A 57,671-nucleotide genomic window follows, 5' to 3' on the forward strand; every position below is an offset into this window, starting at 1 on the left:
ACAACGTGTCATAACAGCGAAACCAACTACCACAAAAATGGTGCTTACAATAATGGTGGTGTTGATTGCGTCGCTTGTCATAACAATGGACAAGATCGTAGTGCGGCAAACTCAGCCCCTGGTTATGGCCCAATGGTACACAGTATGCACTGGGGAATTGGTAACTCGTTATCTGGCGCTAAAACAGATGCTGATGGCAATAATATTACCAACTCTGCCGCGGCATTAAATGCCATTAACTGTGTGTCTTGTCATGCTGATGGCATTGACTTGAATGCAATACCTAATCAGTACATACGTGCTAAAGCATTCAATAATGGCGACCAAACTAAGATGGCTAGCCCGATAACTGCAAACTGTTTTGCGTGTCATAACGGTGACCAATCGTTGAACCACATGGAGTTAAATGGTGGTGAAATTAGCGCAGAAAAAGGGTCAGGTAACGACGGTACTTGGTTTACTCAACCTACTGGCGAATCTTGTGCAACATGTCATGCTGAAGGTCGTTCATTTGGTATCGAGAAATACCATAAGTTTGAACGCTAATATGCACTATGGCGTTAGCCTTATTGACTAACGACATAGCGTAAATCACAACGGGGATCAATTGATCTCCGTTTTATTTTGTTAACTGTTTTAACGGATGATTAATGAAAAATAGCATTGAGTTTTTCAGCTAAACGGATGCCAGCTTGTTGCAATCTTTTTTCAACAATAGGTTTATTTACAAATACATAGTTGAAGCGTAAATCATCTTCTCCCTGATAGTTTTGCTCCAAAATATAAGTTTTTTTACGTAAAAACTTAGACTCTTCTGCCCACTCATAATAACTTTGCCCTGACCATTGCTGGCGCTCAGCTTGACTGATGCGGCTCAAAAACTCACTGTATTCGGTGTAGCTTAATTGCTGTTGCTCGATGATTTTGCTGTCCCATACGCTGTGTAAATTGGTTTCTTGGCCAAACCATTTTACGTTAATTGTGTTACCACCTTTATCGTGGCGATGGCCCACATGTAAAGGCTGGTGGATATCACCCACAAAATGCACATAAAAGGCCAGCGCTTGCCATTTATCTTTTTGGCTAGCTTTAGGATTTTTCAAAACATTTTCAAATCGTTGTAGACTTTCAATGATATCGCCATCTGGATTGCGTGTTACTGACTGCCATGTTTCATCATCTTCAATTGAAATGTAATGCCAGGGCGCTGCGTGATGCCAGTTTTTATCTGAGCGAATTTCATCTGCCCATGTAGACATTTGCGCTAAGCTTTCCCCATTTGTTAGCTGATTAATCTGTTGCTTCGCGTTATCGCTCAAGTGTTGTTGAGCCAAGTCGCCAACGATACGATGCCCCAGCTGCCCAAAGGCAAAAGCCGGTGAGTTGATGCTTAACGAAAGTAATAACCCGCTCGCTATCATCATGCTTTTATTGACCCAAACTGACTTTCTCATTTTTTCCACTCTTTTTAGTGCGTTATTTGGCTGCAAACAAACCTTGCAATTTTTGACGGGAATATACAGCACCTTTATGACAGTTTTGTGTAACCACTAGGTTTCCTAATTGTTGTTTTTTGTACAAATTTTGACATTAAAATGCAACATAATCTCCCTACACTTCGCCCTGCAGTTTTTGCTGCATTTCAATACAAGGCCCAGCGGATTGGGTTAAACATTAAAATATAAGAAGTTTTCAGGGGTTTGAAATGTTACTAAGTCATAAAATGAGTCGCTTGGCGCTAGCGACGTGTTTTGCTATGGGTGTTGCATTGCCTGCATCTGCAGCTAACACAGCATCAGACATACGTGGACAAATTATGGGGCCAGCAGGAAGTGCTGCTTCTGATGCTAAAATTACTATTATTCACCAACCAACAGGGACGGTTACCGAAGTGCCTGTTACGGCAGATGGTCAGTTTTCTGCACGCGGTTTACGTGTTGGTGGTCCTTATATTATTAAAGTCGATTCTGATCAGTTTGCCGACACTGTTGAAGAAGATGTTTACTTGCAACTAGGCGAGACATTCCGTTTTAACCGCACTTTACAAAATGCAAACGAAATGGAGCGCATTGGCGTGGTAGGGAGTGCGGGTTATTACCGTTCAGCGGGGGCCAATAGTGAATTTGGCGAGCAAGATATTGCCAATTCACCTGGCCTTAACCGAGATTTAAAAGACGTATTGCGTCAAAACCCAATGGCTGTAGTTGGTACAGATGGTGTATCAATGAGCGTGGCAGGTTTAAATCCTCGTTTCAATACTTTTGTGGTTGATGGCATATCGCAAAACGATGATTTTGGCCTTAACTCAAACGGTTACCCAACACAACGTTCACCTATTTCAATTGATGCTGTTGAGAGTGTGGCGTTAAATGTATCGCCATACAGTGCGCGCAATGGTGGTTTTACGGGCGCGCAAATTAATGCGGTCACTAAGTCTGGTACTAACGAACTATCAGGTTCAGTATTTTGGGAAACCACTAACGACAGTATGGCGGGTGATGGTAAAAACCAACAAACTGGTGAAACGTTAAAGCAAGATTTTGAAGAAACTACGTTTGGTGGCACGGTGGGTTTCCCGTTAATTAAAGATACGTTGTTTTTCTTTGGTTCTTATGAAAACTTCGATGCACCAAAATCTGCAGAGTGGGGGCCAGCCGATGCAGGGTATGCAAACGACTCGGATATTACTTCAGCGGAATTAACGCAAATTGAACAGATTGCCCAATCGGTTTATGGCTTAGATAGCATTGGTGGCTACACTACCACGCCACAAGAAAAAGATGAAAAAATGCTAGCTAAAATTGACTGGAACATTAACGACCAGCACCGTGCGAGTTTTACTTACCAATCTACAGTCGGTAACTTAACCAATAACATGAGCTCAAGCTCATCGTCTTTAAAATTATCAAGCACTTGGTACGACAAAGAAGAAACATTAGAAACCTATGCTGCTAACTTATACAGCGATTGGACTGATGATTTCAGCACTGAAATTAAAATAGCTTATAAAGACTCAACCACTAAATCGAAAACCATTGATGACTTAGGCATCGGTATGGTGTCGGTTCAAACCTATGATCGTGCTAGCGATTATGTGGTATTTGGTACAGATAAATCACGTCAGGCAAACGAGCTTGATAACCAAAACCTTGAACTACGTTTTGTGGGTGATTATTACCTAGGCGATCATGAAATTGGCTTTGGTGCTCAGTACAATAGCATTGAAGTGTTTAACCTGTTTGCCCAAAATGTGGCAGGTAACTGGTCATTTAATACCATTGAAGACTTTGAAAACGGTGATGTAGACCAGTTTTTCTATTCTAATGCAATATCTGGTAATCCTGACGATGTTGGTGCAGCTTTTAACATGGACACGTTAGCATTGTTTGCTGAAGATTCATGGGATATCACCGCAGATTTAACCCTCACATTTGGTTTGCGTTATGAAACCATTAGCATGTCTGATTCGCCTGCAATCAACCAAAATTTTGTTGAGCGCTATGGTTTTGCTAATAACGAAACCTTAGATGGTCAAGATATTTGGTTACCGCGTATAGGCGTGCAATATGCACTAACTGAAGATATCAGCATACATGGTGGTGTAGGGCGATATAGTGGTGGCTCTCCGACGGTATGGATTTCAAACAGTTTCTCAAATGATGGTAACAGCTTACTCAGCTACAACGATGGCTGGAATTCTGCTTGGGGCACACCTGACTTTGCGAGTGTACCTTCTGCTGCGCAAGACGGTTTAGTCGGTGGCGACGGTAACGTGAATGCTATTGACCCTCATTTTAAATTACCGTCAGACTGGCGAGCTAGTATTGGTGTCGATAGCACTTGGGATTTTGGTGCATTGGGTGATGATTGGTTTGTAGGGGCAGAGTTTTTATACATTCAAAAAGAAAACGATTTAGCCTGGGTTGATTTGGCTCGTCGTCAAGTGACGACAGATGCCACTGGCCGTGTTGTGTATGAAACATGGGACTCATTGGCAAATGGTGGCACCGGTGGTAATACTGACCGTTATGACATTATGCTAACCAATGCTGACGATGATGGTACCAGCAAAACCTTGAGTTTATCGCTGGCAAAAAACTGGGACATGGGTTTAAGCATGCGCGCAGGATATGCTTATAACGCTGTAAAAGAAGGTAACCAAGGTTCATCTTCTACCGCAACGTCAAACTATCAGTACACGCCGGTTCAGTATGATCGTAATAGCACCACAATGGGCACAGGCTATTATGAGACGCCGCATCGCTTTACGTTTAGCTTAGGTTATGATGTTGAAATCGTATCGGGTTATAACTCAAGCTTTAACTTATTCTATGAGGCGCGTGAAGGTAATCCGATGACTTGGGTGTTAGGCTCATATAAAGATGGTAACTTAGGCGACCAATCAAGTTTTGCTAATGCGTCATACTACTTACCGTATATTCCAACAGGTGCCGACGACCCGAATGTTGAGTACGGTGACGGGCTAACTTACGAACAATTTAAAGCGGCTGTCGATGAGATTGGTCTAGGTCAATATGCAGGGGGGATTGCACCTAAAGGCACTGATAACCAACCTTGGGTGCATCAGCTTGATTTCCGCTTTACTCAAGAACTACCAGGCTTTACCGACGATCATAAAGGCCTTTTATACTTTGATGTGAGCAACGTGCTTAATTTACTTAATGATGATTGGGGCGTGGTTGAATACCAAAGCTATGGTACATCAACACTTGTTGACCATGATTACAATGCCAGCACTGGGGTTTACACTTACTCTGTGCCCTATGGCCAAGATGGTATCGAAACCGATAACCAGAATAGTTATGACATCAACAAGTCGGCTTGGCAGTTAAAAATTGGTGTTAAATACCTGTTCTAATTAGGCTAGCGCTTAACAACAAAATACCGAGCAAGTTGCTCGGTATTTTTTTGTCTTGGTAAATTGCTATTAATTCAAGTGATAACCGTCTTATTTACCTTTAATAACAGAAGTTGCTGGGGCTTTTTTCGCTTGTTTCACTGCACGTTTTTCTTTTAACGTCAGTTGTGGCTGCTTCTTCGACTCTTTGGCGTTATTACGTTCTTTGCTCATATTATTTACTCCGTGTATGCGCTGGGCTAGGTTCACTCTGTAAAAATGTTAAACAATTATTTGAATCACAATATCAAGTACAACTCATGCGAATATAGCGTTGAAATTAGCATCCTTTCGTGGCTAGGCTAAATTGATACTAGCACCAAGTTGCACAAAAATATCTACCATAGATATAGATTATTTAGTGCTAAACGTAGATTGCAAAAGCATAATGATATTTGCAAAACCTTTAGGTTTTAAAATGTGACTTAACATCGATAAAGTCAGGGATCTCTAATACATTTTCACCCCAATTATTAATCAGGGCCGCATAGAGGTACTCGATAAAAACAAGATACTTACGTGGCATATATACCCGCTGAGGAAAACTTAACGTCACTTTAGTTTGTGCCATTGGGAAGTCTTCTAATATTGGAGTAAGTTGCTGACTGATGATGGCTTCTTGGGCTATGATCACCGGTACAGCAGTGATACCTAAACCTTCTATTGCGGCTTCTCGTGCAAATGTGACGTTATTGACGTTAAGTTGCGCGGGCGGATCAAGGTCGAGCCATTGTTGGCCATCAAATATTCTCCAACCACCATTGATGTGCGCCGACTGTAACTTTATTGCAGTGTGCTTCATTAAATCTTGTGGGACTTTTGGCGTGCCGTGGCGGTTAAGGTAGTCGGGGCTGGCCATCAGTTGTCTGCTGGCAATCACCAATGAGTAACTCTGTAACTTGGGGTCATCAACCTCAGTTATTTGGAACAGAAAATCCACTCCTTCTTCAATTACATCAACTTTACGGTTAGTCAACTCTGCATCGATAGTGATATTGGGGTAAGCGGCAAGAAAGCGCGCGAAAATACGCCCAAGAAATAATTGCCCTAACTCGATAGGACAAATGATTTTTAAATTGCCTTTAATGTCTTGCTGGCTAGCACTTAATAAGTCTTCTGCACTTTGTAAATCTTGTAAAATTTTATTTATTCGATGGTAATAACTCGATCCCGCCTCGGTGAGCTTTAACGCTCGAGTCGTGCGGAATAATAGCTGCACACCCACATCTGCTTCTAAGTCAGCAACCTTACGGCTCACCGTTGCTTTGGTTATTCCTAATGCTTTTGCCGCACCGGTAAAACTGCCTTGCTCCACCACTTGCGAGAATATTTGAACACGATTGAGATCCATATTGTTACACCTGTGAAACAGTGGGTTGATTTTTAGCTATCTAATAAACTACAGGAAACAGTAGTAAACTAGAAGGTAATAAATTAGGAGTTAAACATGTCTATTAATAAACGTTTTATCTTAGTGCCAAGTATTATTCTCGCGGTTGTTATCGCTGGCGTTTATTGGTGGTTACAAGTGCGGTTTATTGAGTCAACCGATAACGCGTATGTAGAGACCGATATTTCGAGTATTAGCGTCAAAGTGCCTGGATATATTGTGCAATCTGCGGTGAGCGACAATCAGCACGTCAAGCAAGGTGAGGTACTTGCACAGCTTGAAGACAGTCAGTTTGTCGCGCTTGTGGCCCAAAGCCAAGCTGTGCTTGCTAGCTCTAAAGCCAATTTACAAACGTTAGCGGCGAAAGTGGAACTGCAACAAGCTTTGATTAATCAGGCCAAAGCGGCTGTAGTGGCATCACAATCAGATCAGTTAATTGCTAAGCAACAATTAGCGCGATCGCAAAAACTGAAAGTAAGCAATTACAGTTCGCAAAATGATGTTGACCAACTGCAAGCCAATTTTGATTCGGCATCGGCACATGTTGATGAGGCACAAGCGGCTCTCGTGGCGAAACAGCGTGAACTATCAGTGTTTAACGCCCAGTTGTTGCAGGCTCAAGCTGACGTAGACCAAGCACAAGCTAGTGTTGAATTAGCCAATATTCAATTAGTCGATACCCGAATTACCGCGCCCTTTTCTGGCATTATTGGTAAGCGAGGTGCGTTAGTGGGGCAGTATGTGCAACCAGGACAAGCACTGTTTAGTTTGGTTCCTGATTCTCAGGTATGGATAACCGCTAATTTTAAAGAAACTCAAATTGAGCATATGCAGCCAGGTCAAGCGGTTAAGGTTAAATTAGATGCCTATCCAGATGAAGAATTTAAAGGCTTTATCGACAGTTTAGCGCCTGCTTCAGGCTCAAAATTTAGTTTATTGCCTGCTGAAAATGCCACCGGTAATTTTACTAAGATTGTGCAGCGGATTCCGGTGCGGATCCGTATTGATAATAAGCTTACGGCGAATACCCCAATGCGTATTTTACCGGGATTGAGCGCTGTGGTTAAGGTCGATACACAGAGCGCAACTCAAGCTCATGCAACAGCCAAAGCGACCCTTAATGATAAGATAGCAGTCACTGCAGGACGTTAATATGAGTCAGTCAGCTGCAGAGTTAGGGGTGGTTCAAGCGGCTGTAGCCGATGTTAAACCAACGGGGTATCAGCGTGGCAGTTATCGCTCATGGATTGCTGTAGCGGGTGGGCTTATTGGTGCATTTATGGCGATTTTGGATATTCAAATTACCAATGCATCAATGAAGGAAATACAAGGCAGTTTAGGCGCAACGTTAGAAGAAAGCAGTTGGATTGCGACCGCGTATTTGGTGGCCGAAATGATTGCCATTCCGTTGTCGGGATGGCTAAGCACGGGTTTATCGACCAGACGCTACTTACTGTGGACTAGCGCTGCGTTTATTGTCGCATCAATATTGTGTTCAATGTCTTGGAACCTTGAGTCGATGATTGCCTTTCGTGCCTTACAGGGCTTCTTTGGTGGTGCACTTATTCCTCTGGCATTTAGGTTAATCCTTGAGTTTTTACCAGACAATAAACGCGCCATGGGCATGGCGTTATTTGGTGTTACAGCAACATTTGCCCCTTCTATTGGGCCGACCCTCGGTGGGTGGTTAACTGAGCAGTTTAGTTGGCATTATCTGTTTTATATTAATGTGCCGCCTGGCATATTAGTGATGTTGATGCTGGCGTATGGTCTAGAGCGAAAACCGATTATTTGGGACAAACTCAAAGACGCGGATTACTCTGGCATAATTACGATGGCACTGGGAATGGGCTGTTTAGAGGTAGTGCTCGAAGAGGGTAATCGTAAAGACTGGTTTGGCTCTGATTTAATCCGGAATCTGGCCATTATCGCTGTGATTAACATTGGATTATTTATTTGGATCCAATTACGTAAATCCCAACCTTTAGTGAATATTAGGTTGCTGGGTCAACGCGATTTTGCTTTGTCTACTGTGGCGTATTTTGTTTTGGGAATGGCATTATTTGGCGCCATTTATTTAATCCCGTTATACCTGTCGCAAATCCACGACTATACCCCACTCGAAATTGGTGAAGTGATTATGTGGATGGGCTTTCCGCAGTTATTGGTGTTGCCGCTAGTGCCTAAGTTAATGCAGCGTTACGACTCGCGGTATTTGGCAGGTATTGGTTTTGCTTTGTTCTCAATCAGTTATTATATGAATAGCCATATGACTGCTGATTATGCTGGCGAGCAAATGATTGCTTCACAAATTGTCAGGGCGCTGGGGCAGCCATTTATTTTAGTGCCAATTGGTATCTTGGCGACTATGCACCTTAAGGTGCATGAAAACGCGTCAGCTTCAACGGTATTAAATGTTATGCGCAATTTAGGCGGTGCATTTGGTATTGCCTTGGTGGCGACGTTAAGTGATAACCTAGCTCGACTGCACCTTGCACATATAAAAGAAACATTACCCGCGGTGAGTGTGCAAGCCTACCAATACATCAATGACACCAGTTTGTTATTGCAAAGTGCGGGTTCTGATGCGGTGAGTGCCAATACACAAGCCTACGCTTTGCTTGCCCAAAACATGACCCAGCAAGCGTATATCCAAGCTTATAATGACGTATTTTTCATTATGGCATGTTTTTTATCGATTGCGGTTGTGGCAGTGTTATCAATTCGAAAACCGGTCGAAAAAAGTGGCTCAGAACAGCCTAATGAAATGCATTAATCATGTTAGTATCTTTTGAAAGTACAACAGATTAAGGCAAGAAATGTCGTTAACATGGTTAGATATCGGCTTTACTGATCTCACGTTAGAGCAACTTTATAATGTATTACAACTGCGGGTAGATGTATTTGTTGTAGAGCAAAACTGCCCCTATCCTGAGCTAGATGGTAAAGATAAACATGTCCATACTCGGCATTTACTCGGCATCAATGATCAGCAAGAAATTGTGGCTTACAGTCGCGTTTTAGCACCAAGTATTAGTTATCCACAAGCCAGTATTGGCCGCGTTGCTGTTGCTAAATCTGCGCGAGGCCAGGGCGTAGCAAATCAATTAATGCAGCGTGCAATAGCCATTGCAAAACAGCACTGGCCAGACGATCATATTCAAATTGGCGCCCAGGATTATTTACGTCAATTTTATGAAAAACTCGGCTTTGCAGTAAATTCAGAAGTATATTTAGAAGATGGCATACCACATCTTGATATGCTGCTTACTTACCCTGTAATTATTCATAAATAGGAAAATAAATGTCAGATTATGCCATTAATACTCAACAAGTTGTTTGTGTCGCTCAATTTGTGGCTAAGCCGGGTCAACGTGATGCGTTAGTTGCAGCTTTAGCCAGTTTAATTCCTGATACTCGCCGCGAGTTGGGCTGTATTCGCTACGAGTTAAATGTGAGTGTGGAAGATGAAAACAAAGTCGCCTTTGTGGAAAAGTTTGTCGACCGTGCTGCGTTTGACAAACATTGCGCTAAAGATGCCATTCAGCATTATTTTCATCATGTGATGCCAGCGCTAGTTGAGTCGCATCATGTAGAAGTGTTTAATCAGGTTATAGCTTAGTTTTTAGAGGCTTAAAATCAAAAATGCCAGTCGAGTAGACTGGCATTTTTAGTTTATGGTGTTACACCATAAAGTGCATCGACTTGATTAGAAGTCGTAACGAGCACCGATAGTGAAGATGTTGTCATCTTCTAAGTCTACTTTTACACCGACTGCATCAGTGTGCTCACCTTCGTACATAGCGTAGTGGCCATAAATTAAAGTAGATTTAGATACGCGGTAATCAGCACCAACAGTAATGCTGGTGACTTCGATGTCAGTACCAGTAGCGTCTACACTGTTTGAGTAGTACTTACCGAAACCACCTTCATCTTGACCGTATTGAGCTTTTAAGTTAACACCATTTAGGTTGTAAGCTACGTTTACGAAGAAAGTATCGCCTTCTTGGTCAGTAGATTGGCTTTCAGTGTTTTGGAATAAACCGCCCACTTTGAAGTCGCCAAATTTAGCTTGTGCAACACCACGGTAAGAATCAGTTCCGCCAATTGTGTTGTACGCAGCTGCGAAGTAGTAGTTTTGCTTTTGGAATTTTTTATCACCAATAGTTGCACTTAATGCATATTGGTCTTCATCAGAACCTTCGTAGTTGTCATCCATTAAATACGTTGCATTTAATGTAATTAAGTCTGCAATAACTGGAGAGTAGTACCAAATTGCATCAGCAACACGATCTTGGTCATCAACTAAACGGTCGATATCGGCGTTGAAGTTACCGAATAAATCAATGCTGCCTTCAGACTGTTTGAATACAGTATCGTTACGGCCTACAAGTACGGTACCGGCATTAGTTTTTAAACCAAGGAAAGTGTTACGGGCTTTAAATGCATCATCACCTTGAGTTGTATTTTCTACTTGGAATTCCATTTGGTATAAAACTTCAACACCATCAGCAACCTTTTCGCTACCTTTAACACCTAGGTGAGAAAAGTTATTTTCTAATACAGTACCTTCTTTACCATTTTGAGTCGTAGTGCCTTCATCAGAACTTGTTGCTGATAAGTCTAAACGACCATAGAAACTTGGGCCTTCAGCAAGTGTAGCAAAAGAAACTAGTGTAAGTACTGAGGCTACTGATGCAGAGATTAAGGTCTTTTTCATCTTTCATGCTCCCTAGAACGTTATGTTCTATATTCCATTTTTCATGGTTTTAGTTAGTGAAGTCGTTGCAGATACTATCCTGTAACAATCTGGTGCAGAGTTTTACAGATTTCGCACTGTCATAGTGTGGGCTAGATCAAATAAATACCCCCTACCTAGAAAATTGTGAATCTTTCTGTGACAACAGCGTCGAATTATCAAAAAATGTCACTTTTTGTGCACATATACCCCTTTAGGGATGTTCCAATTTGTTGCTAAATAGGCTAAAGCTCTACCAAAAATCGGTAATGCAGTAGTTTAGCGCATGTTAATTTAATTGTTGAGTATATAAATGGTTTGGATCACTAGACCTTAGTCTATCAAGGTTAATAAATAATCAAATCAATAGCCTGTCGTAAATATTGCCGCTTCAAAATGGTGCAACACAGTCAGTTGCCCGTTTATCTTCAACAAACATTTAGCTTTAGCGTTAAATCGGCTAGAATCGCCCTGAAATTGATTGTGAATTAGGGCGTAATCCATGTTGTCTGAATCTTATACTCATCGTTTTGCTGGTGTTGGTCGTTTATATGGCCAAGCCGCGTTGACGACTTTCTCGCAGGCTCATGTCGTAGTGGTCGGGATTGGTGGTGTGGGTACATGGGTTGCCGAAGCTTTGGCGCGAAGTGGTATAGGCCAAATTACCTTAATTGATTTAGACGATATTTGCGTCACCAATACAAATCGTCAAATTCATGCACTCACTTCGACAATTGGTCAATCTAAAGTGGAAGTGATGGCAAGGCGGATTAACGAAATTAATCCTGAATGTGTAGTTAATGAAGTTGAAGACTTTGTGACGCTCGATAATTTAAGTCAATATTTTGTCCCTGCATCGCAAGGCGGCACGATTGATTATGTGATTGACTGTATTGATGCAGTTAAACAAAAAGCAGGGTTAATTGCCTGGTGTAAGCGTAACAAAATCCCGCTGGTGACAATTGGCGGTGCGGGTGGGCAAACTGATCCAACGTTAATTCAGGTAACTGATCTGGCTAAAACCATCCAAGATCCTTTATTGGCTAAAGTGCGCAATATACTTCGCAAAGAATACAATTTTAGTAAAAATGTTCAACGTCGTTTTGCTATTGATGCGGTGTTTTCAAGCCAGCATTTGGTCTACCCACAAGCCGACGGTAGTGTGTGCAATACTAAGGCAACGGCTGAAGGCAGTATGCGTATGGATTGTGCATCTGGTTTTGGGGCAATCACTATGGTAACAGGTACCTTTGCGTTTGTTGCTGTGAGTCGAGTACTCTCTAAATTAGCGGCTAAGTAAGCCCCTCCACTCTGGTATTTTGTCAATGCGCATGGCCTTATAAACGCTCGGTATTTTAAGCTATTGGGTATTTAAGTTTGGTTAACGCGATTCATCGCATTAATAAAGATTAAACATAACGTATTGAGCACAAAATATTTTCAAGACTGGTCGTCAAATTAATCGCATGATTATTACGACCATTTTTAGCCCCTACCTCCTTTAATTATTTTTTATTATCCTTCGCTTAGACTATTTATATTCTATTGGCACTATATTTGCTTTGATGGGGTTAGGTTCAAAAATCTGACACTGTGAGTGAGCTATGATGAAAATGAATATAGGAACGATGAATTTACTGAACGGCAAGCGTGTGCTCGTTAGTGTAATGGCATGGGGTGTCGTGACTTGTGCGAGTTTGTTGTTTGCCCCAAAAAATATTCTGGCAAGCTTGTCTTTAGATCACCTTGTTACAGCTTATGGACAATTTATTGGCTTAGGGTTGATCATTGGTGTGGCTTATTTTTTGAGTCAACTTTTTGCTTTTATTGTGGATGAAGCTATCGTTAATTTACGTCAAAAACGCACTGTAGAAACCATTGAGGCTAAAGTTAAATTATTAGACCCTGCAGAGCGAGCCTTATTGCGAGAGTTCTTTTTACAAGGGCAAACTATTTTGACCCTTCCACAAAACGAATTAGCAGTGAAAAACCTAGTGGATACGAATATTTTAGAGGTGCTAGGTAATGAACGCCATTACGCGATTCAAGGACCGACTGCGGATTATAAAATTTCGATGCAAGCGCGCGTTTATTTAAATCGAGATGTGTTGCGACTCCCTGCAGGAGAGCCAAGTGCTGAAGAAATGAGTTACTTAATTAAAACCAGACCGCATTTTATTAATGGGCTCGTTCAAGCTCGAAAGCATGCAGCTTAAAGTGAACACATAAAGTAAAAAATGGGGGCTAAAAAGCCCCCTAATTGTATCATTCGCAAGGAAGTATTGAATAATAAGCAGTAAAATAACTTAACTGGCTAAGAGACTCACTTAACCGGTGCAGACTTCACAATAAACATCCACGTCAGATAAGAAATTATTCCCAAGGTACAAAAAATTACAATCATAGAAAGTAATCCAATTGGGTTACCAAACATTAAATCTAACCAAAATGCCATGATTCTTATCCTCTGAAATGTGAAATCAAGGTCATCATAAAGTGTAAGTTTCGTGCTGAAGATGATCTTGATCAATATTGCCGACCAAAGTGTTATCGGAGGGTTAAATTTGATAAACAGCTCACATAAATACACCGAGTACATAGATTAGGGGATGCGAATGACTTTTGAGCAATCAGTTGATTTTTACATAAAAGAATTATCAAAGGGCTTGCCATTGTCAAAAGCAAAGGTATAATCGCCCACACTTAATTGTCGCAATTACAATTAAGCTATGTTGTGCCAGTGTGGTGAAATTGGTAGACACACGGGATTCAAAATCCCGCGCCCTTAAAAGCGTGCCGGTTCGAGTCCGGCCACTGGTACCATAATTTGAAAGCCTCGTTTTAATTGAACGGGGCTTTTTTTATGTCTGTGTAAATTCTTAATCTTCTATCTCTAGCATTGTTAGTTAAAGCCTGTTCTGGCAATACTTAAAGGCTTAACATTAGTGATTAGAGTAAATGACAAACGTCATTTACTCTGTAGATAAGTATGTATATAAAGGTTGAAGGTCTATTTTAAGTCGAATTTTGAGAAAGTATTTACGTTTATCGTCATTCGTTTAGTGGTTTTTGTGCAGCTGGTTTTTAATGACATAGAAAGGTGTCATTTTTTAACACCAATCTATGTTAATACCAATATTAAACGGTAGCTTTAAAATTTGAAGCGTGCCAATAGCCCTTTTAATGTTAGCCCTAAATTGGCAAGGTCTTCTGCTGAGTGAGCAGTTTCCTCTGCACCTTGAGCCGTTTGCTCTGCTATATCGCGCACTTTGACCACGCTTTTGTTGATATCTTCAGCGACTGAGCTTTGTTGCTCTGACGCTGCGGCAATTTGATGCGTCATATCTTGAATTCGGCTAACCGCACTTGCAATATCCACCAACATAACCCCCGCTTCTTGTGATAAAGATACGGCGTCATCACTCAATGTACGGCTTTTGGTCATCATTTCTGCGGATTCTAATGTTCCTTTTTGCAGCTTGCTAATGAGGCTTTCAATTTCTTCGGTAGAGGTTTGGGTTCGACTGGCAAGGCTACGAACTTCATCTGCAACAACGGCAAAGCCTCGACCAGCTTCACCTGCCCTTGCTGCTTCAATCGCTGCATTTAAGGCCAATAGATTTGTTTGCTCCGCTACGGATTTTATGACATCAAGCACGGAGCCAATACTGTCACTATCAGCTTGTAGTCGTGCCATTGCTTCTGCTGTGGCAGAAATTTCTTGTGCTAGTAATTCTATTTGCTGTACTGCTTCTACGACTTTCTTATTGCCTGTTGAAGTGGTGTGGTCTGCTTCTTTTGCCGCGAATGCAGCACTTTCGGCATTTGCTGACACTTCTTGTACGGTGGCAGTCATTTCATGAATAGCTGCGGCAACTTGGTCTGTTTCACTGCGTTGATTTTGCATGCCTGCACTATTTTGTTCTGTAACGGTGGATAACTGTTCTGCTGAACTCGCAAGTTGTATGACACTGTTATCAATTTGAGTAAGAACCTCTTTTAGGGTGTTGTTCATTTCACCCATTGCGCGTAACAAGCCTCCCATTTCATCTTGGCGGTCAGAAGAAATGTTGCTACTGAGATCGCCAGATGCAATCGTTTTTGCTGTTTCAAGAGTTTGTTTTAAAGGAATAATAATCTGGCGACTAATAAACCAAGAAAGAAATGGACCGACTAAAAATGCCATAATCAACACGGCTATTACAATTGTTTTTGCTTGGCTGTTGGATTGATTACGTTTTAACTCTTGGTTTTGGACTAGAGCTTGAATGTTGAGCATCAATACCTTTGCTGCTTGACTCATGTTCTTAGATAGATTGTCAATTTTGTTATTGATATCAACCATAGTATCGATGTCACGGTTGTAAATTGTTAGCACTTCTAGGGCGGCGGTTGTTTCTTCATTAGTCAGTGTTTGTACGTGCCGTTGTAATGTAGCAATTGCATTTTTAGCCGTTGTGAGGCTCTTTTCAGTAGGATTATAGACAAAACCTCGAACATGATACCGTAACATGGTCATTTGTTGGCTAATGCTTAAGGCTTGGTTGAGTAAGCCTATATCTTGTGCCTCTTGAGCTTTGTTAATGAGTTTCTCAAGTAAATCATTATACGTGTTAACTAATTTTGTCCCCACTTGGGCGCCGGATACTTGCAAGCTTTTTTGTTGCTTTAATACCTCTCCAAACTGTTTTATTGAACCATGATAATCCCTAATTGCCTCTAATGATTCTTGTAAACGTATTTCTTGTTCGGCATCGGCTGTGACGATTAGCTTATTAAGTACGTTTTCAGCATCATCAATTAAGCGGGTTAATGTTTCTAACTGTTCAGGGTCGCCACTTGACTTATATTCCATTCTTGTGGCTTTGGCGATCATTAATGTTTTGTCTAACTCGGCAATGGATTCTAATCTGATACTATTGGTGTTTATTGAGGTAATGCCTTGATATCCAACTACAGCGACAGTGAGTATAAGTGTCAGTAGCACTCCAAAACCCAAGCCAAGCTTACTTGCTACAGCCATATTGCCAAGCAGGCGACTAATGCCATCCATCAACGAATCCTCATTTATTTTAACCATTAATTTAGTAGCGCAATTATAGTTATCCACCAGTCATTATTTTTGATTTTTAACAATGTTTGTCGACTTAGGTCATATGTATGATGTTATTTTTTGGGCTTGATCAAATTTATGAGGTAGAGGTTTGGTCGTGGACAATGGTGAGGTAATAAGTGTGAATTTTTTGGTGCTTTGCTCCTTTAAAAATCAATCCCCCCAAAGTTGATACATAATCTCATTTATTACTTTGGCGGTTTCGTTAGCTCGACTTTCACTTCTCAGCTATTGTTAATTGATTATGCGGTTAGCGGACAATGTGAGAGTGGAAAATTACTCGAGATTAGGTTGTTCGTCATATTCTTTTAATTTCCGATATAAGGTCGCTAAACTCATACCAAGCTTCTTTGCTGTGAGTGCTTTGTTATTATTTAGGGTTTCTAATACCGAGACTATATAGTCTTTTTCAATGGTGTTAAGTGGCTTAATACCATTATTTATTGATGGTTTAGTGATATTTTGGTGAAATTCGTCTGGTAAGTCTTCAGGCATAATCTGTGGCCCGGGACTTAACACTACCGCCCGTTCAATCGTATTGGCGAGTTGACGAATATTACCGGGCCAGTCGTAATTGAGCAGTAAATCGGCTGTTTTATAGTTTAATCCTGTGATTTGTCTCCCCAGTTTTTCATTGAAGTCGGATATAAAAAATCGAGCTAGCGGTAAAATATCTTCACCGCGATTTCTTAATGGCGGAATTTTAAGTTCGATGACGTTGAGACGGTAGTATAGGTCTTGACGGAAATCACCCGCTTCAACCGCTGCTTCTAAATCTTTATTGGTTGCCGATATGATTCGAACATCGACATCTTTGATATTGTTGTCACCCACTCGGCGAATTTGTTTTTCTTGAATGACTCGCAGTAGTTTAGTTTGCATTGAGGGAGAAAGTTCGCCAACTTCATCGAGGAATAGTGTTCCACCGTTGGCACTTTCGATCAATCCCATTTTGTTATTTTCAGCCCCTGTAAACGCTCCTTTCACATGACCAAATAGCTCACTATCTAATAATGATTCTGTCAGCGCGCCACAGTTTATTGCCATTAATGGTTTGTCATTTTTGTCAGAGTTTCGATGAATAAAGTCGACCAACTTTTCTTTACCAACACCACTTTCACCGGTTATTAAAATTGATGTCGGCACTTTGGCAACGTTATTGGCCATTTCAATCAGTTTTTGCATTGGATAGCTATTTTTGATGGGGTAGCCACTGTGGATATGACTTTTTTTCGTATCGAAATCCATATCGACATTGAAGTTTCGTGGAAAGTACTCTTCAATATTTAATATGTCTTGCACTTCTGCTTTAATGTTATCGTTGTTGATCCCATTATAATATTTCAGAAGGGGTAAGGTTGCATCATCCCATTGTTCGAGATAATTTCCGATTAGGCGGCAGTGACAGTCGCCTTTTGCTTGGCATTCTGGCTCAATGAAATAAACTGTGCGTTGTTGTACATTTGAAACATAACCGCTTGCGAATCCCACTTGTTCCCAACAAACGACATCTGTAGATTGTCCATTTAAACGAAGTTCTTGATCGGCTTCATATGCTCCAATAAAGTACGTTTCAACGAGCGGATCGCCTGACAACCCATCGGTACGATGGCTCGTAAGTACTTCGCCAAAACCAAACATCGAGCAAATCATTGGACCTAATTTCCCCTGACGCGCTTCTGACCACACTTCTGGCATTTTTCTTTTTATTTGTTCTGCTAATAACCAACCTCTAATAAACCCGGAACGCGTTATTATTGTTCGAGCAGCTTCCTGCCCTACGGTCTTGAATAACTCTTTTCTGAGCATGCCGTGGGATATCATGTCAGTAAGGTATGTTCTTTGGCCAAGAAAACTCATTGTGCCGCCATGAGGTTTAAATGCCAAAAGCTCTCGCAGATCTAGTTGTGACGTTTTCATCAATAGCCATTTATATAAAGTGTTGTAGAAAGTTTAACACCACTAAATGTTGCATTTCAGTGAGGATCTTCTTACTTATATGATTTATAAAAGTATATTAATTGTTACTCATTGAGAAGGGAAGACGCCTTAAATATGCCTAAGACGTCATTGCTAGTGAATTGTTTTCTAATTAAAAAATGATGAATAAATTTACTTTTTAAGGGACGTTAAATTCAAATTCATGACAGCTATTGCAAAAGTTTTCTGACGATTCATGTTCAGCATGGCAGTTCTCACACTCAAGCTCTACGCCGTAATGAGGGGAATCATGTTTATCGGGGGCGCCATGATAGTCTTCTTTCTTCTGCGGTAACTCGTGGCATGTCAGGCATTGTTCCATTTCTGCTGCTTCGAATGGCTTACTGGTGTGACAATCTGCACATGCTAATCCCGCATTTTTGTGGTGAGGTTTCATTGTCTTTGCACTGGTGTCATGCGTAAAAAACAACATAAATACAGCAAATAGCGTTAATATTAGTTTTTTATCCATAATATTCATCCTATTAGGAAGCAGCGGACCATCAAGGTGCCGCTGCGGTGTTGATTACTTAGAAAGTGTATTTCACGTAGGTCTGGATACGTGTCATATCGCCTTCTTTCTCGGCCATGTTTTCGACATCACCCATGGTGACGCCAACTGCCCATTCAATATCTGGAGTAATGTTCCAAAATAGGTTTGTGTGCCAAGAGAAGGCCGTTTTATTGGCATATGCAGTAAGAATGCCTTCTTCTAACCCTTTCTCATCTTGCTTTGAGTAACCCGCGCCAATAGCTAATCGCATATTCTCTTGAAGTCCAAAAACAACTCCCCCTGTAATACTACTGTACTCTAAGGTATCCGTTTCCCCATTAGCATTGATACCAGCACCAGCATTAAAACCTAGACCAGCATAACGACCAATACCATCGCCATACATTAAGCCGAGAACAGCCTTATGACCATCTCCAAACTTAAGGCTAGTGTTTAAGGCAAGGCCATAACCAAAAGCATCATCACCTTCTAGTTCAAATCGACGGATCACGACTCTTGGTGAAAAAGTAACTCTACTATTAGCATAAAAGTACTTGGCAATAATATCTGGCATGACATCTTCACTTGAACCATTATTCACTAGGGTATAAGGGCCAGCATCCGTTAAGCCGAGCGTTGGATTTTCAAGACTGATTGAAGTGTATTGACCTTTACCTATGTTGTATTGATAGCGAACTTGAGGCTGGCGGACAAACGTGGTTCCGGGATCGGTGGCAAAATCCATCGATGGCATGATACCTGCGAAATCCATGAAGTTAGACCAGGTTTGCCCTGCTGTGATCACGTGTTTACCCATGGTCATTTCACCATATGCATGACGGATCCTGAAGCCATTACTATTAGACCAAGTTGGGCCATCACTATCGATGTCGGCAAAAAAGTCTCCTTCAACATAAGTCTTTAATGTGCCGTATTTATTTTCTGATGCAGTTTTAATGAATACACGGCTTTCTCTTGCCGTCATGTGTAAATCTGACTTTTCCGCATTAGCAGAGCCATCAATTGGAGTGGTATAAACACTGTAAAGGTCGCCATTAAATGGGGCTGTTATCGTACCGTCAGTATCGTAATTCAGCATAAATTTAGCGTAACCACCGACAGTCACTTTAGTGTCTGCGATAGCAAATTCGGCCGAATTAACTGAGGCAGCGCTGAGTATAAGAGGTATGGCAATGGTGATAGCTGTTACTAATGGTTTACGTGCATATAATTTATTCATAATGATTTCTCTCGTTCATAAGTTCATCAATATTCGTCGACTGAGCATGACGCCCAGTCGTTATAGTTGTTATGCTTTTGCTGCATTTTTACCTGCAATACGACCAAAGACGATGCAGTCAGGAATGGCTACAGTACCTAGGCGACAAGCACCATGGGTGCCCCCTGTCGATTCACCACATGCAAACAATCCAGGAATGGCCTCTCGTGTAGCAATGTTGATAACCCTTGCTTCTGTGTCGATTTCAACACCACCCATCGTGTGATGTGCTTTAGGCCATAAACGAACTGCATAGAAAGGAGCTTCGACAATCGGTTGCTGATTCATTGAGAATGGCTTATTAAACTCTGGGTCATTTTTTGCTAAAACATAGCTGTTATAACGTTCTATTTGTGCCTCTAGCGTTTTAGCCGACATATTATAGTGAGCAGCTAGAGCTTGAATTGTGTCAAAGGTATGTACTACTTTTCGGTCAAGTAACTTAGGCATAACATGCATAGAAGCTTTCACGCCGTTTGCATCACAAATCGCAACGGCGACATTACCTGTTTTGATAATGGCATCGGCACGCACTTTACGGTCAGCTAGTTCGTCTACAAAACGTTCACTGGTTTCAGGATTAACCATCACTCCGTGAGTAAAGGCTGAATAAGCAGCGAAAATAGGAGCAAGACCGAAGCCTTTTTCATCTGGTGAAGCCCATGGCCCTAATTGGATCCATGATAGTTGCACGGGATTGGCGCCAACACGGATCATCTCTTTTAAACATTCAGAAGTGGCTCCCATGTGATTCGTTGTTGCAAGCTCTTCTGTTAATCTCGGATCTTGTGATGAGCGATACACCACGTCGGCTGCAAAGCCACCAGATGCCATCACAACGCCTTTATTGGCCTTGATGAAATGTGTTGCAGTAGAGTTTTCTTTACCAGGCTTGAATTTAGTGATCACCTCAAGTCCTACAATTCTGCCTTCTTTATTGCTTATTAGGCGTTTTACGAAGACTTTCTTTTTGAGTGGGATACCTAGTTCTTTTGCTTTTTCTAACATTGGGTGCACGATACCTGAACCAGATTGGTTATAAGTGGTATGTGTTCTTGGGATTGAATGTCCGCCGAATTGTGCGAGTTTTTCTTTGAATTTCACACCAAGATAGTCTCGGCACCATTCAAATGCAGCGTTAGATTGTTCGGCAACCATACGTGCTTGTTTAGGGTAGTTAAGACCAAGACCTGCTTTATACATATCCGCAAGCATTGCATCAACAGAGTCTGTTACACCATTCGCTTTTTGGATATCACTGCCGACGACAGACATACCGCCACCATTGATGGTTGAGTTGCCACCAGGAACAGGCATTTTTTCAAGTACCACAACTGATGATTTAGCATTTTTAGCTTCGATAGCGGCAGATAAACCTGCAAATCCACTTCCGACAACAACGACGTCATAGGTCTCATCCCATTTATCTGGTAATGATGTGCAGCTTGACTCTGTTTTGGCTGAAGCAAAGCCGGATAAAGCTAATCCAGCGGTTGCGGTGGTAATACTGGTTGCTTTTAAAAAGTGGCGTCTTGATAGATTTGTTTTAGTGTCTGTACTCATTATCGTCCCCTTAATATTAATGATTTTTAAACGAGGTGAATATTTACCTACTAACCTGTTTATTCATTTTCTTGTTTGAAAATGTAAGCATTAAAATAAGAGCATGTAATGTGCCAGTTATTTTTTTGTTTTTAACTGATTGATTTATATTGATAATGTTATAATGCGTGATCTTGGTTACTGTATTGTTGAGAATTAATTTCTCACAATAATGTATCGAGGGTTTTACTTATAATTGATACAGATCACGCCTTTGTTTCGCTGACTAGCCGTATTGGCGCTTCTATAGCGAGCTTATTGAATCTTGATAGCACACTGTTAGTGGAATAACGAATTGTGAAACATGAGGCCAGCTATCAGGCAAACGGTTATCGCTTTAAATTAAGTTAAGAGGAAAGTTATGAGTGGGAACTGGTACTCGTGGTAATACTGAGAAAACCTATCTTTTTTGACCATGCTTTTAAAATGTGAAGCTTTTTGGGTAGTCAGCCAGCTTGTTAGCATGGATAACTGATTGTCTTCGTGAATCTGGGCTATCTCCCGATGTGCTCTTACATCGATTGTATGAAGACCAATTTACCGGTACGCAATTTCCAGAAACCTTAAGGATATTGTGGAAGCTAGAATTAGTATCAAGTGAAGGTTTATCCCGTCAGTTTAAAATGGTGAGTTCAGATTTCTGGTTTGGAAAGTTGGCGAATGTAGAGCAGTTTTAAGCTTCTTTTCATGTTGATTAATCGGATGAAAATGAATAATTAACACAACGAGTTGCATATTTTTATCCCAAAAAAAACCAGCTACTTACGCAGCTGGTTTTTAGGGCTAATTTGGTAAAACCAAATTAATCATTACTGAGAATTAGTGCTTACGACGACGTAATGCAGCTAATGGCAGTAATAGTGCAGTTAACCACCCCATAGAACCACCAGAAGATTTCTCTTCTTTTTCGGTTACAGTAATAGTTGCTGTTCCTGGCTCACTCTCTAAACGCGTATCAGACGCCGTTACAGAGAACTTAATTGAGCTACTACCTGACGGTGCTGTAAAGCTAATTTTTTCACCACCATTGGTAAAGCTAACCGATGGACCACTTGTTTGTACCCAGTTGTACGTTAGTGTATCGCCGTCAGCATCGCTACCGTTCGCTCGTGCTGTAACAACAAAACCTTCAGTACTTGTCATGCCTGTTGGCGCAACAGTTGGAGTCGTGTTGTTAATCATGATAGAAACCGTTGCCATTTCAGAACGGTTACCCATGGTATCGATAGCAACAACTTGTGCTTCCATGGTTTCGCTAGTTTGGTCAATGACAGCAGTGTCGCTTAAGCTGACTTTACCTTTAGCGTCAATCATGAACATGCTTGAGTTAGCGCTGATAACAATAAACTCTGATACTGGGCTTGTTAGCATATCAGGGTCTGTTGCAACAACTTGACCAAGTTCAGTGCCTGCAGCTGCGCCTTTGTCTACATAAAGTACTAGGTCTTCAACTGTAGGGGCTTCGTTACCTTCATCAGTTGTGTTTGCAACAACTGACATAGAACCATTATCAGACAGCAACATATAACCTAAAGAATTACCACCAACTTGGCTTACAAGTATTGCACTTTCGCCTGGTTGTAGTTCAGTAACTGGTTCGCCATTTTCGTCAACTAAACCTGCTATGACATCTGTACCGTCAAGCAATAACGTCGCTTCCGATTCATCTCCTGTTCCTGTAGATACAGGTGCCCAGTCGGCTTCTTCTACACGGAAACGTACTCCAATAGATGCGCCTAAATCCGTAGCTGCTAGCCCAATATCTTCAAAACAAGCTTTGATTGATAAGAAGTCATTACCAGTAACATGGTAAGCCGGAGAAAAGACTCCGCTACTAGTACCATAATCCGTAACAAAACCGTAAAGTGCTCGTGGGTATGTTACTGTGTCGCTGCTGAACCAATCTAAGTTGATAGTTTTTGCTGTGAAATCATAAACACCATCATTATCTATATCATAGTCAACGTTATAGCTAGCGACTAAACCATGTACAATTGGGTCTCGCATTTGGAAGGTGTTCCAAATTGCAATGCCTTCATCACACGTTGAGCTGCCTGCTAATTCACTTGAAGCATTGAGTAAGTCATGGCGTAAAGACATGTCAACAGGGCTGGTTGCTGTTAATGGTGCGCTAAATGGAGCTGTAATTGCAGTTGCTCCTACGTTAGTGAATGTTCTCACAATACCGTCTTCGGTGACTTCAGTTGAAACCGATGCAGCTGCAGCCGCTTTTGGTAGAATGTGATAAACAACATGCAATGCTTGCTCTTCACCATCCATGAACTTAATTGCACCATCATATTCTGATAATGTTAACGCATCAGAAGCCTCACTAGCAGTACCGCCTAACTCATATGATGAATCTAAGGTCCACTCAGGAAGATTAGTAGGATCAATTGTGACCGTTACATCAAATGTTTTCGTTTGACCAGCAGGAATTTGGATGCTTTCTGGCATGTCAAAAGTCACCGCTTCTGAATCGATATCATTTTGGAAGCGCTGCTCTGCCATTAATGTGTATGTTTTCGCTTCTGTAGAGAAGTTTTTCACAGAAATGGTCTTAGTTATTGACTTTGTTTCAGTTAATGAAACAAGACCAAAGGCTAAAGCAGCTTGCATGGTGTCTTTGTCGTATGCTGCAACAGGAAGATTAATTGATTTCTCAATGTCAACCAAGCCTGCACCAATATAACTAATCGGTGCTAACTCAGCATTTTCATTTAATGCAATTGGTTCAACGGTAACATTTAGGTTTGCAGCATTCATCATAGTGGCTTTGATTTCAAGCGCACTGCGATTTGGTAATGCTTCTTTAATAATACTCATTGCGCCAGCAGTAATAGGGCTAGAGAATGACGTTCCGCTAATAGGTGATAACTCATCACCGAGCCCTGGGTGAGCAGTCATAATCGACGTACCAGGAGCTGTGATTTCTGGTTTTAGTGTTCCAGCAATTGATGGTCCACGTGAGGTGAAGCTTGCCATTGCACCCGCTGTGGTGACTTCTACTGAAGTAATGGAGAATACAACATCGCCTTCAGCAAGTGCTTCTTTAAGTGCATCACCTTCCTCTTTAGAAATCATTACAGATGGAATTGTGATGTCTGGATTTGAACCGCCCATGGTAAATGCACCATCACCCTCTACGTTATTGGCAACAATGACAAATGATGCGCCATTTTCTTGAGCATGAAAGACTTTATCTACAAAACCACAGCCACCACGGTCAATGATTACCGTTTTACCAGTAAAGTCGACGTCATCTGCAAATGGATCACAACCATTTAAGTTATCCGTAGGGAGTACTAATGGGGCGGTTGTGTTGCTAAATGAAAATTCATTAGAGGTGTTAAATGCAGCGCTAATTGGCGCTAGTTCAACTCCAGCAGCCGTTGCTGTGATTTTACCTGCGGTCACGGTTGGGTGAGTCATTGCGCCGACAGATAATGCATTAGCAGACGTACTTGGTCCACCAACAACAAATGGTGTCGCACCATCGTTACCTGCTGAAATTACAAGGTTTACACCTAGCTCAACCATTTCATCAATCAGTTCTTGAACAGCGCCTTCTTTAGAGTCACCGAAATCACCACCGAGGGACATATTAACTGTATCAACGCGGTCAGAGATATCGCCATCACCATTAGGATCCATGGCGGCTTCTAACGCGTAAAGTTGCGCTAGACCAGGACAACCTAAATCACACACAGAATAAACATACAATTCAACATCTGGCGCGATCCCCACTACGGAGTGGCTTACATGAGTACCATGATTAGTATCAACATCAATCGGGTTAGGGTCGTTGTTAATAAAGTCATAACCACCAACTACTTTACCTTGCGGCCAGTTTGGCATATCTGCTTTCGCTGCTACTGCAGCTTCATAATCAGCAATGTCACCAGAGCCACCCAATGCAGCGTGAGTGTAATCTACACCTGTATCTAACACAGCAACTTTTTGACCTTGACCTGATGCAGTGCCTGCTTCGATTACCGCAGTTGCACCGATATAATCAGCACTGTCTGCTACATGTAGGTCGTAGTCGTAAATAGGTAAAATATCTGCAACGTCAGCGTTTTTTAATAGTGACACTAAATGCGCTTTGTCAGCTTTTACTAAAATCGAGTTAACCAGATTTGAGGTTTGTCCAACGACTTCAATATCAGCGCCCAGACGTTCAATCGAGCTTAAAACTCGAGCTTGAGACTGTTGAACAGATGCAGCAGCTTGTGTATAAGAGACTTTCGATAAACGTGATTGTTGAGATACTGACTGGGTATTAAGTTTGATCATCCAAGCAGAAATATTTGATTGCTTTTCTGATTTGGTGGCTTTTATGCCTGCGTATTCATTGTTAACTCTGTCAGTGGTGTTGTATTTACTTTCTGTTTCAGCAAATGCTGCACTAGAGATTAATGCGGCCGAGATGGCGATGGCTAGTTTTGTCTTCACAACTTCTTCCTTGTTATTAGGCATCACTTAATTGGAGGGGTATCGTGCTAACACGATGATTATTAAGTGATGATGATTTTAATGTCATTAATTTTATGTTGCATTCTGTGATGCATCACTGCATTTGTAGCACAATTAATTAACAAAAGTCACACCATAAGTTAATAAAAAAGTAATTAAATGTTAACCGAGGTTGTGATGGAGGTCATACAAGGCGGGAGGTTATTGCATATTAAGGCTTTACCGCCCTAACAATCGGGTTTTGCAGGCTAATTAAGGTTTCTGTGGATTGGATTTCATCTATCGATTGAATGCGATTAATAAGCACATGTTGTAATCCATCGATAGACTGGCACATTACCTTTACAAAAACAGAGTAATTTCCGGTGGTATAATAGGCTTCGACAACTTCTTCAAGGGCATTGAGTTTGGCGATTGCCGAAGGGTAATCACCGGCACTTTTTAGGTTTATGCCAATAAAACAACATACATCGTAGCCTAGGGCTTTTGGGTTTACAGTGATTTGTGCACCCGTAATAATGCCTGCTTGCTTCATTTTTTCAACACGTACGTGAATGGTACCCGCGCTCACATTAAAGCGTTTTGCCAGTTCAGCAAATGGCGTGCGAGCATCTTCCATTAGTGCCGTCAGGATTTGATTGTCTAAATCGTCGCGTTGAAATGAGCTATCCACAGTATTGAACCTAATAAACCACTATTTGGTCATAAATCTACGTCTTTCATTGCGTAATAGCCAGAAAAATTACGGGTAAAATTAATAATGTTTATCTTTGTCGACTAAAACTATTGCTTTGCAGTTGGTTCGATAAATTCTGCTGGTGATTCGAAGTGCATTTGCGCTTGTGTATACGGATGACGAATGGTTAATGCCGCCGCATGAAGCAATAAACGTGGAGACAAACTTTTTGCCAATGGGTCGGCATAAAAACCATCACCTAAAATTGGGTGGCCAAGTGCCATCATGTGTACCCGCAATTGATGCGAACGCCCTGTAATGGGGGTCAGTTTTACCAATGTTGACTTAGCGGCATAACTGACGACTTCGACGAGTGTTGTTGAGGGTTTTCCAAGGGTATGGTCCACTTTTTGTTTTGGGCGATTAGGCCAATCACAAATTAGCGGTAAATCAATTTGAGTGACTTGTTTGCTCACATGACCAGCGACTCGCGCATAATAGGTTTTACTGGTTTCACGATCGCGAAATTGTCTTTTTAGCTCTCTTTCTGCACTACGACGAAGTGCTACGACAATAACGCCTGATGTTGCCATGTCGAGACGATGAACGATTTGTGCATTAGGGTGTTCGGCCAACACTCGCGAGTAAATACTGTCATGATAAATCGCTTCTCTACCCGGCACTGACAGTAATCCCGAAGGTTTATTGATCACAATAATGTCTTTATCTTGATGCAATATATCTAACCAAGGTGTGGTCGGTGGATTATAAATAAAATCAGCCATTATGAGGGTCTCGTCAGTCAATTCGCGGCAACGATACCGTTGGATAGCAAGATGTGCAAGTGTTGCACAATGATTAAGAAAAGGCGTGGCCGTTTACGTGCATTATCGTGAATGTCCACACCACAAATGCTAATGGGATATGCACTAACGCATAAAAGCATTGATCTAGGCGCTGCATCCCTTTTGACATGATGATGAGGTATAAATGCGCCCCCATAACGACAATAAATAATAAAAATAATGGATATAAGGCAAACGGGCTAGCATCAGCGAAAATGGTATGGCTTAAAATGGCCCAAATAACCATAACCCCTGTTGTAATAGGGGGGAGTGCAATGCGATATTGTTCTGGGTAAGGGAACATCCCATGTCCTTTTGGTTAACCTTTAATTTCTTTGCGGCTCTGGATCACCTTGCGATGCACGATTGAGTAATGGCGCAATCCCGCAGGGCCATGAGATACAATAACAGATAATAGAATAATAAAGATGACTAATTCAGATTTACACTGACTTATTTGAATAAAAAAGCCAAGCAGTACAATCTTTAATAACGTTAATACCCCTTTCAGCTGAATAAGCCAACGCCAGTCCCGTATGATTTCCCAGCTCATCAATAACACTCCAGAGCAAACGGCAGCGAGCCAGTAGTTAAGCCACAATGATAAATCGAGATCAAACATGATCCCGCCACCACTGCCAACGACACCAATAATATGAATCGCCCTCAGCGATGTTTTACTGATCCGCTCTATCCAAAATCGCCCTTCAGATACGGGCATTTTATCTTTATTTTTCATAAGTGACTGTCTTCGTTTAAAAACACTTTAATACTAACAAGTAATGCTCATGTAAACAGTGATTGGCACGCCAATTTGTGGTTTGTTTCACACACAACAGAATGTAATCATCAGCACAAAAATGTCTGCTCATCGTGTTTGACGCTAGTGATACGATGTTATTGATAGCCTATTTAATAGATAATGTGAGTTAAATAGAAAGATGACAACTGGGTTCTGGAGAGTTAACGCTTTATTTAGCGTAAAAGCCTAGATTAAGGGCAACGTAAACTTGATCACAATTTGATGTTTATCCAATGTGATATTAACGACAACAACGGTGGATTCACATACAATTAACCTATCTTTTGGGGGGAGGCACAGACTCATCCTCACCATCTACCACGGGTAATTTGGATACTTATGAGAATCGGATTTTTTAGCGCAAAGCCTTACGACATTGTTCATTTCAATCGTACTAATCAGCAATTTAATGTTGATATTGAATACTTTGATTACCGCCTATGCATGCAAAACGTCAAACTCGCTGAAGGCTATGAAGTGGTTTGCGCGTTTGTTAATGACTCATTATGTGAAGAAGTTTTGGTTGAGCTTGCTAAAGGTGGAACTAAAATTATTGCAATGCGCTGTGCTGGGTTCAACAATGTCGACCTTATTGCTGCTGAGCGTTTGGGCATGAAAGTGGTTAACGTACCAGCTTACTCTCCTGAGTCAGTCGCAGAGCACTCAGTCGCATTAATGTTAACCTTAAATCGCAAAATCCATAAGGCATACCAGCGCACTCGTGATGCTAACTTTGCCTTGTCTGGCTTAGTGGGTTTTAACATGTTTGGCAAAACCGTTGGGGTGATTGGTACCGGTAAAATTGGTGTGGCAACGATCAAAATTTTACTGGGTTTTGGCTGTAAAGTGATCGCCTATGATCCGTATCCAAATCAAGCTGTCACTGACCTTGGTGTAGAGTATGTCGACTTAGATGCTCTATACCCTCAATGTGACATCATCAGTTTGCACTGCCCACTGACTAAAGATAATCATCACTTACTTAACCAAGCAAGTTTTAAGAGAATGAAGCCAGGCGTAATGGTAATAAACACCAGTCGTGGCGGGCTATTAAATGCATTTGATGCGATGGAAGCATTGAAAGAGGGTCATATTGGTTCGCTAGGTTTAGATGTTTACGAAAACGAAAAAGGATTGTTCTTTGAAGATAAGTCGAGTGAAATTATTCAAGATGATGTGTTTCGCCGTTTATCAGCATGTCATAATGTAATCTTTACTGGACACCAAGCGTTTTTAACTGACGAAGCACTGAATGCTATCGCATCGACTACGTTAACGAACGTCACTCAATTAATGTCAGGTGCAGTGTGTGACAATGAGTTGTTTTAGTTTTGCTAACGGCTAACTTTCATCACCAGCATGACAATGGAGTGGGGATAATATGATTACTAAAACTGAAGTGCACGACATTGCAACGCCCACAGGCGTAATGCGTACAACCTTGTATCGCCCTGATAGCAAAGGCCAATTTGCGACAATTATTTTTTATTCAGAAATATTTCAGCAAACGGCTCCCATAGCGCGCTCTGCGGCGATTCTTGCCGGTCATGGTTTTGTGGTGCTTGTGCCTGAAGTGTTTCATGAGTTAAACCCAATCGGTACCGTACTCGCGTATGACGAAGCGGGTAAAGATAAAGGCAATGCTGACAAATGGGCTAAACCGCTAGAGCAGCATGATAGTGACACTCAAGCGTTAGTCGACTTTGCTCGTTCGCAGTCATTTTGCTCAGATAAAGTGGGTGCAATGGGCGTGTGCATTGGAGGTCATTTAGCTTACCGCGCGGCATTAACCCCTGACATCAGCGGTGCTTTTTGTTTATACCCGACCGACATTCATTCTAATACCTTACCTTGCCAAGCGGGTAATGACTCTCTGACCCGTTCAGGGGATATAAAGGGCGAGTTAGTCATGGTGTTTGGTAAACAAGATCCGCATGTGAGCAAAGAAGGGCGAAAGCTTATTTATCAGAAGCTTGAACAAGTGAATGCTAATTTTACTTGGCTTGAAGTTAATGCTCAGCACGCCTTTATGCGTGATGAAGGTGAGCGATATGATGCCGCATTAGCGTTGCAAATGTATTTGCAGTCGGTGGCGTTTTTTCAGCGAGTGTTGAACTAGCATCAATGGCTTTGACACAAATGAAAAAAGGCGCATTCGTGTCTTTTTTCATTTATGTCGGTAAACACTTACTGCAATGGGTCATTTACGCTTTGGGATCACTCGTCGAGTGGCGGTTTTTTGGGTTGCCACGTCATTATTAGGGAGTTTAACTACCCCTTTTTGCAACAACAAGCTGTTTGGGTAAGTCATCACATCACCGGAATCGCGTTTTAGCAAAATATGAAACAGTGCTATTTCGACAATCACCCCAGACATGTCTTCATCTTTTTCAACAATACGAATGCGATCGCCAATACGATAGGGGAAAACAAAAAATATCAGTACACCAGCGGTGATGTTGCTCAAAATTGACCACTGCGCAAATAAGGCCACACCTAGCACAGCAAACGCCGACGAAACAAAAAGAGACACTTCTTGGTAGCCTAATCCCAGCGATACAGCCATGACCGACAAAGTAACAAAAAACATAAAGTACGATATTAGCCGGGTGACCATCCTGCTACGCACTTCATTAACTTGTTTTTTCTTTGCTTGCTGACGGATCCAATGGCTCACCTGACGCTGAGCAAAAGTAAATACAGCCAAATATGCAATACACATCAATAACTGATTAAACATCTCGGTTTCCTGCTAGAAAAAATTCACGCTTATAAATGGCCATAAGCCACGGACTTGTGGCATTAACCTAGGGTACAATATGGCTTTGTTGCTGGCGAAATCCATTAGCCAAGCCTGCCATAGAGTGAAGTATGTCCGATTATAAAGTATTGCATGTCGACAGTGATAGTTTTGGTGATTTTTGTGTGCTCGATGATGGCGATTATCGCGTGTTATCCTTTGGCGACAATGACGAACAAAGTAAAATGGACAAAGTATCCCCTCATGTACCACAGCATACTTATGTGCAAGCCATGTTGTCGGTATTGTTATTTACCCAACCTAAAAGTGTGATTATTTTAGGTTTAGGTGGCGGCGCATTAGTCCATTCGCTTCGCCATGTTGATGCCGCCATTAAAATAACCGCAGTAGAATTACGTCACCGCGTGATAGAAGTGGCAAAACGCTTTTTTCAGTTGCCCTTGAGTAAAAAGCTGACGTTAATTAATCAAGACGCTAATGTTTTTTTGGCCGGTGGCGAGCATAAAAAAGTCGATGTGATTTTTGCCGATATATACAGTAACAAAGGTGTTGATAAACAGCAGTTAACGGATTTATTCATTAATCAAAGTAAACGGTTATTAAAAGCAGATGGCTTTTTAGTGCTTAATTGTTGGAAAGAACATAGCCGTGATAGCCACTTGCGCGACACGCTTTATCGCCACTTCACTTATGTATACGCTTGCTTAACTGGTGGCGGCAACTGGGTGGTTTATGCCACTAATGGTAGTGGTAACTTTGCAGGGGCTAACAATAAGCAGGCATTACAGCACTTATCACAAAAGCTTGATACTAATATTAGTCGAGTGTTGACCCGTTTTGGCCCATGGCAATAGCGTGGATTTACAAGACATGGCGCTATTCAATTTTATCGATTAATAATAAGTTCAATATAAAAAACCGATTAAGGTGATAGTTTTTATCCGTTATACTTAATCATTCTCCATCGCTATTATAGTTCACATCAGATGACGAGCAGCTTGTTCATCATCTCCGACGCCACAAGGTTGTCGGTTAACGTGAATCTTAATCTAATGGAGCATGACATGACACAATCTATCATCAACAGCACTATCAAGCCATTTAAAGCAACTGCATTTCACAACGGTGCATTCGTAGACGTGACCGAGCAAGACTTATTAGGTAAATGGTCTGTTGTATTTTTCTACCCAGCTGATTTCACTTTCGTATGTCCTACTGAATTAGGTGACATGGCTGACCATTACGAAAAACTACAAGCTATGGGCGTAGAAGTTTACTCAGTGTCAACTGACACTCACTTCACTCACAAAGCATGGCACGCAAGTTCAGACACTATCGGTAAAATCACTTACCCAATGATTGGTGACCCAACTGGCACAATCACTCGTAACTTCGGTGTGATGATTGAAGAAGATGGTTTAGCACTACGTGGTACTTTTGTGATGAACCCAGAAGGCGAAGTTAAAGTAGCTGAAATTCACGACCTAGGTATTGGCCGTAGCGCTTCAGAACTTGTTCGTAAAATTCAAGCTGCACAATATGTTGCAACTCACGATGGCGAAGTATGTCCAGCTAAATGGCAGCCAGGTGAAGAAACATTAGCACCTTCAATTGACCTAGTAGGTAAAATCTAACTGCTAAGTTCACCCTTAGGTTAGTAATATCATCTCCAGTTAGTCGGTGTTCCCCCGGCACCGACTAACACTCTCCACTTTTTCAATATTTTCCCTTTTTTAGGAGTTGTTATGTTAGACGCGAATGTTAAAAATCAACTGAAAACCTATCTGCAAAACCTCAAGCGCCCAGTTGAACTTGTCGTGTCTGCGGATGACTCAAACAAAGCCAAAGAGTTAAGCAGTTTGGCGCAAGATATTGTTGATTCATCTGATCTAGTGTCAGTAACCTATCAACAAGGTAAACGCACACCCAGTATGAGTGTGATTAACCCACAAAATGGCACCAACATTACGTTTGCTGGTTTACCAATGGGTCATGAATTTACCTCACTTGTATTAGCGCTATTACACAGTGGCGGCCACCCAATTAAATTGGATGAGCAAGTCATTGAGCAAATTCGTCAGTTACCTGGTGAGTTTCATTTCGAAACGTATGTGTCATTAAGTTGCCAAACCTGTCCTGAAGTGATTCAGGCACTGAACATGATGGCGGCAATTAACCCAAATATTACTAACGTGATGATCGACGGTGCACTGTTCCAAGAGGAAGTCACCGAGCGCAATATCATGTCAGTACCATCAGTATTTTTAAACGGCGAGGCCTTCTCTGTTGGTGCTATTAGCGTCGTTGAAGTACTGAACAAGTTAGACAAAAATGCAGCTGGTAGACAAGCTGAGCAACTCAACAAAAAGTCAGCATTTGACGTGTTAGTTGTTGGCGGTGGCCCTGCCGGAGCAGCGGCTGCGATATACTCTGCTCGTAAAGGCTTAAACACAGGTATTGTTGCCGATAAATTTGGCGGTCAAGTGGCTGAAACGGTTGGCATCGAAAACTTTATCTCTGTGTCTAAAACCGAAGGCCCAAAACTGGTTGCCAATTTAGAAGCACACGTTAAAGACTATGACGTCGATATTATGGCTAACCAGCGTGCATTAAGCCTCGCTAAAAATGGCCTATTTGATGTGACGCTAGAAAGCGGCGCAACCTTAAGCAGTAAAACCGTATTGTTGGCAACTGGCGCACGTTGGAGAGAAATGAACGTGCCTGGTGAGCAAGAATACCGCGGTAAAGGTGTCGCATATTGCCCACACTGTGATGGCCCGTTATTTAAAGGCAAACGTGTTGCCGTAATTGGTGGTGGTAACTCTGGTATTGAAGCCGCCATTGACTTAGCTAACATTGTTGAACATGTCACAGTGCTTGAATTTGACAGCAAGTTACGTGCAGATGAAGTGCTGCAGCGTAAAGCTAAATCAATGGGTAATATTACAATTATTACTCAAGCGCAAACCACAGAAGTGAAAGGCGATGGTACTCGTGTAAGCAGCTTGGTTTATACCGACCGTGCAAGCGGCGAAAGCAAAGAGGTCATCTTAGCCGGTATCTTTGTGCAAATTGGTTTAGTGCCAAACACAGAATGGTTAAAAGGTGTTGTCGATATGACGCCTCGCGGCGAGATTATCGTTGATGAGCGCGGTCAAACATCGATTCCTGGTGTGTTTGCCGCCGGTGATGTGACTAACACACCTTACAAGCAAATTATTATTGCCATGGGCAGTGGTGCAACTGCATCTCTTGGGGCGTTTGATTACTTAATCCGACACTCAGAAGAAACAGATGTAAAAGCAGCTTAATCAGCTAATATAACTGCTGTTATTATCAATGCCGCTCATATCAATGAGCGGCATTTTTGTATATTTATACCATTCTCTCTAGCTTATCTTTTTTTCTCACGCACTAATTGAGCACTATCACAGCAATTGCACTTAATTGTTGTCATGTTATACCATTCCACGTTAATAAGTGATGGCTCAGCGAGAGTTTAAAAGGGCTTAAATAAGGCGCATGACTGAATGAATAGTTGTTCTCTTTCGAAGTCATGCAACGCAGTGTAAGCCCTTTTAAAACTCGCCTGAAAGGAATGCCCCAGCCGCTTTTGCTCTGCGTTCTCGCTATTTGAAAGGGAACATTACTACATAGCTACGCCTTAATCAAAAACCGCTGGACGCATTCTGAGTGGTCACTTATTAATGCGGATTGGTATTAAGCGTCACTTTCTAATGAAATAGCGTATTATCAAGACAATTTTTTGCTGAAAATTGCCTCAAGACGATGTTTGATTTACTTTAATCAGATTCAAAAATGTGATGCCAGTTTTTCGGCGCTATTTTGCTTATTTTTCACTGTAATGTGAGTTGTTTGGAAAAGGATTATCATGCCAAGCTTGATTAGAATCGTATTAATTAATACTCACCTGCCAGGTGTGGTCGAATTGCTATTAAAAGGCCACACCAACATTTGTGGTACCAACGCCTCAGGTAAAACGACCTTGCAGCGCCTAGTGCCAGTATTTTATGGTGAATATCCAAGTCGCGTCGTGCCATCAACCCGTGACAGTTTTGAACGTTGGTACTTACCGCACGATTCGAGCTACATCATTTACGAATATCAAAAAGATGACGGCTTACTGTATCAAGCAGTATTAGCGTCAGCAGGCGACGGTAAAGGGGTTAATTATCGCTTTATTGCACGTGGTTTTGAGCTTGAGGATTACATAAAATCCCGCAATGGCGACACCATTATTTGCCATTCGATGGCCGAGCTTGGCCGCGAAGTTAAACGCGAAGGCATCGCGCACACTAACTTGCTTAATACGCGTGAGTTTCGTGCCATTATTCAAAACGATCGCAGCTTATTGAACACTGGCAGTAACCGCAATGAGTTGCGTACTTATGCGCGTCAATTCTCACTATGTGACGGCGAACACAGCCTGCGCCACATTGAAAAACTCGCCAAAGCCGTGCATTCCAAAGAAGGCAAAATGGAAACGGTTAAATCCATGATCGCCGCCATTTTAGAAGAAGACGGAGTAAACCCGCCAACCTCACGCCTTAACCCTCAGCGAGTAGAAACCTGGATCCGCGAAAGCCAGCTAGTACAAGGTTTTGAGCAAATTCGTCCAGAATACGACAAACTTGAACAAGAGTTTAACCAACTACTGAGCGCCGAATTACGCCTGTCTAGTTTGTCGCGCGGCTACCGTAACGACGAAACCTTAGAAGCCGAACGCCAAGACCGCAATCAAACCTTAGGTAAAGAATTAAACCTAAAACTGCGCTTACTAGACGATGAGTGGAAAGATGTCCGTGACGAGCTCAACCAAGAATTGTCCGCAGCCAAAGGTGACGTGGGAAAATTTGAATATGAGTTAGATGCCATAGAAGACCAACACGCTGCCTTTTTAGATGCCGACATTGAACAGGCCAAAGCGGATTTAGACAATTTACCTAACTGGCGAAGTGACCTTGAAAACCTTAACGAACGCCATAAGCTGCAAACCGAAAAACACCAAGATATTGAAGCGGCATTTAACGCTCGTCGCAGTAAAATTGCTGAACAATTACACCGTGAACTAGAGTCATTACACACAGAGCAAGACACACTGCGTGAGGCGCGAGATAAACAACGTGAGTTAGCAAACGACGATTTAGCGCAGCTTGAGCAACAATGGCGTGAGCAAACTGACGCGGGTAAAGCCAAATTCAGCGAACAAGAATACCAACTTAAATTGCAGGCAGCAGAGCTTAAGCATCAAGTGGATGGTGTGACCTACACCGAAGATGAAAAAATGCGCTTGGCGATTTTTGATGAGCGCATCAGCCTTGCCGACGAAGAACAAGAAACCTGTAATGCCAAGGTTGAACGCTTAACTACCGAAGAGCGTAAGCAGCGCGCTAAGCGTGATCAGGCTAACGAAGCCCTGCGCATTGCCAGTATTCGTGTGAGCGAGCGCGAAAACGCCAAAGAAGAATTGCATCACATGTTATTCCCACAGTCGCACACACTGCTGGAGTTTTTACGTAAAGAGGCTCAAGGTTGGGAGCAATCATTTGGTAAAGTGATAGCCCCAGAGTTGTTGCACCGTAGCGACTTACACCCAAGTTTCACTCAAGACAGCAGCGACAGCTTATTTGGCGTGCATTTAGATCTTAAAGCCATCGACGTGCCAGAATATGCGACTTCTGAGCAAGACCTGCGTATTCGGTTCGCCAAAGCCGAAGAAGCACTGCAAAGCGCGCAAGACATTCATGCCGAAGCTGAAGATCAGCTCGTTGCAATGAATGCGGCATTAGATACTGTTACCCGCGAACTCACTTTTGCCCGTACAGCATACAAAAATAGCCGTGAAGATTTACGCCGGCTCTTTGATGAAAAGCGCAGCGAGCAACAAAAGATCAACCAAGCCGTCGCCGATCGCAAAGCCGAATCGGGTAAGCGTATCGTGCAACTCGATAACGAATTAAAGCAGTTGCATAACCAGCATCTTGAGTGGCTAGCTGAACAAAAAGACCAGGCGCTTGAAGCGCGTATGGACAAAAATGCTTACTGGCAAGAAGTGGTTGGCGCAATTGACAATCAACTTGGACAAGTTAAAGCCAATATTGAGCAGCGCCGTACTAACGCTAAAACAGAACAAAAAGCCTGCGAAACCTGGTATAAAAATGAGCTTAAATCCCGCGGTGTCGACGAAGGCACCATTTTAGCGCTTAAAAAGCAAATTCGTGAACTTGAAGCGCAAATAAGCAAGGCAGAGCAGCGTCGTAGTGAGGTGTTACGTTATGACGATTGGTACCAACATACTTGGTTAGTGCGCAAGCCTAAACTGCAAGCACAGTTGGCTGATGTGAAACGCGCCGCCCTAGAGCTTGAACAACAATTAACAGCCAAAACCGCCGAGATTAAACAGCGCCGTGCCCAATTAGAAACAGAGCGTAAAGCCTGCGATGCAGCCCAGGTTGAAGCGTCTGAAAATCTCACCAAACTGCGTGCGGTAATGCGTAAGTTGGCCGAGCTGAAGTTACCGCCCAATAACGACGAAGCCATCGGCAGCATTGGTGAGCGTCTGCGCCAAGGCGAAGACTTATTGCTAAAGCGTGACTATTTAATGGGGTCGGTGAAGCAATATGTTGAGCATTTCGACTCAGTGATTGCCAGTAAATCGGGCTCAAGTTTGGCCGAATTTTGGGAGCGCGCGCGTGACGAGTCTAGTTTTGTCAATGACAAAGGCATTCGCTTACTCGACTACCGTAAATTAGTGCCACAGCTTGAGCAGTTACTCAATGTGATGGTGCCGCAATCGTTAATGGCAATTCGCGAGCAAGGGCGTATTTTTGGTATCGACTTAACCGCGTTTTACGACGTGTTAACCGATATCGACCGCCGTATTGCCAGCCAAAGTGCGCGTATTACCCGTGAAGTCGGTGAAGAGTTGTTTCTTGACGGCGTATCAGAATCGGCCGTGCGCATTCGCTCGCGCATCAGTGAACTCGAGTTCTGGCCAGAGCTTGAAGTGTTTGTTAAAGCCTTTAAAGCCTGGAAAGCCGATGGTTTTAGCCAGTTACCAGACGAGCACTACACTAACTCAATGCGCCGCGCGTTAGACATTATTGGCCGCGCCGCATTAACCGGTGGTATCGCCAAACTATTAGAAATTGAATTGCGCCTAAAAGAGGGCAATAGCGATTTGATTATTCGTACCGACCGCCAGCTAAACGAATCGTCTAGCCACGGTATGGCGTACCTGATTTTATGTAAGTTCTTGCTGGCGTTTACTCGTTTATTGCGCGGTAAAGCCCATGTGACCATACATTGGCCTATTGATGAGCTCGGCACCTTGCACCACACCAACGTGAAGAAGATTTTTGACGCCTGTGAAAACAATAACATTAGCGTGTTAGGGGCATTTCCAAATCCAGAATCTGAAGTGCTTAACTTATTTGCTAACCGCTACATTATTAACAAACAAACCAAAAAATTGCAGGTGGTTAAACCTAAAACTAACCCACTTGCAGAGCGATTGTCGCAACGAAATGCTGAAACGACTCATCCCACAACGGCTAAGGAGCACAGTTAATGTCTGATTCAAATGAAACAACCTTAGTGGGAACCAGTGCGTTAATTGAACAGCTACTGCGGGGCGAGTTTATTTGCCGAGTAACCAACGAAGACGGCTGGCGCGCACTAAAAAACAACAGCACCCGTGAGCGGATAGAAACGTACTTAAATCAAATTAACCGCACCTTAGCCAGCGCAGGTGAAGGTGAAGTGTTTTTTTGTGGTTATCTACAGCTTGGCGATGCCGAGCGCAAAGTGATTTCATCGCAGTTTAAAGACATTTGCTCGGCGTTAATTCCGCTGGTGGAATGGTTAGTGTTAGTGCAAGAGGCCAGCGGTCAGGATGCGCCATTAAGTGAAGGGGCACCGATACGCTTAACCGACTTACAAGCACGCATAGAAGACACCCCGGCCTTTAGGGAGCAGTTAACCAAACTTAGCCAGTATCGCCTATTTGGCTCCAGCAGCAGCAATGTCGATGGCCAAATTAAGTTGGTGTTTAAACGTCTCGTTGAGCTGGGTTATTTAACTAAACCCAACAGCGAGAAACAAATTTATATTGCCACCGGCAAGCTTGATTACTTGTACGAAGTCATTCGCTTTATTGACGAAACTGAAGGCCTAAGCCTTGAGGCACAAGCTGAAACGGCGACCCAAAGGGAGTTAATATGAGCAGTAACTTACACCAAGCTGGGGTAAAGCTGCTCAAACAACTCGGGCGGCATGCCGATGTGATCATGGATGCCTATTTGGCTGGGTCGATTAACGACACCGCCCATGATGCAGGCGTAATTGAAAAACTTAAAAAAAGCGGCATTTTATGGCGACCAGAGCCAGATCAGGAGCTGCGTTTAAAGCGTTCTGTTAGGGCGTTACTTGAAGAGGCCTTAAGCGATGAACGTAACCGCCAAATTGACTCTAATGTTGGCTCATCTTTAGCCACCATAAAAACCCTGGCCGATCACTATAAAGAGGCGCGTCACAATGTTGATTACAGTGCTGCAGAAGCTTATTTGGCCGACTTAAACGAGCACGTTTACAGCTTTACCGACAGCTTACGTTATTCGATTAGGGTGTTGTGGGGGCGCATTAATAACGAGTTTGGTTATGTCGGGACCATCAGTGCCAAAATTCGCGAAAACGAATTGGCCCAAAGCCAAGTGTCTGACTTACTCAATGGCCTTGAGATGTTCCAGTTTAGTGAGCTTGGTGAGATTGCCGGCGACATTCGTGAATTGCGCCGCTTATTAATGACCAGCCTACAAGAAACCCTAAGCCAGTGCACTCAAGAGCTGAGTATTGTACAGAGTCGGTTATATGAGTTATTAGGCCGCTTTAGGCAAATTCAAGGCCGTACTCGGTTACTTAAAGGCTGGTTACTGCACACCGACATGCACCCAGATTATCAAGTCGATAACCATGTGGGCCATAAAAAAATACCAAACTTATTTAATTGCGCTGAAGCGTTGCTCGCCCCTGCTAATGTCGATGTGAGTAACCCGCATCACGAGCTGGAGCTCATGAGTTTAGTCGCACAAGTGAAAGCCATTAGCCGCGATACGCTGCCATCAATTGCACGTGAGCAAAATGTCACTTTTGAGATGAGCGAAAGCGAAGATTTTGATATCCCAGAAAATCCACTCAAAATTGCCGTGGATGAGTATTTCTGTGAGGTGATTGATTCAGGTTTGCGCCAATCAGCATTGAGCTATTTAACCGACAAGCAATTACAGTGGGATGCAGAAAGTTGGCTCTACCAAGTGATTGGTGGCTACGAAGGCTTGGCTGATGAGCATAAAAGTTATTTTGAGTTAGAACCGATTGGCAAACCCGATCCTGTCTATAACGGTAATTTTATCATTCATGATGTTGAGTTATGGCTAGCCTAACTCAGAGCCAATTACAGTTATTGGCCCGCGCGGCAAAGCAACAATTGCCGCGCGTGGCTTTCAATGCCAATTGGAAAAAACTGTATCAAATATGGCAAATCGGTGAGCCCGATGGTGCTGAAAAATACCTGTATTTAACCGCTAAAGATTACGCATTATTGCGAGAAATGGCGCAGATTGACTCAGGCCTAGACATTCTCTCGCTCGATTTTGATGTACCTCGCCAGCAAATGGCGCAGCAAAGTGCGAATGAGAAATACGCAAATATTCGCCCAGATGCCGACCATGTATTAATTAAACTTGCGCCTAATATTACTCAGTCTCTACTCTCTCAATCTGCTGTAGCCGGTGTTTTGCACTTCTTAAGTGGCTCGCTGCGCTTAAAAGTTGATGCCGCCGTTGCCCTTTGTCAGCAACTTAACATTAAGCAGCTCATTGTGGTCGAAAACCTCGACAGCTTTGACAATCTATTTGCTTATTCATTTAGCCCCGAGTTACAGCCAATCATCGACAACAGCATGGTGTTGTATCGTGGCAGCCATGATTATTCACCGGCAGGGCGCAAACGTTTTTTACATCTGATTGCCGCACGTGAAGTAGATGTCATTGCTTTTACCGACCTTGATCCCGCAGGGTTGATGATTGCGAATACGCTTGAGCATTGCCGTAGCATGATAGTGCCGCAATGGGTGCTTGAGGTGCCAGATGAGTTGCTCGCTATCGGGCAAATTAACTCGGCCAGTGACTTTAATAAACAACATAAGCAATTAACTTATCTTAACAATATGCTGTCGCAAGCCTCTTGCAACACGGCTACCCAGGCTTCCCAGTGGCTTAAGTTAATTCAGTGGGTTGCTCGCCACCATGTCAGTATTAAACAGCAACATATGCTGGCAAATGCATTACGCCTCGATCGCATCGGTATCGACCGTTAAGGGCTATTTTTTGCTGTGACCCCGTTGTGACCTCTTTTAACACTGTTTTGGTGACGGGCTACACCAAGATTACAATATTTTTGATCTCCATAATACATTGTTATATATGCTTTTTTATACCGCTTGTTATGAGTGGTGTTTTTGTGTGCGCTTTTGTTTATCAAGGTGATTGAAATATTGTGCACAATGTCTCAGTATTTCAGCGCTCGAAAAGAATAAGCACCAGGATTGGTATAACAATAATCAGCAACATTAAGTTGCCATTTCGAATGGGAAAGAACAGATGACAAAATCACTTTCAGCACGGATCTTTATTGGTCTATTTTTAGGTGTGCTATTTGGCAGTATTGTGCAATTTGCACTCGCCGATAACGCCTTTTTTGGTGGTACACTTGTGACGTTAGCAGCTGGTATCGGTACCATGTTCGTTAATATGATCATGATGTTAGTTGTACCGTTAGTGTTTGTCAGTATTGTGTGTGGCGTGTGCGAGTTACAAGATTTAAAAAGCTTTGGCCGCTTAGGTGGTAAAACCTTTGGTTTTTACATTATTAATACCGTTGTTGCGATCTTAGCAGCATTTACCGTCGCCATGATATTTGAACCAGGCAAAGGCGTTGATATGTCGAGCAATGGCTCAGTGGATATTACCGCGACAGAATTGCCAGATTTAATGTCACTTATTGTGAGCATTGTGCCTAATAATCCATTTTCAGCGTTTACTTCTGGCAACATGTTGCAAGTGATTTTTATGGCGCTACTGATGGGCGGCGTGATTAAATCGATGGGCGCGTCGGTTGAGGGTGCAGTAAAGGGCTTTCAAACGGCCAATAAAATCATGATGCGCTTAATTGGATTGGTAATGAGCCTTGCGCCATACGGTGTATTTGCCTTGATGTTTAAACTAGGCGCCACATTAGAGCCTGAAATTTTTGTCAGTGTGGTTGAATACCTGGTATTGATTTTAGCGCTATTATTGATTTGGATTTTCATTGTTTACCCTATCGCTGTTAGCGCATTTACCCCTGTTTCGGCTAAAACGTTTCGCGATAAAATCCAAGAGCAAATCTTGTTTTCACTTTCAACGGCAAGTTCTAATGCCACCATTCCTGTCACCATGCGCACCTTGACCGACAAACTGGGCGTAAGCCAAGCTGTTGCCGGTTTTGGCGTGCCATTAGGCGCTACGATGAACATGGGTGGGGTATCGATTTATATCACCATCGCCATATTCTTTGTTGCTAATGCGTTTGGTATGCCGATAAGCAATGATCAAATTCCTTCTCTATTATTTAGCGTGTTTTTGCTTTCAGTGGGTGCAGGTGGTGTACCAGGTGGTGGCATGGTCATGATTGGGGTATTGATTTATCAAATGGGCTTGCCGGTAGAAGCGTTTGTGATTGTGGCCGCACTTGACCGAATTATTGATATGGTACTGACTTCTTGTAACGTAGTGGGTGACACTGCGGTACTGACTATTGTTGACCAGACCGAGAAAAAGCATCAAGTGACTGAAGAGAGCTTAGTGACAGCGAAAGAATAAGTGATTTTTGCATGATATAAAAAGCCGCTCAATGGTCTATTGAGCGGCGTTACAACCCGTTTAGTCAATCGATGGTTCTTCGCTGTAATCTATACCGTGATAGCTTAAGCAGATATCAACTTCATTCGCGCTGCCTAGAATGACTGCAACACGCTGGTGGATTTCAGTGGGTTGAATATCCAAGATGGTTTCGTAACCTGTTGAGGCTTTACCGCCAGCTTGCTCCACAAGCAATGCCATGGGATTGGCTTCATACATTAGGCGTAATTTAAAGGGTTTAGCCGGGTTTTTATTGTCTGTTGGGTAGGTAAAAATACCGCCACGGCATAATACGCGGTGCACATCACCCACCATAGCGGCAATCCAACGCATGTTAAAAGACTGCTCACGCGGGCCGATTTTACCCAGTAATAAGTCGGCGATGTAAGTTTGCATTGGCGCTTCCCAAAAGCGCTGGTTAGACATGTTAATCGCAAACTCAGCAGTATCTGGCGTGATTTGCACATTGTCGTTGGTCAATAAAAAGGTTTGGCTGTCTGGGTCTAGGGTATAAAACTGCGTACCTTGACCAGTGGTTAAGGCCATCATGGTTGATGGGCCATAAAGCACGTAACCCGCTGCAACTTGGTTACGTCCAGCCTGTAAAAAGCTTTGTTCGTTAAACTCGCCTGCAGGGGCCGGTAATACCGAAAAAATCGTGCCAACGAGTGAGTTAATGTCGATGTTAGATGAGCCATCTAAGGGATCAAAACTCACTAGGTATTGACCTTGTGCGTTGGCTTCTACAACGTAATCCTCTTCTTCTGAGGCGATGCCGCGTACTGTACTGTCAGCCTTTAAGGCATCTTTAAGCATGTCGTTTGTGATGACATCCAGTTTTTTCTGGGTTTCACCTTGAACGTTTTCTTGCTCAGTTGCGCCTAATACCCCCGCTAACGCGCCGTGACGAACAGCACCGCTAATGGCGATTGAGGTTTCTGCTAAGGTGACTAGTAATTGCGTTAATGACGCATTGACTGCTTGAGCGCTAAGGGTTTGGGCCAAAGTCTGCATGATTTTTCCTATGAGATTTTGCGAGGTTAAGGTCGATGTTGTTCATTTTTATCAGTTATCTGTAAATCATACCCCACAATGATGCTAATTTCAGCGATTGTTATCCAAGGTTTTGGTTTTGCCGTAAATTCAGGCAAAATGTTGACTGATTGTTTGCCCAAAGGATTCATTATAATGACAACAACATGGAAGCAGCATGCTTTAGCCGCAATGACTGTAGCGCCATTATTTTTTATTAGCCAGATTTCTCAAGCCGCACAAGGCAATACCATGACTTCATTAACGACCGCGCCGTTAACGGCAATAAAAGGTAATAGCACGCCACTGACGATAGAACGTATTCATGCATCTCCTGCATTGGCGGGGGCGAGCCCGCGCGGCTTAGCCTTGTCACCTGACGGTAAGCGAGTGACCTATTTATCAAGCCGTGCCGATAATCAACATTTTTATGATTTATGGCAAATGAATATTGCCACGGGTGAGCGCAGCATCTTGATAAATGCAGATCTGCTAGCCAGTGGTGAGCTGTCTGATGAAGAAAAAGCCCGCCGCGAACGCCAACGTATCTATGGTGAAGGGATCATGGAATACTTTTGGTCTGAAAACAGCCAAAGTATTTTAATTCCTGCAGCAGGACAATTGTATTTATATGATGTTGCCAGCAATAAGGTGACTGAGCTTAATACAGGAGAGGGCTTTGCCACCGATGCGCGTTTGTCGCCTAAAGGCCACTATGTGTCGTTTGTGCGCGATCAAAACCTGTATGTGCTAGCTCTCGATACCCAAAAAGTCAGCGCATTAACCACAGATGGTAAAGGTCCTATCAAAAATGCCATGGCAGAGTTTGTTGCCCAGGAAGAAATGGATCGCATGACAGGTTATTGGTGGGCGCCCGATGAGTCGGCAATTGCCTTTACCCGTATTGATGAATCGGGTGTGGAGTTAGTGACTCGTAATGAAATTTACGCCGACGGCATTAAACTCACCGAGCAACGTTACCCCTATGCAGGCAAAGCGAACGTTGAAATTGCCCTTGGTGTGGTGAGCTTGCAAGATAAAAGCATTAATTGGATTGATTTAGGCAAACAAAAAGACATGTATTTACCGCGTGTTGATTGGCTGCCCGACAGTAAGCATGTGTTTTTTCAATGGCAAAGTCGTGATCAACAAGCATTAGACTTACGCATTGCCGCTGTGAGCCAACCAGAACAAGCTAACACAGTGATTGAAGAGCGCAGTAAGGCGTGGGTAAACCTCAACAATGACCTGCATTTTTTAAAACAGCAATCAGCATTCATTTGGGGCTCAGAGCGCGACGGTTTTAATCATCTGTACTTGTTTGACCTACAAGGTAAGCTGCTTAAACAATTAACCCAAGGTGATTGGGCTGTTGATGTGCTTGAATTTGTCGATGAGGCCAGTGGTTGGGTGTATTTTAGTGGCCGTAAAGACAGTGTGATAGAGCGTCATTTATATCGAGTTAATATGAACATAGGCGTTGAGTCAATTGAGCGTATTAGCCAAACCGCTGGCATGCATGATGCTGTTTTTGCCGATAAAAGCCCGGTGTATTTAGACTACTTTAATAGCCTACAACAACCGCCACAGATCAGTTTACACAATGACTCGGGTAAATTGTTAGCCTGGGTTGAGCAAAACGAAATCAATGAGACGCATCCACTCTATGATGTGGCTGGTTTATGGCAAATGCCTGAATTTGGCCAATTAAAAGCAGAAGATGGCCAGCCATTAATGTACCGTTTATTTAAACCTGTGCCGTTTGATGCCAATAAAAAGTATCCAGTGGTGGTGCGCGTTTATGGCGGTCCACACGCCCAGTTAGTGGTTAATAGCTGGAGCGAAGCAGACTATTTTACTCAGTATTTACTGCAACAAGGCTATGCGGTATTTCAGCTCGATAATCGTGGCTCGGCCCACCGTGGGACTGAATTTGAATATGTGATTTATCAAAACATGGGTGATGCTGAAGTTAATGACCAAAAAGTGGGTGTGGATTATTTACGCAGCCTGCCTTTTATTGATGCTGAAAACGTGGCGATTTATGGTCACAGCTACGGCGGCTACATGGCATTGATGAGTCAGTTTAAGGCGCCAGATTATTTTAAAGCGGCTATTTCAGGTGCACCGGTAACCGACTGGCGTTTATACGATACCCATTATACCGAGCGTTACATGGGCAACCCAGACACCAATAAACAAGGCTATGATGCCAGCAGCATTTTACCTTATGTAAAAAATTACCAGTCAGGTTTGCTGATGTACCATGGTATGGCAGATGATAACGTGTTGTTTGAAAACAGCACACGCGTTTATAAAGCATTGCAAGATGAGGGGAAATTATTCCAGATGATGGATTACCCAGGGTCTAAGCATTCTATGCGCGGCGAGAAAGTACGTAATCATTTATATAAATCGTTAGCGGCATTTTTAGACCAGCAATTGAAATAATACCATTCCGTGTTAGTAAGTGATCTCTCAGCGAGAATTTAAAAGGGCTTAAACAAGGCGAATGACTGAATGAATAGTTATTCTCTTTCGAAGTCATGCAACGCAGTATAAGCCCTTTTAAAACTCGCCTAAAAGGAATGCCCCAGCCGCTTTTGCTTTACGTTCTCGCTATTTGAAAGGGAACAACCATGACTACATAGCGACGCCTTAATCAAAAACCGCTGGACGCATTCTGAGTGGTCACTTATTAATGCGCAATGGTATAATGATAAACTAATCGCTAATAGCGGACATAAAAAAACCAGGTTAATCACCTGGTTTTTTATTGGGTAACCGCCAAGATTAGTCTTCTAGGTCACCACAAAAACGATAGCCTTCACCGTGGATAGTGGCGATGATTTCTGGCGTATCAGCTAAGCTTTCAAAATGCTTACGGATACGACGAATTGTGACGTCAACGGTACGATCATGCGGCTTTAACTCACGGCCAGTCATTTTTAATAATAAATCAGCACGAGTTAAAATCTTACCTGGGTTTTCAACAAAGTGAAGCATCGCACGGAACTCACTGCGTGGCAGCTTATAAGACTCACCTTGTGGATTAACTAAAGAACGGCTGTTTATTTCTAAACTCCAGCCATTGAAACGGTAATATTCAACTGAGCCTTTTTCTTCGCTTTCAGCGACAGCACTGTTAACACGCGTTAATAGGTTACGCGCACGGATTGTTAATTCACGTGGATTGAACGGCTTAGTGATGTAGTCATCAGCGCCAATTTCAAGGCCAAGAATTTTATCAACTTCGTTATCGCGTCCTGTTAAGAAAATAAGACCGATGTTATTGATTTCACGTAATTCGCGAGCAAGTAATAACCCATTTTTACCGGGTAAGTTAATGTCCATCACCACGAGGTTAATCTTGTTATCTTGCATCGCTTTGTGCATTTCTGCGCCGTCGTTAGCTTCTGTAACGACATAGCCTTCGGCTTCAAAAATACTGCGTAATGTATTACGGGTTACTGCTTCGTCTTCAACAATCAGAATGTGCGGGTTTTGCATGATATATACCTAATTTAATAAAATTCGACTCTAGCGTTTCGCTGCTAGTAAGTTGTAATCGCGTATTAATTAACGCCGATACTCCAGTATTTTTTTGGTGTTTATCTATGTCTGCCCTGAATAAAACACTCTTATTAACTCGTATGATGTAACGCTATGCATGGTTACTGAGTTGTCTCGCGTATAGTCAATCTCATTACGCCAATGCAAAATGCATGTTAGTGATAGTGCATAATGAGTTAAATTTTTTGCCAACTGGCTTACTACTATGAATACGATTTAAGAAGATAGTTCCATTTGTTGTAAACTTAATTTAATCGTATTGCTGTTTTAATCATTAGTTTATTAAATGTAGAACATAAAACGTTCCGGTGTAAACTAAGCACATCAACGTAGTTAATTTCCAGTAAACGCGTTTAAAACACCGTAATGTAAAAGGTGATTCAAGCTAGTGTTACTGGCTTATCTAAGCGATTTAACAGCTGGTATGTATTATTGTACTCGTTTTAGGCATTTGTTAACAAATTAAATGTTAAAAAATTAATATAACTGTCATGCATATGAAAGATTTGTCACGTAATGTACTGATTGTAAAATAATTTTAAATATCATACTTGTGATTTATGTCACAACCTTTAAGAATCTACAAGGCTCTGCTAAACTAAATTTGGCTTAATTGACGAATTAATATTATGGAAAATGTTATCGATACATTGTGGCATGAATACCAACGCACTCATTTTTTGCTGACTCAACGCCTTTCACATCAATACCCATTTGCTATTGTTACTGCTCATAATCCCCGCGGTTTATTGCTTAATCCTTCACAAAACCGTTTGCTTGATCGCCAGCTTCAATCCAAAATCCAACAATATAAAAGCCCTTACCGTTCATTAATCGGCGCTGCACCTGACCTCTCTCACATGGAGAAAAGTTGGGCTGTTTTTATTAATAAAGAACAAGCACTTGAGCTCGGTAGAGAGTTTAATCAGCACGCTATTTATTATGTTAACCAAGGGCAGTTATCTTTGCTTGCTTGTGTTGATTCGGCAATGCCTGAGACAGAAATGGGGATTTTTAATCATAGGTTACGATTAGTCAGTGAGTTACCAGAAATTGGTGCTTATATTTAATCATTACTCAGCATTAAGGCATTAATAAGAGTAAACTGACTATTGTATTATTTTTAGGTTCAATAATTGTTTATTGTCTCTTATTGATGGGTTTTTGGGGTTTTTATCGAGTTTTTGGCAGATTTTTCGCTACAAAAAACAATCTTGCCTCGGATAGGCAAATTCTGGGCAACGAGTCGATATTGTTTGAATTAAGATGAATATATTTAAAATAGTGTATTTTTACTACGATTGTTGATTGACTTATCAGTAGGTTTGTTGCTATTTTTCAGGTCCCTCCTTCGGGAGGCACAGAAGAGGAGCGTTAACTAGGTAGTAAGTTTGAGGATGCCAGTCCGATGACAGCTTATGATGGAGATTAACGCCGAGGTATCACATTGTGCGGCACACATTGATATCGGTCGATTAGGCTGAATCCTAACGATTGTCACCTGTTTTTTTGGTGGAGAGCTTCTGGTGATGATTGCTGTTTCCCTTCTTTAAGGGTGCGTTATCTTAGCACCAGGCTCTTCGAACGTAGTGTGTTCGGAGCGTATATCATGTTAGTAAATCACATCTTTTTTTATTGTCTTTCGCCAATTGCGGAGGCATCTCTATGAGCTTAGTACCTCAAGACACTCACCCTGAGTTAGTGGTCGCCAAATTTGGTGGAACGTCAGTTGCTGATTATGCATCGATGAGTCGTTGTGCTGACATTGTTTTAGCCAATCCTGCTACCCGTTTAGTTGTGGTCAGCGCTTCAAGTGGCGTGACCAATTTACTGGTAGAGTTAACTCAAGCGAATGTGAATGACGAGCGACGTTTAGTGCTATTGAAGCAAATTGCGCAAATTCAATATGCGATTTTAGATGAGTTAGGTCGTCCGCAAGATGTTGCTGCGAATATTGATAGAATTCTCAGTCGTATGTCAGTGTTAAGTGAGTCGTTAGAACTTGATCGCAGCAAAGCTATTATGGACGAGTTGCTCTCTACCGGTGAGCAATGTTCATCGATTTTATTTTCTGCAGTTATCCGCGAAAAAGGCACTGCGTCAGATCATTTTGATGTGCGCCAAGTTCTTCGTACTGACAGTCATTTTGGTCGTGCTGAGCCACATATTGAAGCGATAGCTACATTGGCGGGAGATTTTTTAAAACCGCTACTTGCTAATTATGTCATTGTGACACAAGGGTTTATTGGTGCAGACCAGGATGGCCGTACGACAACGCTTGGGCGTGGTGGTAGCGACTACTCAGCAGCGTTGCTTGCAGAAGCATTGAATGCCACAGCTGTAGAGATTTGGACTGACGTTGCAGGCATCTATACTACCGATCCAAGACTGGCCCCTAACGCGCGCCCAATTGCCGAAATTAGTTTTAACGAAGCAGCAGAAATGGCGACTTTTGGCGCTAAAGTGTTGCATCCTGCAACCATTTTACCTGCGGTAAGGCAAAAAATTCAGGTGTTTGTAGGCTCAAGTAAAGCCCCTGAAATGGGCGGGACTTGGATCCGTCATCAAGTTGAAGACACCCCCGTTTTTCGTGCTGTTGCCCTGCGTCGCGATCAAACATTGCTTAACCTTCACAGCTTACAAATGCTCCATGCTCAAGGCTTTTTAGCTGAAACCTTTGCCACACTAGCACGTCATAAAATATCAGTTGATTTAATCACGACATCAGAAGTTAACGTATCGCTGACTTTAGATAAAACCGGTTCAGATTCAAGTGGCCAAGGCTTATTGAGTGAGTCATTACTGCAAGAACTGTCTCAACATTGTCGCGTACGTGTTGAAGATAACTTAGCCCTTATTGCGATTATTGGTAATCGTATTGCATCTACCGCAGGTATTTGCAGTCGGGTATTTAAAGTACTTGAAAACCACAACGTACGCATGATTTGCCAAGGTGCCAGCCCACATAATTTATGTGTTTTAGTGTCTGAGTCAGAAGCTCCGCAAGTGGTGAATGCTTTGCATGAAAACCTGTTTGAGTCGTAATTGATGAGTAAAGTAACACAGTCCAATATTCAAGTAGGTGAGCTTGCCACGGGGCAAGCTCTCACCATTCCGCTTTATGATATTCAAGGCACTGATAGTGCGGCACCAAGCGTGTATATTCAGGCCAATGTACATGGCGCAGAGGTGCAAGGTAACGCAGTGATTTATCAGCTGATGAACTTGCTCGAAGGCTATGATGTCCTTGGTGATATTCGCTTTGCTCCTTTGGCTAATCCACTGGGGATTAATCAAAAAAGTGGCGAATTTACCTTAGGACGATTTGATCCGATCACTGGGGTGAATTGGAACCGTGAATACTTTGACCACAATATTGACTTAGCCACCTGGTATGCCGAGCATCAACACTTAACAAATGATGCATTGTTTCAAGCATACCGAGCGACATTAATCGACTCGTGTCAGGCAAGGCTTAATCAAGCATTTGGGGTGACAACCGGTCACCGACTCGCCGTAAGCTTACAAGCCATGGCGCATAAAGCTGATATTGTACTGGATTTGCATACCGGGCCTAAGTCATGTAAGCATTTGTATTGCCCAGAATATGACATTGATGCTGCGCGTTTTTTCTCTATTCCTTACACCTTAGTTATACCTAATAGCTTTGGCGGTGCAATGGACGAGGCGGCATTTTGTCCTTGGTGGCAATTGACTGATTTTGCGGCAAAGCATGGGCGCGAATTTGCTGTGCCAGTGTCAGCCTTTACACTAGAACTGGCGAGCCAAGAGCGGATTGATTTAGCTGATGCATTAGTCGATGCAAAAGGCATTTTGGCCTATTTAAGTCACCGAGGTGTGATCCGTGAAAAGGTCGAGCCAGCTGATATGGCGCGCTTTGGTTGTTATTTGAAAGATTATAAAAAGTTTCATGCCCCTAAAGCCGGGTTAATTGAATATTGTGCAGCGGTAGGGCAACCACTCGGTGCCGGTCAAGCATTAGTGAATATATTGCGTATGGACTTATATGACACAGACGAAGCGCAACAAGTGATTAGCTTACCAATGGATTGTGTGCCTATTTTGCATTTTGCCTCGGCATCTGTGCACCAAGGCACTGAGTTGTATAAAGTCATGACCAATGTGTTTAGATTATACCATTCCGCGTTAGCAAGTGATCTCTCAGCGAGAATTTAAAAGGGCTTAAACAAGGCGAATGACTGAATGAATAGCTATTCTCTTTCGAAGTCATGCAACGCAGTATAAGCCCTTTTAAAATTCGCCTGAAAGGAATGCCCCAGCCGCTTTTGCCTTACGTTCTCGCTAATTGAAAGGGAACAACCATTACTGCATAGCGACGCCTTAATCAAAAACCGCTGGACGCATTCTGAGTGGTCACTTATTAATGCGGAATGGTATTATAGACGAGCCCAATAAAAAAACGCCTGCAATTTAGCAGGCGTTTTTATGTGTGATGGCATGCGAATATGAGCTTAACTGCCCAAGATCTGCAGCGGGATCGCTAACATGTCATCACCAGAACTTGCAAAGTACCAAATAATCCCGACCAAGCAGGCTACGGTTAATAAATACCACACAGTTGAGAAAATTTGTCCGTATCGGTCAAGCGGTAGTAAGTGGCTTTGATGGCGACCGCGCCATTCAAAGACGATTTCAACACTACCAATCAGCAATAAAAATCCGAGTAAAGCAAGACCTAGGCTGTAGCTGATAAACACACCTGCAGCGGCACCTAAAATACAGGCGATTAGGCCAACCATACTGTTCATTGAAAAACTGATACTCTTTAAAATGTGCCCACCATCGAGTGGTAGAATCGGCAATAAATTAAACAGGTTGAGTAGCGCGTTAAAGCTTGCAAGGCCGGCAAAAAAGATATTGCCGGTGATCCAGTACAGACCTAAGCTGATGATAGATAAAATCAGTCCAAATGTGGGCCCCATAATGGAGATATAGACATCTTGCCAACGCGTGTTAATCCGTTCATCGCTCAAGGCCAAGCCGCCCACAAAGGGGATGAGATAAATGCCTTTGGTCTTCATACCAAAGTGTTTCATCGCTCTAATATGGCCATATTCATGGAAAACTAAACAGCCGATAAGTGCTAAGGCAAACTCTAACGAAAATAACCATGAGTATGCGGCAACGCTGGCACCTGCAAACAACACTTTAATGACTTTAGCACTTTTAAGCAGTTTAAAGCCTAGCGAGGCTAAGCCGACAATACTGAGTTTTTGCGTTTTCGCGACAGGGACTTCCGGTGTTTGTTTTTCAATGTCTGAGACAGTGCGTTGACCTTGAGTGACCTGCTCATCATCAATAAGTAAACAATAGTCGAGCTGAAAAGGTTGCCAGTTAACGTCTATTTCTAGCCGCACTGGAATCGCTTTGGTATGGCTAGCAATATTATCGTTAGTCATATTGTTATCAGGTGTAACAAACTGTTGGGTGAGTTCAAATGAGTGAATATGGAAAGCTTGGTCGCTTGCACTGGCTGACTTTTGTGACACCAGTTGGTTGTCCCAATAAAGTTGCTGCCAACCGGCAATTGAGCCTTCTAGTCGCAAACGTTTACCAAGACATTCAATATTAAGTAATTCCATTAAGGATTCTCAGAGCTTATAGACGGTGAGTATGCGGGCATTTTGCCAGAGCGCTGTTTGATGCTCAATGGGGAAGGCGGTTTTATTGGTTAATAAAGCTGTTCTAACTCAGCGACAGTGGCGATACCTTGTTCAATTGTGGCAAATACGATTTTAGCACTGCAGCAATGCCCCTGAAATTGGCCGTATTGACGCACTAAAGGCAGCAGTTGCAATACACTTATCCGTTGAGGTTGTTTAACAAGTTCTGGGAGTTGTGCCACACAGTTGTCGATGGACGTCTGTTTAGTGGGTGGTTTTTGTATGCGGTAAATATGACCGCTACTGTCGATGAGCTTATCTTGTAAACACACAGTATCTTGGTTGGCACATATAAAGCTTAACCAATCTTGATGGTTGGCCAAATACATTAACTCATCATCTTGATCAAACTTCAAAATAGCTGGCCAATGTATTTGCGGCATAATGAGCAATAACCTCAGTAGGGGGTGTTTATGCGTTACACAGTGAATTAACGGTTATTGTAATCGTATGATATCTCATGATTGATGTTTTTCACCACACAGGGCCCGTGTTCTCGTTGAGTACGATTAAAAGCATTGCCAATGTGGATTTCAACGTTGGTGAAAATATGCTTTTCTGCTTTGATAAAGTAATTGTCATAGTAATTTTCAACTTCGGTGAGTTGTTGAGTATATTCAACTTCCTCTTTAGCTTGCTCGGCCGTCATTTGATGCTTTTGATCTAACATCATTTTCACTTGTTCAATCATGCCTGCATCGTTTTGCCATTCGGCTTTTGGCGGTAGTTTACGTAATCTTGCTTCGAGCTCAAGACCGGCCACGACCATGGCTTTGATGCTGCCATCTAACTCTTTTAGTTGTTGCTTAAATTCGTCTTGATGCATAGCGCAATAGAGTACTGTTTTAGTACTTGCGGTGGCACCAAAGGCAATGGCTCTTATCCCTTTATTGGCGGTAGTGACGCCGCCGACAATGTCACCACGCCGACATTGGGTATCACAGACGGTAATGAAGCCATTGGAGGTTGAATGACTGTGCAGTAATTGCTTGGTGACTAAAATGTCGCCTTGCGCTTCTAAATGTGAGTATTGGACAAATTGAGCGCATATTTGGCCACTGGCTTTAATTTTAGTGCTGAGCTCTTGCTCTTTAATTAAACGGCCAATGACGCCTTTACTCACAATCACATCACCTTGGGCTTCAATACTGGCTGATTCGACAAAGCCCATAACGGTCACATCACCACTGGCTTTTACTTCCATGCCTTCGTGTACGTCACCGGTAATTAAAATACTGCCTTTGAAATTGACGTGGCCATAGCGCACATCAACATCTTTAATTTGTAGCATGTCATCAACTTGCATCCCTTTACGGTTTTCTACCGGCTGCCCAGATAAGGTTGCAATCAGTTTGTTAGGATCTTTAGGATGTATGCTGGTACCTGTTCCTGGCTCCATAGGCTTATCTTTACCCGGTATTTGCTGCAGTACATCACCATGAACATTAAAACCTGGTGTGCCTATCGTCGCAGGGGTCTTTACCATTAATACATCATTGGGCTTTACGGTAATAAGAGCGCCTAAATTTCGCATGTCTACTGAGCCATCCTCACGTTCTTGAGGTTGCAGTAGTCGCTCACGGGCGAGGGCCACTTTACGGGTTAATATGGCATTTTCGCCATTTACTGCAGGTTTTCCATTAGCAATAATTCCTTCGCAACTTTCGCCCGGAGGGAGTATAGACAAACGCTGTATGAGAGCCATGATCCTTGGCTTGCTTAGGCCCATTTTTATTTTCTTACTTTTTAGTGTCGTCAGAATATCTGGTAGGCTGACGTCTTTACCGCCCCAAGCTGAGGTGATTGTCATGCTAGCTTGCATTTTATCTTCACTGACGTCGATAATGACCGAACCATCCTTACGTTCGGCAATGACAAAAAAAAGTTCATGATCACCCGTTTTTTGGCCACAAAGTGTATTGATTTCAGTAACGGCTTTATTAATGGCGGGAGAGATGGGGCATAACATGACAAAATCGGGCTGGTTCAGTATCGGAGTGATATCTTCAACGGACAACGGCCCGTGTGTATTGGGGACCACACGTAATTCTACTTTGCTCTTATCTGCGCTTAATGCGGCTACTGAGGGCTCTAACATAACATCCTTTGTCTTTTGTTTTTATTTCAGCTCAATTTAAGGAAGCATAGAGTAACAATCGGAATAAAGAAAAAATGTGAGTCACTTTGCTTTGTTCAATTTAGCTGATATCGAAATCCATTTCCAGCACTAAACACGTATTAAGTTTGATGTAAATACAACTTATATCTGTTATTTTCGGCTTGGACATTCACTTTGCCAAAATGAGCTGCAATGGTGTCAGAGTAGGGTAAATGTCTGTTTGCAACAATTTGCCATACACCTTTAGGAGCCAAACTCAAGGCGCTATATTTAACAAACTGTGTTGCAATGTCTGTGGTGCTCGTTAACCCATCGTGAAATGGCGGGTTAGAGATAATAGCGTTAAATTGGCCGGTTATTTGGTTAAAACCATCAGATGGATATACCTTTGCTTGCATGTTGTTGGCTGCAAGCGTCAGCTGGCAAGAGGCAAGGGCCATAGCATTAATATCAATGCATTCAATATTAAGCTGTGGATTAGATTTAAGCAGCGCAGCGCTTATGACGCCTGCACCACAGCCAAAGTCGAGTACGCGCCCGTTGAGGTTGTCGGGTAAATGCGACAACAATAACTCGGTGCCTTGATCGAGCCTTTTTTCACTAAATACACCGACAAGATTACATATTTGCATTTGCCCTAGTGGGGTGTCTAGTGTGTATTGGCTTAGCCAGTCGCTTAGCAATAACGCAGGTGCTGCTTGTGTTAAGTAGCTTGTGTATAGCAAGCAATGACGCGCATTATCTTGCTTAATTGGTGCTGAAAAATACGCTGGCGTGAGTTTAGCAATAGACTTTACCCCGCCTTTGTTTTCGCCTACGACAACGAGTAACCCTCCGATGGCCATATGTTGAGCCGCTAAATGCAACAAGTAACCCATAAGAGGCTTAGCTTTAGGAAAATAGATAATGACACTGTCGTATTTTTCGTTGGCTAAGTTGTTTGGTAATTGATGGCCAAAGTAGCATTCTAATGTATTGCTTGCATATGGCGACAAGGTCTGGTGGTGGTTAAAATCAAAGGCTAATGCAGTAACATGGCTTGCTGATTCTAAGCATTGGCTAGCAAATGTATCGGCTTCATAATTGAGGATTAGCACTTTTTGTTGTTGAAAAAGTTCGCTATTTCTAATTAATGCTTGAGAAGGATTTGTTAGCACAAGGGGTACTCACGGTAAAGATAAATGAATAACAGCCCTTTGCGATAGTCAAAAGGCTGTTTCGAACTGTTACTGTTTTACTGCAGTTAAAGGTAATAAACTCATTACTTTATTGGCTATATCGACGTTGTCTTGATGGCCGCTAAATAACCTTGCACCCGGGCCAGATGAAAAAACCTGAACGTCTACCGCAGTATGACCGCCGCTGGTCCAGCCTGTGTTAGAGTACACATCAATTAATTTTCGCAATGCAATGGTTAATGGTTCATTACCTTGCATACGCGCATTGTCTAATAATGTGTATTCAGCCGCGGTTGGCGTAAAGCCGATGAGTGAAGCAATAACGTCTTGCCAATGGTTGTCTGCTACAGCACGTGAGGCGATTTCATCAGGACTTGCTTTGACTTTATGCAACACAGCAGGGTTCCACTCGTATTTGTCGTTAGCCCCAACAGACAAGCCGCCGGTATTATGGTCGGCAGTAATCACCACCAAGGTGTCTTTGCTTTGGCGAACAAATTGTTCAACCACTTCAATGGCGGCGGCAAACTCGTCCATTTCACCCATTGCGGTGGCAATGTCGTTACTGTGGCCTGCCCAGTCAATTAAGCTTCCTTCTACCAATAATACAAAGCCTTGTTGATTTTGCGATAACAGGTCGATGGCCTTTTGCGTCATCTTGCTGAGTTTATGACTTTGATTATCATTAATGGCCCAAGGTAATTGTACATCGGCAAAGAGGCCTAATACCTTTGGGTTGGTTACCATATCAAGCTGCGAAAAATCGTCAATGTGCTGATAACCTTTTGCTGTAAATTGAGCCAATAATGAGTCAGAAAAATACTGTTGTCCGCCTCCTAAAATCACATCTGCGTCAGAGTCTAAATAGGACTGTGCAATGTCGATGTAGTTTCTACGGCTTTCGTTATGGGCTAAAAATGCTGCTGGGGTAGCATGGTTAACCTGTGAGGTGACGGCGACTCCGGTTGCTAACCCTAATGTTTTGGCTTTTTCCATTAACGTGGGTAACGGAC

General features: G+C 42.5%; 45 protein-coding genes, 1 tRNA gene and 1 riboswitch (2 of these 47 running past the window's edge). Of the genes, 23 read left to right on the forward strand and 23 right to left on the reverse strand.

What is annotated here, in order from left to right; all coding sequences use genetic code 11:
* A protein-coding gene (locus tag PQR79_RS18680; RefSeq protein WP_274408613.1) for a multiheme c-type cytochrome crosses the window boundary here: on the forward strand, nt 1-546 show its final stretch. The gene continues 1,467 nt to the left of window position 1, outside the view; only the last 546 of its 2,013 coding nucleotides appear in the window; the start codon falls outside the window, past its left edge; its stop codon occupies nt 544-546.
* Nucleotides 547-647: 101 nt separating this feature from the next.
* Here the strand turns inward: PQR79_RS18680 and PQR79_RS18685 are convergent, their stop codons facing one another.
* Nucleotides 648-1,454, reverse strand: coding sequence for a S1/P1 nuclease (locus tag PQR79_RS18685; protein WP_238103022.1), 807 nt, complete (start codon nt 1,452-1,454; stop codon nt 648-650).
* 251 nt (nt 1,455-1,705) lie between these two features.
* On the opposite strand from PQR79_RS18685, the gene PQR79_RS18690 reads away from it, so the two are divergent.
* Nucleotides 1,706-4,879 (forward strand): TonB-dependent receptor, encoded by a 3,174-nt coding sequence (locus PQR79_RS18690; RefSeq protein ID WP_238103021.1) that lies wholly within the window; start codon nt 1,706-1,708, stop codon nt 4,877-4,879.
* A 90-nt stretch (nt 4,880-4,969) separates the two neighbouring features.
* On the opposite strand, the gene PQR79_RS18695 is transcribed toward PQR79_RS18690, so the two are convergent.
* The gene (locus PQR79_RS18695; protein ID WP_261731830.1) at nt 4,970-5,092 is read right to left on the reverse strand and encodes a hypothetical protein; all 123 of its coding nucleotides are present in this window, start codon (nt 5,090-5,092) and stop codon (nt 4,970-4,972) included.
* Between the two features lie 232 nt (nt 5,093-5,324).
* Nucleotides 5,325-6,269 carry a LysR family transcriptional regulator gene (locus tag PQR79_RS18700; RefSeq protein ID WP_238103020.1) on the reverse strand — a complete coding sequence of 315 codons (945 nt, stop codon included), beginning with the start codon at nt 6,267-6,269 and terminating at the stop codon, nt 5,325-5,327.
* Nucleotides 6,270-6,365: 96 nt separating this feature from the next.
* Between PQR79_RS18700 and PQR79_RS18705 the strand changes: the two genes are divergently transcribed.
* From PQR79_RS18705 to PQR79_RS18720, 4 genes are read left to right on the forward strand one after another with little or no spacing between them, the layout of a single operon-like run.
* On the forward strand, nt 6,366-7,460 hold the full coding sequence (locus tag PQR79_RS18705) for an HlyD family secretion protein (RefSeq protein ID WP_238103019.1): 1,095 nt from the start codon (nt 6,366-6,368) through the stop codon (nt 7,458-7,460).
* Between the two features lies 1 nt (nt 7,461).
* Entirely contained in the window at nt 7,462-9,084 is a 1,623-nt protein-coding gene (locus PQR79_RS18710) for a DHA2 family efflux MFS transporter permease subunit (protein WP_238103018.1), read from the forward strand.
* Nucleotides 9,085-9,127: 43 nt separating this feature from the next.
* Nucleotides 9,128-9,604: a GNAT family N-acetyltransferase gene (locus PQR79_RS18715; protein ID WP_238103017.1), complete on the forward strand. Its 477-nt coding sequence runs from the start codon at nt 9,128-9,130 to the stop codon at nt 9,602-9,604.
* A gap of 8 nt (nt 9,605-9,612) precedes the next feature.
* Nucleotides 9,613-9,930: a putative quinol monooxygenase gene (locus PQR79_RS18720; RefSeq protein ID WP_238103015.1), complete on the forward strand. Its 318-nt coding sequence runs from the start codon at nt 9,613-9,615 to the stop codon at nt 9,928-9,930.
* 87 nt (nt 9,931-10,017) lie between these two features.
* Here the strand turns inward: PQR79_RS18720 and PQR79_RS18725 are convergent, their stop codons facing one another.
* On the reverse strand, nt 10,018-11,028 hold the full coding sequence (locus PQR79_RS18725; RefSeq protein ID WP_238103014.1) for a porin: 1,011 nt from the start codon (nt 11,026-11,028) through the stop codon (nt 10,018-10,020).
* Nucleotides 11,029-11,548: 520 nt separating this feature from the next.
* Here PQR79_RS18725 and tcdA point away from each other — a divergent pair.
* A complete protein-coding gene (tcdA, locus tag PQR79_RS18730) occupies nt 11,549-12,346 on the forward strand; it encodes a tRNA cyclic N6-threonylcarbamoyladenosine(37) synthase TcdA (RefSeq protein ID WP_372942818.1) in 798 nt (265 codons plus the stop codon).
* Nucleotides 12,347-12,650: 304 nt separating this feature from the next.
* A complete protein-coding gene (locus PQR79_RS18735) occupies nt 12,651-13,262 on the forward strand; it encodes a superinfection exclusion B family protein (protein WP_238103013.1) in 612 nt (203 codons plus the stop codon).
* A gap of 107 nt (nt 13,263-13,369) precedes the next feature.
* On the opposite strand, the gene PQR79_RS18740 is transcribed toward PQR79_RS18735, so the two are convergent.
* Nucleotides 13,370-13,501, reverse strand: a complete 132-nt coding sequence (locus tag PQR79_RS18740) for a DUF3149 domain-containing protein (RefSeq protein WP_238103012.1) — start codon at nt 13,499-13,501, stop codon at nt 13,370-13,372.
* Between the two features lie 281 nt (nt 13,502-13,782).
* Between PQR79_RS18740 and PQR79_RS18745 the strand changes: the two genes are divergently transcribed.
* A tRNA-Leu gene (locus PQR79_RS18745) sits at nt 13,783-13,869 on the forward strand.
* Between the two features lie 328 nt (nt 13,870-14,197).
* On the opposite strand, the gene PQR79_RS18750 is transcribed toward PQR79_RS18745, so the two are convergent.
* The 10 genes from PQR79_RS18750 to PQR79_RS18795 form a co-directional block, all read right to left on the reverse strand.
* Nucleotides 14,198-16,099 (reverse strand): HAMP domain-containing methyl-accepting chemotaxis protein, encoded by a 1,902-nt coding sequence (locus PQR79_RS18750; RefSeq protein WP_238103011.1) that lies wholly within the window; start codon nt 16,097-16,099, stop codon nt 14,198-14,200.
* Nucleotides 16,100-16,435: 336 nt separating this feature from the next.
* Complete coding sequence (locus tag PQR79_RS18755) at nt 16,436-18,079, reverse strand: sigma-54-dependent Fis family transcriptional regulator (protein ID WP_238103010.1); 1,644 nt, start codon at nt 18,077-18,079, stop codon at nt 16,436-16,438.
* A gap of 199 nt (nt 18,080-18,278) precedes the next feature.
* Nucleotides 18,279-18,611, reverse strand: coding sequence for a cytochrome c3 family protein (locus PQR79_RS18760; protein ID WP_238103009.1), 333 nt, complete (start codon nt 18,609-18,611; stop codon nt 18,279-18,281).
* A gap of 58 nt (nt 18,612-18,669) precedes the next feature.
* Nucleotides 18,670-19,872 (reverse strand): DcaP family trimeric outer membrane transporter, encoded by a 1,203-nt coding sequence (locus PQR79_RS18765; RefSeq protein ID WP_238103008.1) that lies wholly within the window; start codon nt 19,870-19,872, stop codon nt 18,670-18,672.
* Between the two features lie 69 nt (nt 19,873-19,941).
* Nucleotides 19,942-21,474, reverse strand: a complete 1,533-nt coding sequence (locus PQR79_RS18770) for a flavocytochrome c (RefSeq protein WP_238103006.1) — start codon at nt 21,472-21,474, stop codon at nt 19,942-19,944.
* Between the two features lie 858 nt (nt 21,475-22,332).
* Complete coding sequence (locus PQR79_RS18775) at nt 22,333-25,968, reverse strand: S8 family serine peptidase (protein ID WP_238103005.1); 3,636 nt, start codon at nt 25,966-25,968, stop codon at nt 22,333-22,335.
* Nucleotides 25,969-26,200: 232 nt separating this feature from the next.
* On the reverse strand, nt 26,201-26,662 hold the full coding sequence (asnC, locus tag PQR79_RS18780) for a transcriptional regulator AsnC (protein ID WP_238103003.1): 462 nt from the start codon (nt 26,660-26,662) through the stop codon (nt 26,201-26,203).
* 110 nt (nt 26,663-26,772) lie between these two features.
* Nucleotides 26,773-27,450 carry a bifunctional tRNA pseudouridine(32) synthase/23S rRNA pseudouridine(746) synthase RluA gene (gene rluA, locus PQR79_RS18785; protein WP_238103002.1) on the reverse strand — a complete coding sequence of 226 codons (678 nt, stop codon included), beginning with the start codon at nt 27,448-27,450 and terminating at the stop codon, nt 26,773-26,775.
* Between the two features lie 73 nt (nt 27,451-27,523).
* Nucleotides 27,524-27,814 carry a hypothetical protein gene (locus tag PQR79_RS18790; RefSeq protein WP_238103001.1) on the reverse strand — a complete coding sequence of 97 codons (291 nt, stop codon included), beginning with the start codon at nt 27,812-27,814 and terminating at the stop codon, nt 27,524-27,526.
* Nucleotides 27,815-27,829: 15 nt separating this feature from the next.
* Complete coding sequence (locus PQR79_RS18795; RefSeq protein WP_238103000.1) at nt 27,830-28,249, reverse strand: hypothetical protein; 420 nt, start codon at nt 28,247-28,249, stop codon at nt 27,830-27,832.
* A 402-nt stretch (nt 28,250-28,651) separates the two neighbouring features.
* Between PQR79_RS18795 and PQR79_RS18800 the strand changes: the two genes are divergently transcribed.
* Both PQR79_RS18800 and PQR79_RS18805 read left to right on the forward strand, forming a co-directional pair.
* Nucleotides 28,652-29,641, forward strand: a complete 990-nt coding sequence (locus PQR79_RS18800; protein ID WP_238102999.1) for a 2-hydroxyacid dehydrogenase — start codon at nt 28,652-28,654, stop codon at nt 29,639-29,641.
* A 52-nt stretch (nt 29,642-29,693) separates the two neighbouring features.
* Nucleotides 29,694-30,431, forward strand: a complete 738-nt coding sequence (locus PQR79_RS18805; protein ID WP_238102998.1) for a dienelactone hydrolase family protein — start codon at nt 29,694-29,696, stop codon at nt 30,429-30,431.
* Between the two features lie 81 nt (nt 30,432-30,512).
* Here PQR79_RS18805 and PQR79_RS18810 read toward each other — a convergent pair whose 3' ends face one another.
* On the reverse strand, nt 30,513-31,052 hold the full coding sequence (locus PQR79_RS18810) for a mechanosensitive ion channel family protein (RefSeq protein WP_238102997.1): 540 nt from the start codon (nt 31,050-31,052) through the stop codon (nt 30,513-30,515).
* A gap of 131 nt (nt 31,053-31,183) precedes the next feature.
* Between PQR79_RS18810 and PQR79_RS18815 the strand changes: the two genes are divergently transcribed.
* From PQR79_RS18815 to PQR79_RS18850, 8 genes are all read left to right on the forward strand, one after another.
* The gene (locus PQR79_RS18815; RefSeq protein ID WP_238102996.1) at nt 31,184-31,927 is read left to right on the forward strand and encodes a spermidine synthase; all 744 of its coding nucleotides are present in this window, start codon (nt 31,184-31,186) and stop codon (nt 31,925-31,927) included.
* 210 nt (nt 31,928-32,137) lie between these two features.
* The gene (gene ahpC / locus PQR79_RS18820; RefSeq protein WP_238103088.1) at nt 32,138-32,707 is read left to right on the forward strand and encodes an alkyl hydroperoxide reductase subunit C; all 570 of its coding nucleotides are present in this window, start codon (nt 32,138-32,140) and stop codon (nt 32,705-32,707) included.
* A 111-nt stretch (nt 32,708-32,818) separates the two neighbouring features.
* A complete protein-coding gene (ahpF, locus tag PQR79_RS18825) occupies nt 32,819-34,384 on the forward strand; it encodes an alkyl hydroperoxide reductase subunit F (protein ID WP_238102995.1) in 1,566 nt (521 codons plus the stop codon).
* A 581-nt stretch (nt 34,385-34,965) separates the two neighbouring features.
* Entirely contained in the window at nt 34,966-38,664 is a 3,699-nt protein-coding gene (locus PQR79_RS18830; RefSeq protein ID WP_238102993.1) for an ATP-binding protein, read from the forward strand.
* Entirely contained in the window at nt 38,664-39,317 is a 654-nt protein-coding gene (locus PQR79_RS18835; protein WP_160054951.1) for a condensin complex protein MksE, read from the forward strand. The genes PQR79_RS18830 and PQR79_RS18835 overlap by 1 nt, the downstream gene beginning before the upstream one ends.
* Nucleotides 39,314-40,534 carry a phosphoenolpyruvate carboxylase gene (locus tag PQR79_RS18840; RefSeq protein WP_238102991.1) on the forward strand — a complete coding sequence of 407 codons (1,221 nt, stop codon included), beginning with the start codon at nt 39,314-39,316 and terminating at the stop codon, nt 40,532-40,534. The genes PQR79_RS18835 and PQR79_RS18840 overlap by 4 nt, the downstream gene beginning before the upstream one ends.
* Nucleotides 40,522-41,469, forward strand: coding sequence for a DUF7281 domain-containing protein (locus tag PQR79_RS18845; RefSeq protein ID WP_238102989.1), 948 nt, complete (start codon nt 40,522-40,524; stop codon nt 41,467-41,469). Before PQR79_RS18840 ends, PQR79_RS18845 begins: the two co-directional genes overlap by 13 nt.
* A gap of 283 nt (nt 41,470-41,752) precedes the next feature.
* Complete coding sequence (locus tag PQR79_RS18850) at nt 41,753-43,012, forward strand: dicarboxylate/amino acid:cation symporter (RefSeq protein ID WP_238102987.1); 1,260 nt, start codon at nt 41,753-41,755, stop codon at nt 43,010-43,012.
* A 60-nt stretch (nt 43,013-43,072) separates the two neighbouring features.
* Here PQR79_RS18850 and PQR79_RS18855 read toward each other — a convergent pair whose 3' ends face one another.
* Entirely contained in the window at nt 43,073-44,065 is a 993-nt protein-coding gene (locus PQR79_RS18855) for a class 1 fructose-bisphosphatase (RefSeq protein WP_238102984.1), read from the reverse strand.
* Between the two features lie 174 nt (nt 44,066-44,239).
* Between PQR79_RS18855 and PQR79_RS18860 the strand changes: the two genes are divergently transcribed.
* Nucleotides 44,240-46,534, forward strand: a complete 2,295-nt coding sequence (locus PQR79_RS18860) for a S9 family peptidase (RefSeq protein WP_438270833.1) — start codon at nt 44,240-44,242, stop codon at nt 46,532-46,534.
* Between the two features lie 342 nt (nt 46,535-46,876).
* Here the strand turns inward: PQR79_RS18860 and arcA are convergent, their stop codons facing one another.
* Nucleotides 46,877-47,593 (reverse strand): two-component system response regulator ArcA, encoded by a 717-nt coding sequence (arcA, locus tag PQR79_RS18865; RefSeq protein WP_238106170.1) that lies wholly within the window; start codon nt 47,591-47,593, stop codon nt 46,877-46,879.
* A 692-nt stretch (nt 47,594-48,285) separates the two neighbouring features.
* Between arcA and PQR79_RS18870 the strand changes: the two genes are divergently transcribed.
* From PQR79_RS18870 to PQR79_RS18880, 3 genes are all read left to right on the forward strand, one after another.
* On the forward strand, nt 48,286-48,726 hold the full coding sequence (locus tag PQR79_RS18870) for a DUF3293 domain-containing protein (RefSeq protein WP_238106171.1): 441 nt from the start codon (nt 48,286-48,288) through the stop codon (nt 48,724-48,726).
* A 286-nt stretch (nt 48,727-49,012) separates the two neighbouring features.
* Nucleotides 49,013-49,187, forward strand: a riboswitch (Lysine riboswitch).
* A gap of 134 nt (nt 49,188-49,321) precedes the next feature.
* Nucleotides 49,322-50,701, forward strand: a complete 1,380-nt coding sequence (gene lysC, locus PQR79_RS18875; RefSeq protein ID WP_238106172.1) for a lysine-sensitive aspartokinase 3 — start codon at nt 49,322-49,324, stop codon at nt 50,699-50,701.
* Between the two features lie 3 nt (nt 50,702-50,704).
* Nucleotides 50,705-51,853, forward strand: a complete 1,149-nt coding sequence (locus tag PQR79_RS18880; RefSeq protein WP_238106173.1) for a succinylglutamate desuccinylase/aspartoacylase family protein — start codon at nt 50,705-50,707, stop codon at nt 51,851-51,853.
* A 296-nt stretch (nt 51,854-52,149) separates the two neighbouring features.
* Here PQR79_RS18880 and PQR79_RS18885 read toward each other — a convergent pair whose 3' ends face one another.
* The 5 genes from PQR79_RS18885 to PQR79_RS18905 form a co-directional block, all read right to left on the reverse strand.
* Nucleotides 52,150-53,280, reverse strand: coding sequence for a site-2 protease family protein (locus tag PQR79_RS18885; RefSeq protein WP_238106174.1), 1,131 nt, complete (start codon nt 53,278-53,280; stop codon nt 52,150-52,152).
* A gap of 89 nt (nt 53,281-53,369) precedes the next feature.
* Nucleotides 53,370-53,744, reverse strand: coding sequence for a DUF4144 family protein (locus PQR79_RS18890; protein ID WP_274408616.1), 375 nt, complete (start codon nt 53,742-53,744; stop codon nt 53,370-53,372).
* A gap of 47 nt (nt 53,745-53,791) precedes the next feature.
* Complete coding sequence (locus PQR79_RS18895) at nt 53,792-55,459, reverse strand: flagellar assembly protein A (RefSeq protein WP_238106176.1); 1,668 nt, start codon at nt 55,457-55,459, stop codon at nt 53,792-53,794.
* A gap of 140 nt (nt 55,460-55,599) precedes the next feature.
* On the reverse strand, nt 55,600-56,637 hold the full coding sequence (locus PQR79_RS18900; protein ID WP_238106177.1) for a methyltransferase: 1,038 nt from the start codon (nt 56,635-56,637) through the stop codon (nt 55,600-55,602).
* Nucleotides 56,638-56,706: 69 nt separating this feature from the next.
* Nucleotides 56,707-57,671 carry the 3' portion of an alkaline phosphatase gene (locus PQR79_RS18905; protein ID WP_438270836.1) on the reverse strand. It continues 349 nt past the right edge of the window, so 965 of the gene's 1,314 nt are visible here — the last part of the coding sequence; its start codon lies off the right edge, out of view; the stop codon is at nt 56,707-56,709.

The sequence above is a fragment of the Shewanella metallivivens genome (genome assembly GCF_028750675.1).
GTDB classification, from domain to species: domain Bacteria; phylum Pseudomonadota; class Gammaproteobacteria; order Enterobacterales; family Shewanellaceae; genus Shewanella; species Shewanella metallivivens.

What these genes read in the sequence shown, in the direction of transcription:
- PQR79_RS18805 (WP_238102998.1), top strand. Translation starts at nt 29,694, where the DNA reads ATGATTACTAAAACTGAAGTGCACGACATTGCAACGCCCACAGGCGTA.
- PQR79_RS18690 (WP_238103021.1), top strand. Translation starts at nt 1,706, where the DNA reads ATGTTACTAAGTCATAAAATGAGTCGCTTGGCGCTAGCGACGTGTTTT.
- PQR79_RS18855 (WP_238102984.1), bottom strand. Translation starts at nt 44,065, where the DNA reads ATGCAGACTTTGGCCCAAACCCTTAGCGCTCAAGCAGTCAATGCGTCA.
- PQR79_RS18735 (WP_238103013.1), top strand. Translation starts at nt 12,651, where the DNA reads ATGATGAAAATGAATATAGGAACGATGAATTTACTGAACGGCAAGCGT.
- PQR79_RS18840 (WP_238102991.1), top strand. Translation starts at nt 39,314, where the DNA reads ATGAGCAGTAACTTACACCAAGCTGGGGTAAAGCTGCTCAAACAACTC.
- PQR79_RS18705 (WP_238103019.1), top strand. Translation starts at nt 6,366, where the DNA reads ATGTCTATTAATAAACGTTTTATCTTAGTGCCAAGTATTATTCTCGCG.
- PQR79_RS18815 (WP_238102996.1), top strand. Translation starts at nt 31,184, where the DNA reads ATGTCCGATTATAAAGTATTGCATGTCGACAGTGATAGTTTTGGTGAT.
- lysC (WP_238106172.1), top strand. Translation starts at nt 49,322, where the DNA reads ATGAGCTTAGTACCTCAAGACACTCACCCTGAGTTAGTGGTCGCCAAA.
- PQR79_RS18715 (WP_238103017.1), top strand. Translation starts at nt 9,128, where the DNA reads ATGTCGTTAACATGGTTAGATATCGGCTTTACTGATCTCACGTTAGAG.
- PQR79_RS18800 (WP_238102999.1), top strand. Translation starts at nt 28,652, where the DNA reads ATGAGAATCGGATTTTTTAGCGCAAAGCCTTACGACATTGTTCATTTC.
- PQR79_RS18895 (WP_238106176.1), bottom strand. Translation starts at nt 55,459, where the DNA reads ATGTTAGAGCCCTCAGTAGCCGCATTAAGCGCAGATAAGAGCAAAGTA.
- PQR79_RS18890 (WP_274408616.1), bottom strand. Translation starts at nt 53,744, where the DNA reads ATGCCGCAAATACATTGGCCAGCTATTTTGAAGTTTGATCAAGATGAT.
- PQR79_RS18810 (WP_238102997.1), bottom strand. Translation starts at nt 31,052, where the DNA reads ATGTTTAATCAGTTATTGATGTGTATTGCATATTTGGCTGTATTTACT.
- arcA (WP_238106170.1), bottom strand. Translation starts at nt 47,593, where the DNA reads ATGCAAAACCCGCACATTCTGATTGTTGAAGACGAAGCAGTAACCCGT.
- PQR79_RS18725 (WP_238103014.1), bottom strand. Translation starts at nt 11,028, where the DNA reads ATGAAAAAGACCTTAATCTCTGCATCAGTAGCCTCAGTACTTACACTA.
- PQR79_RS18830 (WP_238102993.1), top strand. Translation starts at nt 34,966, where the DNA reads ATGCCAAGCTTGATTAGAATCGTATTAATTAATACTCACCTGCCAGGT.
- PQR79_RS18710 (WP_238103018.1), top strand. Translation starts at nt 7,462, where the DNA reads ATGAGTCAGTCAGCTGCAGAGTTAGGGGTGGTTCAAGCGGCTGTAGCC.
- PQR79_RS18850 (WP_238102987.1), top strand. Translation starts at nt 41,753, where the DNA reads ATGACAAAATCACTTTCAGCACGGATCTTTATTGGTCTATTTTTAGGT.
- PQR79_RS18790 (WP_238103001.1), bottom strand. Translation starts at nt 27,814, where the DNA reads ATGTTCCCTTACCCAGAACAATATCGCATTGCACTCCCCCCTATTACA.
- PQR79_RS18750 (WP_238103011.1), bottom strand. Translation starts at nt 16,099, where the DNA reads ATGGATGGCATTAGTCGCCTGCTTGGCAATATGGCTGTAGCAAGTAAG.
- PQR79_RS18700 (WP_238103020.1), bottom strand. Translation starts at nt 6,269, where the DNA reads ATGGATCTCAATCGTGTTCAAATATTCTCGCAAGTGGTGGAGCAAGGC.
- tcdA (WP_372942818.1), top strand. Translation starts at nt 11,549, where the DNA reads ATGTTGTCTGAATCTTATACTCATCGTTTTGCTGGTGTTGGTCGTTTA.
- PQR79_RS18695 (WP_261731830.1), bottom strand. Translation starts at nt 5,092, where the DNA reads ATGAGCAAAGAACGTAATAACGCCAAAGAGTCGAAGAAGCAGCCACAA.
- PQR79_RS18880 (WP_238106173.1), top strand. Translation starts at nt 50,705, where the DNA reads ATGAGTAAAGTAACACAGTCCAATATTCAAGTAGGTGAGCTTGCCACG.
- PQR79_RS18845 (WP_238102989.1), top strand. Translation starts at nt 40,522, where the DNA reads ATGGCTAGCCTAACTCAGAGCCAATTACAGTTATTGGCCCGCGCGGCA.
- PQR79_RS18685 (WP_238103022.1), bottom strand. Translation starts at nt 1,454, where the DNA reads ATGAGAAAGTCAGTTTGGGTCAATAAAAGCATGATGATAGCGAGCGGG.
- ahpF (WP_238102995.1), top strand. Translation starts at nt 32,819, where the DNA reads ATGTTAGACGCGAATGTTAAAAATCAACTGAAAACCTATCTGCAAAAC.
- PQR79_RS18760 (WP_238103009.1), bottom strand. Translation starts at nt 18,611, where the DNA reads ATGGATAAAAAACTAATATTAACGCTATTTGCTGTATTTATGTTGTTT.
- ahpC (WP_238103088.1), top strand. Translation starts at nt 32,138, where the DNA reads ATGACACAATCTATCATCAACAGCACTATCAAGCCATTTAAAGCAACT.
- PQR79_RS18720 (WP_238103015.1), top strand. Translation starts at nt 9,613, where the DNA reads ATGTCAGATTATGCCATTAATACTCAACAAGTTGTTTGTGTCGCTCAA.
- PQR79_RS18740 (WP_238103012.1), bottom strand. Translation starts at nt 13,501, where the DNA reads ATGGCATTTTGGTTAGATTTAATGTTTGGTAACCCAATTGGATTACTT.
- PQR79_RS18835 (WP_160054951.1), top strand. Translation starts at nt 38,664, where the DNA reads ATGTCTGATTCAAATGAAACAACCTTAGTGGGAACCAGTGCGTTAATT.
- PQR79_RS18870 (WP_238106171.1), top strand. Translation starts at nt 48,286, where the DNA reads ATGGAAAATGTTATCGATACATTGTGGCATGAATACCAACGCACTCAT.
- PQR79_RS18795 (WP_238103000.1), bottom strand. Translation starts at nt 28,249, where the DNA reads ATGAAAAATAAAGATAAAATGCCCGTATCTGAAGGGCGATTTTGGATA.
- PQR79_RS18860 (WP_438270833.1), top strand. Translation starts at nt 44,240, where the DNA reads ATGACAACAACATGGAAGCAGCATGCTTTAGCCGCAATGACTGTAGCG.
- PQR79_RS18770 (WP_238103006.1), bottom strand. Translation starts at nt 21,474, where the DNA reads ATGAGTACAGACACTAAAACAAATCTATCAAGACGCCACTTTTTAAAA.
- PQR79_RS18885 (WP_238106174.1), bottom strand. Translation starts at nt 53,280, where the DNA reads ATGGAATTACTTAATATTGAATGTCTTGGTAAACGTTTGCGACTAGAA.
- PQR79_RS18765 (WP_238103008.1), bottom strand. Translation starts at nt 19,872, where the DNA reads ATGAATAAATTATATGCACGTAAACCATTAGTAACAGCTATCACCATT.
- PQR79_RS18755 (WP_238103010.1), bottom strand. Translation starts at nt 18,079, where the DNA reads ATGAAAACGTCACAACTAGATCTGCGAGAGCTTTTGGCATTTAAACCT.
- rluA (WP_238103002.1), bottom strand. Translation starts at nt 27,450, where the DNA reads ATGGCTGATTTTATTTATAATCCACCGACCACACCTTGGTTAGATATA.